This window comes from Photobacterium angustum, assembly GCF_003026365.1.
Taxonomy (GTDB): domain Bacteria; phylum Pseudomonadota; class Gammaproteobacteria; order Enterobacterales; family Vibrionaceae; genus Photobacterium; species Photobacterium angustum.
In genome coordinates this window covers 57672-115342 of record NZ_PYOM01000007.1, presented here as the reverse complement: position 1 = coordinate 115342, position 57671 = coordinate 57672, and the positions used below count along the sequence as shown (strand labels likewise).

Here is a 57671-nt window from a genome sequence, read left to right as displayed (position 1 = left end):
GTTTTTCCATCAAGAAGATGATGGTATCGCTGCCCATTGTATTCAAAATAACGTTCATTAATCCCAGACGTTACCATAGAATAACCTCTTAAAGGCACAACTCTACAGATATCGCCACGCGAAGCTGCCAGCGGGTTTTGAATACCGACATTCCATGTTTGTGAAGCACTCTCAGGCGAGTAACCAATAGTCAGTACATTACCACCAAGGTTAATAAAGCCATGCTCGACCCCGTTAGCCGTAAGAAAATCTTTGATCCGATCAGCAAAATATCCCTTGGCGATAGCACCTAAATCTATCTGCATACCCTTTTGAGAAAGGTATACCGACTGATAGTCATCATCTAGGATAATATTTGACGGATCGACAAGCTGTAATTTTTCCGCAAGCTCCGCATCGGTGGGTAACTTGGCATCTTTAAAACCGATATGCCATGTTTTAACTAGTGGCCCAATCGCCACATTAAACGGATTTTGAGGATCGACACTGATCGCTTTTGACTTCTTAATCAGCGCATAAAGATCTGGCTTTACACGGACAGGTCGAATACCTGCGTAGTTATTGACGCGCATAAGTTCAGATTGCGCCTGATTAACCGTAAAACGTTGAGTAAATTCTTGAAGTTGCAGATAACATTCTTTGATCAAGGCTTCACCACGTTCATGATGAACTACAAGATCAATAAAGGTTCCCATCATAGGAAAACGCGTTTTATAACTTGCCATTAAGTCTGCTCTCGTTAAATAGTAAAAAGGGAAGCACATGGCTTCCCTTTTATCTCATTAAACGCGGTTAGATACGCTATCACCCGCTATGCGTCCATAAGTGAAGATATCAATCAACGCATTACCACCTAAACGGTTACCAGCATGAATACCACCTGTCACCTCACCGGCTGCATATAGTCCAGAGATTGGTGTCCCCGTTTTATCCAATACACACGCTTGAGTATTGATCTTCAAGCCACCCATCGTATGGTGAACCGATGGCTTACGTGGCGTTGCATAGAAAGGTGCTTTTTCCACTTTTAACCCAAGTGCACCTTTGTGGAATTCAGGATCACGCCCTTCATCAACGTAGCTGTTATAACGGCTAATCGTTTCTGTTAACGCTTCAGTCGGTACATTAATTTTTTGCGCTAATTCTTCAATTGAATCCGCTTTAATAATAATACCTTCTTCGATCTCACGCTCAATGGTTTCATCTGTGGTGTTAGCTGCCGTTTTACGGATAGCTTCATCAGCAATCATGTAAACCACACCACCATTGTCGAAGAATGAGCGAGAAAGCACGTCACGACTTTCACATTCATCGACAAAACGCTTGCCTTGATTATTAACAAAGACAAAGTTTTCAGGTGGAACAATAAGACCCGTTAATAACGCACCAGATTTAGGATCACCAATCGGCATTAACTGAACATATTCCATGCCCACTAAATCAGCACCGACTTTTTCACCGATTTCAATACCATCACCAATAAGCGCAGGTGAGTTGGTCGTTTTAATATCGTCGGCAATCTCGTTCCAGTAGTTGTTGTATTTTTGCAGCATTTTGGTGTTAGCACCAAAACCACCAGACGCCAGCACAACACCACAATTAGTGGTTAGCACATATATTGTACCGTCTGAATGCGTTGCTTTAATACCAACCACTTTTCCGTCATCAACAATCAATTCTTCAGCTCGCGCATCCGTAATGATATGACCACCTTGGGCAATGACTTGCTTTTGCAGTTTTTCGACAAACTCAACACCTTTAGGACGATTAGGTTTGTGCGCTCGACGCCATAGCGCACCAACAGCGATATCCACCATGCCACGGTTAAAGTCGATACCTTTTTCAGTTAACCAATCAATCGATTCCATTGCACGACTTGTTAACGTCTGTACTAAATCGTATTGACCGTGAATTGGTTCTCCATCAAGGTTGGTACGTTTACCACCTAGGTATGTCTGAATTAGGTGCAGTTCAACGGAATCAAACAGGTAATTTTTGCCACTTTCAGTATCAAGGAAATAGTTAGCTAGTTGATCCTTCAGCGTGCGGAAATCTGCAAGATATTCCTCTGCAATGTCTGACTCAGGAGTATCGGCAATCGCTTTAAGGTAATCTACTTCACCAGCAATCGCAGGGAAATCTTTTACCCACTTAGGCTCTGCTGCATTCACCCAACCGCCTGTACGTACAGTGTTACCACCAACAGCAGGGAATTTTTCTAGCAAAATAACAGACTTGCCATTATCTAAAGCAGTAAGCGCTGCACTTAAACCTGCACCACCACCACCGACAACAACAACATCGACCGCTTTTTCGATAACTTCCGTAGACCATTCAACCGCTTCACGTGCTTTACAACGAAGCGCTTCAGAGTTACCACCCGCTAAATCAACAGCATCAGATACACCGTCAATAACCGCTTGGCTACTTACTGTCGCTCCAGAAATCACATCAATATTTAGCGTTTGACCTTCCATAATCTGTTGTGGAATACGTTCAAACGCAGGGTTAGCAATACCGTCTGACTCTTTTGATGAATCAACGATAATATCGAGGATCTTATCTTCAGAGAACGTCACCGTTACAGGTAATTTGCCATTATGACCGTAGCCATAAGCGGTGTACTCACCAGGCTCAAAGGTGATCTCAACGTTTTGTAATTCTTTAATACGCTGGTGCTTTAATGCCTCAGCTTTACTATCAACAATCATGTAATCCATGATTTCCCAAAGTGGTGTTGGGATCTTCAGTTGATGTTGTTGCTCAATATCAGCGAACTCGGCACATTCTTCACCATTGATCGCTTTAGTCGCCCATGTAGGCTCAACAAGGAAACCTTTACCCACACTCACCATGTCGTAGCCTTGCGCTAAGGCTTGATCAGCATCTGAACGCTGAGCGATACCACCAACACCTATTACAGGGATTTTGGCAACATTGTCAGATTTAAGCGCATGGTATTTACGAATAAGTAGTTCTTTATCTTCAGGGTTTACAATCGAATTTCGAGTATAGTTACCCATCGAAAAGTGGAAATAATCAAGACCACTCGCAGCCAACTTATCAAGCAAGTACATGGTATCTTCGAAACGAATACCAGGCTCTTCAATTTCTTCAGGAGAGAAACGGTAACCAATAATGAAATCATCGCGTTGGTGATCTGCGACAACTCTTTTCGCTTCATTTAAAACAGCAAGAGGGAATGTCGTACGTTTTTCAATATCACCGCCCCACTTATCATTTCGACGGTTTGAGTGCGGAGAGAAAAACTGTTGAAGGATGTATGTATTAGCGCCATGGATCTCAACACCATCAAAGCCCGCAACAATTGCACGATGAACAGCATTAGCAAAAGCTTCAATCATGAAGCCAATCTGCTCTTTCGTCATTTCAAGTGGTGTTTCTGCATTATTACGAAGCGCAGCGACAGGGCTCGCTGAAATAGGTTGATGACCACCATTGTATTCGCCATTTGCCATACGGCCAGCATGGTAGATTTGTAGAATAGCCTTTGAGCCTTTCTCTTTAATTGCCGATGCTAACTTCTTAAGCCCAGCAATCTTACTGTCGGTATTAATACCTAATGCACCGGGAAATGCTCTGCCGTAATTTTCAACGAATGCACTTTCAACAATGACTGCGCCAGCATCGCCAGAGCGAGCAGCATAATAGTCGATCATTTCTTGTGTAACACCACCATCAAAAAATGCAGATTGAATGGTCATCGGTGCCATAACAATGCGGTTTTTGAATTTGGCTTGTGATAAGCCTAATTGAATTTCATCTGTTAATTTATTCACTGATTCATATTCCAATAATAATTAATACTTATATTAAAAATCACTAAATAAGTAGCTAAATTTAAGTAGCTTTTAAAATAAGAACTAAGGCAATTAACTAACACTGAATAAAATTACTACAGTGGAAATTTGTAGTAAAATGATACATCCGCATCAAATCTATGCACAAGGCACATAAACCCATTAATATTTAAACAAATAAACCAATTATTAACAATTTTATTAAAGCAATTAACACAAAAGGTTTCTAAACCCCTTTAAATATTAAAGGTTATGAAAAAGCCAACTCACACATGAAGCTGGCTTTTATAATAAATAGGAACTGCATAATTAATGAGGAAGGTTAATTAATTGATTATTTTTCGTTGCTTGATAGTGAATATACATCATCACTATCATACCCAATCCTAAAAGTTGCCATAGATACTGACCATCAGGTGCACCAGAGATAGTTTGACTAAATAGCAATACACTAGTGACAAATAAAGAGGCAATAGCAGCACGTTTAGTGAATACCATATTTACGCCAGTTAAAAACTCACCTTTTAGAAAAGCAACTATCATCAAAATAGCTGGTAAACACTGTAATATAATAATGACAGGAAATAGATAGTTATATACAGGTGAAAATAAAGTATGTGCAACCTCTGACTTATTCCAATTACCTGTAATATAAGATTCCCACCCAACCCATGAGTCACCTCTATACGCTGCGTTATTCGGGTATAATGCACCTAATGCAACACCAAAAACTTTATCAATAAACCCATTTTTAAGCCAAAATGCAAAAAGGAAAATTTGAGCAGGAATAATTTCAAAATTTATTCTTTTAATTATTGAAGTTTTCATAATACGCACCTTTCAAATAATTATTATCTTTTATCTTTTATCTTTTACCTTGTCATTTATGCTACTCCGATAAATATATTTTCAAACAAGGACGAGTAATATTTATCAAAACTTCATTTACCAAAAATGAATTATGTTATTGGCGAGGTTTATGCTTACCTTAAATGGAGTTGAAATAAAAAAGCTGACATTAAGTCAGCTTCTATTAAAAACATTGTATATTAATCAATAAACTTATTATTTTTTGCCCAACGAGTTATCACATCTTTTGCTAATGGCGCAGGGCCAAAGAAACGTTCTTGATCGCTAATGTCAGCAACAAAACGCCCTTTTTTGAAGAACAGGAACATTTCAAGCATGTCATAGCCAAGCTCACTAAATAGTTTGATTGGGCGAACAAGTAATTCGAAAACAAACCATGGCACAGTCCATGTTGATAACTTCTTACCTGTCACTTCACTAATTAATTGCACCAATTCCGCTTGGCTTTTAGCACCATCACTCCAACCTACATCAATCGACTTATTGTTGATTTCATCGCCTTCAAATGCGGCAGCTTTAGCAAGATAATCAGCTAAATCATCAGTCAAAATGTACGACCACTTAGTCGTTGTATCGCCAATTGCGTAAAAACGTCCAGCTTTAAAGCCATCCGCAATGTAATCAGACGTTTGATCTAAAAACGCTGGTGCACGCACAAATACATAAGGAATACCGACTTGTTTAATCACATCTTCTGCAACTTTTTTAGCATGAAAATGTGGCACACTCTGCGCTTCATCGCTATTAACAATACTCAAGAAAACAAAGCGTTCAATGTTAGCTCGTGCTGCTGCTTCTGCGAGATTTTTATTGCCTTGGAAATCGGCATCAAGGCTCTCTTTCATATAACCGTTAGCAGAGCTAATCACAACATCCACACCTTGTAATGCAGCATCTAAAGAAGCAGGATCCATCATGTCAGCCTGTACCCACTCTAGCTCTGAAAATTCACCTTTTGGTGCACCACGGCGTGACATCGCTTTAATATCGACGTTTGAATGCTGCATTAAACTACGTAAAATTTTACGACCTAGGAAACCTGTGGCACCAACAACAAGTACTTTCTTCTTTTGAGTTTGCATAATCATTTTCTCGTTAATCTCTGACGTTGAAGCCATGTTATATAATTCTATATTTGGATTAAATACGATAAAATGGAAATGATTAGTTCAAAAATGGGATAATAATGAAATCACTTGATGATATGGCGTTATTTGTAGAAGTCGCCAACGTAATGAGCTTTCGCCAAGCCGCAGAGATTACTGGAGTGCCTAATTCCACCCTTTCAAGACGTATCAGTGCATTAGAAAAAGCCATTGGGCTGCGTTTGCTCCACCGTACAACACGAAAAATTGAACTCACAGAAGCAGGTCAGCTGTATTACGAGCGTTGCCGCCGTATTGTTGAAGAAGCCAAACTTGCCCATCAACAATTGAGTGATATAGCAGAGAATCCTAGTGGTACGGTTCGTGTGTCGGCCCCTATTGATTTTGCAACCCACTTCATCGCGCCATTACTGCCCGAATTTTCAAAACAGTACCCAGAAATTGAATTAGAATTTGATTTATCATCACGGCGTGTGGATATGACATCGGAATATTTCGATGTAGCAATTAGAGCAGGTGAAAGTGAAAGCTCAAGCTTAATTGCTCGTAAACTCGCTAACTTCCATCACTATGTTTATGGTTCACCCGCTTATTTGGCACAATATGGCGAACCACAATCGCCAGACGAGCTTACCCAACATCAGTGTTTTAGTATCGTAAAGTCGGCCAATTGGGCATTACATAGCAAAGATAAATCGGCAGATATTAAGGTAAACAGTAAGCTGTTTGTAAATAGTATTGGCATGATCAAGCAATTAATAGTGCTCAATATGGGATTGGGATTACTTCCACAAGAAATGATCACTGATGAGTTAGCGCAAGGAACATTACAACGTATATTACCCGACTGGCAAAGTTCCCCAGTGCCGATTTATGCCATAACAGAAACACGGTTACTACCCGCCAAGACTCGCTGTTTTATTAACTTTATTCAAAGTAAACTTGAATAATATGCAAGTTTAAATAACGTAGAATGTATAAAGCTGGCCTTACTCGTTAGATAATAACAAGGTATATGTCAGCTATTTAATTCAATGAATATATTACCTTTCCGTTGTCATTAATATTGAAATACCAAACACTGATATATTTATACTTGTTTTTATCCTCTGTTATTTGCAGTTTATCGATAAACTCATTCATGTCTTTGTTATTTATATAAAAAACACCATGTGACGTATTCGAACTTACGTCATTGTTTACTATAATCATTAATGTAGATTCAGGTAAGATATCAGGAAGCCAGCCTCTTTCGAAGAAATTATCTTCCTTGGCACTGTTATATGTTAAATAATGTTCACTAACAACAGAAGAGACACTATTTAAAAAATTAATATCAATATCGAAAGCAATAACGCCGTTGTAACAACAATCGATAAAATCACTTTCAATATTTTTCTCATTATCTTCCTAATAACAACGATATATCAATACACTTATGTTATTAATAAATATACTAATTATGACTTTATTACAAATCTGAATAGGTAAACTTAAGCGACTCATCAAGTAATATTAAACTCAATTACTCTTCTTCCATTAAGATTTTCATCATCTGCTTATGGCGATTAAGGAAATTTCGAGTGATCTCATAATGCTCGGTATCCTCATAAGCTGTTTCATCAATGCCACTATCACTGAACTGATAGATTTTAGCTCTTGGGTACGCCAATAAAATTGGCGAGTGAGTAGCAATAACAAATTGCGAACCCGCTTCAACTAAGCGATGAATTTCTGAAAGCGCAGCCATTTGCCTAGCCGGTGAAAGTGCAGCTTCAGGCTCATCCATAATGTATAAACCATTACCGCGTAACTTATTAGAGATCGTCGCCATAAAGGATTCACCATGTGATTGATGGTGTAGTGACTGCCCACCATAACCTTGCAGCGGTGGCGGCATAAGCTGATCTAAATAAGTGGCGACATTATAAAAACTCTCAGCCCTTAAAAAATAGTAATCTTTAGGACATTTAAAACTTTTTACGGTTTTAATGTAGCGATCTAGCTCAGAATGCGTTTGCTCGGTAGCAAAACCGGTATTCTTGTTCCCCCCTTCAGCATTAAGCCCCATAGCGACTGCAATCGCTTCAATTAACGTGGATTTTCCTGAACCATTTTCACCGACAAAAAAAGTAACATCAGGGTGAAACTCAATAACATCTAACTCTTTGATGGCTGGAATACAAAACGGAAATTGATCGTAATTATCAATTTTTTCGCGCTTTAATGCGATTTCTCGTAGGTAGGGTTTTTCTTCAAAGTTCATAAATCTCAAACAGTGTTACTTATTTCTGAAATAGTTTAACAAAACTATCCGTTATCGCATTGAAATAAAATGAGCGAGAAAGTTAGTACCCACTCAATTTAAATCAACCATTAATAACAGAACTATTCCGCTTGAGATGGCGTTGCTGCTTCTGTTGCAGATGCTTCTGTTGCAGATGCTGGTGTTGAAGAGGTTGGAGTATCAACCAAAGGTGCTGCTGCATCTTGCTGAATTTGTGTTGCGGTTGGTGAATCAGAATGCGTTTGTGATTCTACAACTGGCGTAGTATTAGTAGATTCTGGTGTTGAAGCCGTTGGAGTATCAACTAAAGGCGCAGCTAGAGGAGTCACGGCATCTTGTTGGGTTTCTGTAGGCTGTTCTGTAGCAACAGGAGTGCTTGCTGCTACATCGACGCCAGAGCATGACATGCCTAAGCTTGTTAATTTTTCAGCAAAGGCTTTTGCTTTCGCTTCACAGTAACCTACCTCATGTTTCGCATCCCACAATACAGCAGTGCCTTCCGGCTTAGTGTAGCGAACTTCACACGGTACTTTGCTATTTGGATTAGCATAAACAACTTCGATTACACGCTCAGAATGATCACTTTTACACACATACCTATCTTGTGCATGTGCTTGAAAAGCAAGAATAGATAGCGTGACTAATAATAGTGATTTCATCATATAACTCCCAAAATATACGTTACTAAAGAGAAAACAATCTTATCTTAGTCGCTAAACAATGACTTGAAGCTGAATATTTAACGCGATAGATGATTTTAATCTTTGCTATCAAGTCAGTATAAGGGCTTTAACGATGAACATAGAATTAAATTCATCATTATGTGGTTGGATATTGCATTCATTTAAGAGTAATAGCCGTAATACGCAGACAAGAAAAAAGGCTCATTACGAGCCTTTAATTTTGATGACAAGAAATGCAATCGCATGAAATTATTGATGCGCTGCTTTCTTCTCAACCACTTTTTCAAAATGGAAAAATGCTTCTTTAATACATTCTTCTAAATTTACATTATGCGCTTTAGCACTAACTTTATGAAATACTTCCGTATCCATATTTAAATCAACAGCATAGCCTGTATCTTCTTTGATGATATCAACATGAAGATGTTTAAATTCAAGGTCGATAATCATCATCTTTTCAATATAGTCAGATACTACTGCTTTGATTGAATCAGTTAGTTCCATATGTTCACATTTGATTTTTAAGCTCATGATACACCTCAGTAATTCTCTTAAATATCTGGCACTGAATGTAAGCCTAAAAATAAAAAAAGTCTCATTCTAAAAAAGTAATATTAATACTCAAAAAATCACTTAGCTTCACATTTATTCTTCAGGTAATACCCAATCAGGACGCGGAAAATGACAGGTATAGCCATTAGGTCGGTGAAGTAAATAATCTTGGTGTTCTGGCTCTGCTTGCCAAAAATCACTCGCTGGCACGACTTCTGTTACTACCGTTCCCGGCCAAATTCCAGAAGCATTGATACGCTTAATCAAATTTTGGGCAGTGTTTTTTTGCGCCTCTGAAGTATAGAAAATCGCAGAGCGATAAGAAGTACCGATATCATTACCTTGGCGATTGGTTGTTGTTGGATCGTGAATTTGAAAGAAATACGCCAAAATATTTTCAAAACTGGTTTGGTCATCGTCAAAAGTTATTTCAATCGCTTCAGCATGAGTACCATGATTGGGATAAGTTGCATTTGCCACATCACCGCCCGTATAGCCAACGCGGGTTGTGATCACCCCTGTTTGACGACGAATAAGATCTTGCATCCCCCAGAAACAGCCGCCAGCAAGTATCGCTTTTTGTTGTGCCATCGTTAACTCCTTCGCTTTCTTAAATCCCAATTTAATATATACCCTATCAATAAATCGTCAGGGATGAACAGTATTTGTGATTGAAAAACAGCTAAACACTTATTTCAACGTCCTCAAAAAAAGTTTTAATTTAGCAATAGATTCTGCCTTCATACACCTAATTGCCTGATGATCACGGTAAAGAACAAGTATACTTATTAATATAAAATAGCTAGTTGATAAAGACAGGGACGATTCATTGGATATTTTAATTTATAGTTTAATTGCCGCAGCATTACTTCCTTACATAGCCAAAATACCTCTAGCCATCGCAATGCATAAAGCTGGAGGCTACGATAATAACCATCCCCGAAACCAACAAGCAAAATTGCATGGCTTCGGTGCGCGAGCATTAGCTGCACATCAAAATGCCTTTGAATCACTTATTATTTTTTCCATGGCAATTGTGTTAGCTATCGCAACAGGCACCACAAATGAAAAAATTCAGTTATTGGCACTTTTCCATATTGGCTTTAGAGTTGTTTACCACATACTGTATCTAATAAATCTCAGTGTTTTGCGTTCCATCGCTTGGACGATAGCAATCGGCTGCTCATTTATCATTATGGGACAGTGCATTTCGAGTTAATCAAGATTAAGACATAAAAGTATATTTAAGGTGCGACTTGATAAATACACTTGATAAAAAGAATTAGCCTAACTATAAATTTATATGCAAGTGTCTAGGTTCATCATATCCATTGCCCCTCATTCCAAATATGTGACTAGAGGGGCTTTTTATTTCAATTAAATACAATCCATTTTTATATCTGTGCGCTATATCCTATGTGTAATTGGGCATATTTTGATATTTTGCATGCGATTTTTTGATATTAATTTAACGATGGCAGATTTTATTGAATTTCATTGATAACACATTCTTTGTTATTGATCTGATATCGGTTGGAATGGAGATTTACGATGAATCACTGGACAGACTTTTTCCCTTATGTCGCTATGGCGATTAAAGTTATTGCGTTAATGGTTGCTGGATATTTTGCGATCAAGTGGCACTTCGACCAAGACAGAAAACTGAAGAATAAAGAAAAACAAGAACAACAAATTAAGACGCAAGATTAGAGGATCTTACAGCGTAAATACTGCCAGGTTCCTTTTTACTTTATACATTTATAGATAGCAGTATTTGTATTCTTTTCATTGTAATATCTAGAGAGTCATTAATATGACTCTCCAAATACAATACCTTTTGAATAATCATTTAGTGGAGAAGCCACTCCAAAACATAATTAAAACACTACCTTATTTCTTTAGCGTTTCTTTTAAAAGCGCCGCTCCTGCAAGCCCAACTAGCGGCAACGCATCAACAGAACCACCGCGCCCATCACCTCTATCATCATCTGTTGCATAAGCCCAAAACTCATCACGAGCAGCCTCATGTTCAGATGTTATACACGAGTAAGCATCTAATTGATGAATTTCACTTAACACGTCAAGATCTGGCTCTTCAATGGATGATATGTAATGTTGCTGGAGGAACTCTTCATTCTTATTTTTAGGTGGTATCCAAGTAAAGCCCAAAATCAAACAACCTATAGCCTGACGAAAATAGGCACTATGAGTCCAAGCTGTCATCGTAGAAAGTCGACGAGGAGAAAATGCGACTTTATGTTCATGTTGGAATTGAGCCTCATAACTATCCCATAACTCATAAGCTTTATCATTAATATCATACAGCGTTAAATGTGACGGTAGACTCTGAGACTTTATTATTGCATAGGATATTGGAAATTTTTCACCTTCAATACTGTCTATCGTGACATTTTTTGTTTCAACCCCTGATGCTGGATAAGCAATAATATCTGTTTTATTTACTCTATGACCATCATTATTAATAGGTCCCTTACCATCAGGATAATAAACATCTAAGTTTACTGGGCGTCCATCGAAGTAATCAAGATACAGTGAAGTGAAAGATAGCGTTGGCTCTCTATATACTCCTCCTATCACCCCACTTCCACCATTGCTAGCCTCATTACACTCTTGATCCCAATCATCCGCAGTGCCGTATGCTGGAGAGTAAATATCAGGAAATTTAGTTGAATCCAATTTAAATGGAGCTGGATTTAGATCAACATCCATTTGCCTAAACATTTCTATAAAGTCATCACAATATTTTACAGCGATGGCGTTGGACGCAAAAAAATAATTGTAAGTATCAGTACGATGTTGCCCTACAGGAGGACTGTTTTTTTCCAATTTATCTCTTTGGTTTTTAACCATCAGTTTAAAGTAATCAGAATATTGTTTTTTATAATCTTTCATTTCTGATTTTAAAAAGTCATACGTATTTTGAGATAAAATGTCTTTGTGATGCAGTAAAACATCCCTTAAAAAAGTCATATGTAACGAAGCGAAAACACCATATAATGGAAACAAAACATATTCATAGCCTTTTTGTTGAAACTCAGGGCCCTCTCTTATGAAGTCATCATTTATCGCAATAATAATAGACACTATCTCCTTATGAGAAGCGCCTTTGACAAATTTTAAATAATTTTTTAGAGAAAGATTCATACCTGCTACAACAGTACTTAATCTTGAAAAAACCTCTTCGTCTAATTTTTCATCAATTAATTCTTCTACTTTGTCTTTTATTTGCCCCCAAACATCTTGTTTCGGTGACGGCCACAATAAACGCACGAGAAATGACACAACACCGCCAACTTCAGGAATAAAATTCAAAGCAAAGCCCAGTGAATTTTTGAAGATTTCAATCACATCTGAACCTGAAAAGTCGGGATAGTTAATAGTGTAACCTTTATCACTACTTAACTCGTTATTGCCGCCTAAACTACGAGCAATGCTATTGCCTGATAACAGAGACATCGCAACTAATGCTGATAATTTTTTTAACGCTAATCTTCTATCATTCATAAATACATCTTAATAATAAATACTATGCCTGATAACTCTGTGGCTAACTGCAATTACTCGTACCTTAAGCCATGAAGTCATAAATACTCGCAACATTCTGCCATTGATAATACCCTGTCAGAAAATTGCAATGTTAACGTTCAGTAAAAAACCATGAAGAAGTAATAAAAAATAAGAACCCAATATTACTAGGTTGTTGCGACTCATATCAAAAGAAACATTCTAATAACTCTTTTATTACGTGTTGAAATAAGAAATGGGGCACTTAGCGGTTAATAGATTTATAAACAATAAGTTTACTGAATAATAAACTCATTTATGGACAAGAACGTGTTTAAGGTTTGTTATATTTAGAATAGCGATTATAAGAATAATAAGCGGGTAATAAATGAGCAGTTAAAAACAGGCGACTAAAATAGACAAAAGTAAATAGCCGACTGTTTAATACCTAAGTTAATGGTTTAGTAAGATTTATAATGCAATTCTATAGTTTCAAGTTAAAAGCCCTTGAAAATTCATATGCTGGATTATCTTGATAAAAATTAACCTCATCGTTCTCAGATGGTTCAGAAAGGCTGTCGTAAACTATATTATCAACCTTTGTCACCCAATGCTTAATTCCCTTTGGATCATCTTTGTATTTTAAATATATAAGACTAATTTTAGATAAATCTTTGTTTGAATTTTTTTGTTCATAGGGAATAGATAAAATATTCAAAATACTTTTCATTTGCTCAGTATTCACTGTATTGTCTTTTTTAGACTTCGTATTTTCATATGCGCTATTGATCTCATCTGAACGCTCTAATTTTAAAATTTTATCTAGCACCAACAATGCCTCTAATGCGCATATATTTTTATACATTGAATCTTTGAAATTTTTACGCTCAATTCCGTTCATGAGTTCAGTTCCCATAACCTTAAAAAACTAACAGGTTCTTAATATATTTAAAATCAATATCCTATCAATAAAAACAACTTATTTTTATTAAGCTACTAGAAGAAAGGCATGTAACCCAATAAAATTATTAATAAGTTATAAATAGACACATTAAGTAACCCCCCTGATTAAAAACATAAAATCCTTTCACTCGTACTCTCCCCCATAGAGTGGTAAAATCCTCGCCCCATTTTGCGATAGATTAAGCCATGTACGATTCCTTTTTTACTCCATTTCGCTCATCGATTGAGGCTATCGCCTTACCTGAACGTTTTACTTATCCTTTTTGTTATAAGCCACATCCACTTAGCGTGTTAGCTGCGCAAGAGTTGCAACAACACCTTAAAACACAAACCGAATGGCAACACGATTTTGGTTTAGATGGCTTAAATGAAGACAGTGATAATCACGCCATTGGCAATATGTTCGGTGTGTTAGTGGTACAAAGCGAGCAAGGTGACATCGGTTATCTATCGGCATTTTCAGGCACTATCGCAGGGCAAACACAGTTACCCCATTTTGTGCCACCCGTGTTTGATGCGCTTAACACCGATCCTGAAATCCAAGCGATTAAACACGCGCTTACAGTACTAGAATCTGACATTGAATCTATTGCGTCTTCGCCTCAGTTCATTGCGCTGCAACAGCAATATACTCAAGCGAAAACGCAAGCTGAGCAAGAATCTGAAGCCTTTCGTTTACAGATGATTGAACAGCGCAAGCAGCGTAAATTGCAACGCAAAGCTGCCGAGAAAAGTGATGATGAAAACGTTAAAACTGAAGAGTTTCATCGCCTAGCCCGTGAAAGCGCTTATGATAAACATCAACAAAAAGCCTTGCGCCAACAGTGGCAACAAACGCTGCAATCACTAAGCGAACAGCTTGAAGCTGATACCACTGCACTTGCTGAACTGAAAGCCAAGCAAGCTAAATTGGCAGCAAAATTAGAACAAAGTATTCATAGCCAATACCGCTTTGTCGATCAGTTTGGGGAATATAAAGATCTTAACCAGTTGTTTGATGAGCCACTAAAAGGTGCGGGCGATTGCGCTATCGTCAAACTGCTTCAGTATGCGTTTAACCACCAATTAAAACCGTTAGCAATGGCAAATTTCTGGTGGGGTAAGTCCCCCGCGCCACAAATGCTAAAACATGCTTATTTTTATGAAGCCTCAAAAAACAAATGTGAGCCTATTTTAGCCCATATGTTGTCTGGTATTGAGATAGACGAGAACCCACTAGAGCAAAACCCAGCCGAAGGCAAAGAGCTAAGTATTATTTATCAAGACGATGCGATGGTAATTGTTAATAAACCTGCGGAGTTCTTATCTGTGCCCGGTAAAACCATTACCGATTCAGTATATAGCCGAATGCAAGCTATGTTCCCAAATAGCGACAGCCCGTTGATTGTCCATCGTTTAGATATGTCTACATCAGGCTTAATGGTGATTGCTTTAACCAAAGATGCTCACAAAGCACTGCAAAAACAGTTTATTGAGCGTACAGTCGAAAAACGTTACGTTGCACTATTAGAAGGTAACAGTGAAAGTGATAGCGGGCTGATTGATTTTCCAATGCGGGTGGATTTAGACGATCGTCCTCGTCAAATCGTGTGTTACCAATACGGCAAGCCAGCACAAACCACATGGGAATTGCTTGAGCGTAAAAATGGCAGAACCAAGGTCTATTACTACCCGAAAACAGGTCGTACACACCAACTTCGTGTGCATTCTGCTCATGTTAAAGGGATGAATATGCCTATTGTCGGTGATGATTTATACGGGCAAAAAGGCGATCGTTTATGCCTACATGCTCAATACTTGGCATTCAACCATCCAACAACTAACGAGCGTGTAGTGTTTGAAGTCGCTGAAGATTTTTAAAGCCTAAATAACACCGCAAAAACGACAATAGCTGACGCATTTTTTGTTATGTGTCAGCCTACTTTCTTTCTAGATGAACCCACATGTTGGCGTGAGCGCCTACAACGTTCAGAGCAATACTTCACTTCATCCCAACATTGTTGCCACTTCTTGCGCCAAGTAAATGGCCGTTGGCAAACCACACACACCTTAGCGGGTAAATTAGATTTTTTGTGCATCAGTTGTTCTTATTTAATAAACACAGTGCTAATACGTTTAAAACCCTTTATCCGATGTTATTTCCTATACAAATCACCCTTTCACTTCTTGATGCAACCAATCACGAAACACTTGCACTTTAGCTATATCGATTGATTCTGGTTTATACACCACAAAATAAGCGAGTGGTGAATCAAATTGGATAGTCGGAAATAATCGTACTAACCGCCCAGCTGCTAAATCATCTTTCACCATTACACTTCGCGCTAATGCAATACCACCACCATCAATGGCCGTTTGTAATACCGCAGCCGAGTTATTAATTTGAATATTATGGGCTGATTGATGCTCTGCTACGCCAGCTTTATCTAACCATGCCGACCACGTTGGAAAGCCTGAGTGTTCATCCATAGACAGATCATGAATAAGTGTTTGTGCTAATAATTGTTCTGGTTTTATTAAGCTATCTACTTGTGCTAATAACTGTGGCGAACAAACGGGAAACACTTCTTCTTCCATTAATTTCTCTGCCACCAGTCCTTGCCAATTTCCTGTGCCATAACGCACGCCAATATCGACGCGCTGAATAACAAAATCTATCGGTTTTAAATTGGTGTCTAATCGCACATCGGTTTCTGGACATAACGCTTGAAAGCGATCAAGCCTTGGTAATAACCATTTAGCAGCAAACGCTGGACTAACGGTCACGGTTAATATGCCGCACGTAGGGCTTTGCTGAAGTAGCTCTAACCCTTGGGAGAGTTTATCAAACCCAGCACGAATTTCAGGCAAGGCACGTTCGGCAGTTTCAGTTGGCAGTAGTCGAATTTTTCCACTATTAGCGCGGTGAAATAACGGCGTTTCTAACCATTCTTCCAATGTTCTGACTAATTGCCCTACCGCCGCTGGTGTGACGTTTAGCTCTTCTGCTGCAGCAGAAAAACTTTGGTGACGAGCACTGGCTTCAAAGGCTTTTAACGCATTCAAATGTATCGGTAATTTCATATCAGTAAAGTTTTTCTTTATTGGCTTAACAGATTATCTCATTTGTCGAAACGGCTAATAACAACAAAAATGTCAACATTAGCTATCAACTCAAGCCTAGCATGAAAGTTTTTCTTTTGTTGATAGTAGTAGTTAAAAAACGCCAAACAGAGAGAGCAAAGCCATGAGTGATCTATTTTCAGGTAAAAAACTATTAGTGATCGGCGGTACAAGCGGCATGGGTTATGAAACCGCTCGTCAGGTGTTAGAGCAAGGCGGAAGTGCTGTGATTGTGGGTCATCGTGCTGATAAAGCCGAAAACGCGCAGCAAGCATTAGCCACGTTAGGCGCTGTTGAAGCACTAACGGCTGATCTCACCAGTGAAGCTGGCGTTAATACGCTTATCGACACCATTACTGAAAAGCACCAAGACATCGATCTACTGGTTAATGCCGCAGGTGTGTTTTTTCCAAAACCGTTTCTTGAGCATGACAGTAACGACTACGATAAATATATGCAGCTTAATCGTGCCTTTTTCTTTATTACCCAAAAAGTGGCAGCCAATATGATTGCGAATGGCTTAAAAGGCGCGATTGTAAATATCGGCTCAATGTGGGGTAAACAAGCCATTGCTGCAACACCATCATCGGCTTATTCAATGGCAAAAGCAGGATTACATGCACTCACTCAACATTTAGCGATGGAGTTAGCGGCAAACAATATTCGCGTTAATGCCGTGTCACCCGCGGTTGTACAAACACCGATTTATGAAGGCTTTATTCCTAAGGATGAAGTCCATGATGCACTGCAAGGATTTAATGATTTCCATCCTATTGGTCGTGTAGGTACGCCTGAAGATATTGCCAATACCATTACTTTCTTACTATCTGATAAAACTGAGTGGGTAACAGGCGCTATTTGGGATATCGATGGCGGTGTGATGGCGGGACGTAATTAATCTCCTTCTTTTCTAAGCTCACTTATTAGGGCGATAGCTATTTGCTATTTCACTACTTCAATATCTTACTGTCGCCCTTTATTTAAATCTAAGAGGTCATCATGCAAATTAATACTGACTTTACTCGCCCTGTCACTATTCGAGGTGATCGTTATCATTGGGTGCCATCAACACAAACGGGCGTTGAACGCATGATGCTGGATCGTATTGGCGATGAAAAAGCACGTGCGACTACTGTTGTTCGTTATGCCCCTCATTCTTCATTTCCTAATCACGCTCATCCTGGGGGTGAAGAAATTTTAGTGCTATCGGGAACTTTTTCAGACAGTACAGGTGATTATCCTACAGGCTCGTATTTACGTAATCCTCCCGCATCTTCACACGCGCCTTTTAGCCACCAAGGCACGACGATTTTTGTCAAATTATGGCAAATGCGCGAAACCGAAAAAGAAACACTGCGTGTAGATACCAACGATCCCGCTAATTGGAAAGTGATTGAGGGTCGTGAAACATGCCCATTATTTTGCAACCCATTTGAATCGGTCAGTTTACAGAAAGTCCCAGCGCTTAATCTTGTGTGTGATTTGTCGCTCGATGCCACGGAGATTTTAGTGCTGGCTGGTTCTGTAAAACATGACGGGATCACTTACCCACAAGGAAGTTGGCTGCGCTTACCTAAAGATTCAACAGCGACTGTTACTGCGGAAAAACAAGGTGCAACGGTGTTTATCAAACAAGGTGAATTTGCCAATATTGAAAGTGAGACTTCGTTATGATGGATAAAAAAATAGCTATTATTGGTGGCGGTTTAAGCGGTCTTTATGCCGCGTATTTACTAGAGCAACAAGGGATCACAGATTATCTGTTATTAGAAGCCCGTGATAATTTTGGTGGCAGGATCCAATCTTTCACACCAAACAACACTGAAGCCAGTTTTGATCTGGGGCCAGCATGGTTTTGGCCTGATATTCAACCTGAGTTTGCTCAGCTTATTAATGATTTTCAGTTAGACAGTTTTGCTCAATACGATACGGGTAACATGCTTATCGAGCGTTCGTTATCTGAAGCACCGAATGAGATTTCAGGCTTTGTCACAGAGCCTACTTCTATGCGTCTAACTCAAGGTATGAGCGGCTTAATTAAAACGATAAGTGAAAAACTCACTAACACTGATATCCATTGTTCGAAACAGGTGACGAAACTTGAGCGGCAGGAAAACAAGGTTATTATCCACTACCACGATAGTCAAAATAACACTCAGCAAATGGCAACAAGTGTTCATGTATTGCTCGCGCTGCCACCACGCTTAGCGATTAAGCTCATTGAATTCACGCCTTCGTTACCAGAAACACTTACACAGCAATGGCAACAAACAGCGACCTGGATGGCACCTCATGCTAAATATATTGCTGTTTATGAGCGTCCGTTTTGGCGAGAGCAACAGCTATCAGGCAGTGTACGCAGTACGGTTGGCCCTATGGTTGAAATTCATGATGCATCGCTAAGCACAGAGACAAAACATGCCGCTTTATTCGGATTTATTGGGATTCCAGCACAGCAACGTAAAGATATCGGGGAAGAGCAGATTAAGGCTTATTGCCAACAACAATTGGTCCGTTTATTTGGCGATCAAGCAGCGCAGCCTATAGATCATATGATAAAAGATTGGGCGCAAGATGCATTTACTGCCACAACGCTGGATAGCCAAGCATTAAGCCATAGCTTAGCACCGCCTCGATCCCCAATTAATAGTACTTGGTCGCAACACTTAACAGGTATTGGTAGTGAATGGGCAACGGAATTTCCGGGTTATTTAGCAGGGGCAACAGAAGCGGCAGAGTTGGGTGTTGAACGGTATATGGCGCTCTATGAAAAATAAGCGCCAAGACGGAGAACAATTAAACTTTTACAGAAAATTGCGTAATGATGTATTACGCTTTTTTAACAAATTTTGCAGTAACCATCATGTCACCAGCGCCATCAAGTTTACAGTCTAGTTGGTGGTCTTTACCTTCAACAATACGTTTAATGACCGCTTTTGTTCCAATTTTTAGCACCAGTGAACTGCCTTTAACTTTCAAATCTTTAATTAGCGTGACCTTATCGCCCTCTTGCAATAATGTGCCGTTAACATCTTTCATTATAATGGTTTCTTCCTCTGCAACTTCTGCAGGGTTCCATTCATAGGCGCACTCAGGACACACTAGGTTCGCTTGATCTTGATACACATATTCAGATTGGCAGTTTGGACACGGTGGTAAAGACATAATCACAACTTCTTTAATCAATTAACAATAATGCGCATTATGTTAATAGTTATGGCTAGCTAATACGAGTTTAATAAACCGCAATTGCTTTATAAATTGCGGTTTACGTTAGTGATACGGCTTACTTAATAATCGTTACACTGTCATCGGCTTCATAATCGTCTAGCTTTGGATTAGCCCTAATATCAAGTTTCGTTAATGGATTATCCGTTAACCATAGCGAGCGTAATTTATGATTTTTACTCACGTCAACTGACGTTAGTTTATTATCCGTCAGTCTTAGTTTTTCTAACTGCGCGTTATGAGTAACATCTAACGCAACCACTTGGTTATACATTAATGATAAGCTTTTTAACTTACCACTCTTACTTACGTTAACAGTTGTCAGTTGGTTTTCAGCCAATCCCGCCTGCACTAAATTTGGATTATTGCTAAAATCAATGGTCGTAAATTGATTTCGATCTGCCCATAGGTATTTTAGCTGCGGGTTTTTAGATAGATCTAACGTGGTCAAATTATTTGCCACTACCGCTAAATCTGTCAAATTAGGGTTATGACTCAAATCAATCTGTGATAAATGATTAAAGCTAACCCCTAACTCTTTTAATTGTGGATTCTGACTAACATCAATATTGTCGATCTTTGATTTGGTGATAAATACACTTTCTAAGGCTGGGTTATGGGTTAAATCAACATGCTTTAACTCAGATCCAGATACCTGCAATTCTTTTAATGCCGGGAAATTTGCTAATTCATCGATAGTATTAATAGAAAATTGACTACAATCTAGCTTAGTGATCGTAGCTGGATCTTCAATATTCTGAGCTATTACACACTGCTTAAAATTATCATCTTTGAATGGTATTTCACTTACCTTACTGTAATCGCCTGCAGCGACTTGTCCTGAAACCATTAACGCTAATGCAGTGAACGCAAATTTCTTTGTTAAATCCATAACTAAACAAACTCCAAATATATACGAAAAACCGCGTGAACAATTTTAGTCATTCACGCGGTTGAGAGCTTAGTCAGCAAAATACTGCAGGGGAAATATAGGTTACAAAAATTTGCACCGGATCAAATAAATACTTTATAAGTAAGTGTTATTCCATAATAACTTGTTTACATTTCAATCAGCTATGAAAAATAGCAATTACATTCACTAAACCCATGATTTTAAGATAATACGCTCATCACCATCACGACGTACCCAACCATCTTTTTCCATTCTATTCGCTAATGGGATTGAGTATTTTCGGCTTAATTCTGTGCGATCTTTAATATCTCCCATCGATATACGATCTTGGGGCTGATGCTCTGCAATCACGGCTTTAACTAAATCAAGATATAAGCCCATATCGAAGTAAATGGTATCATCCAAAGCGGTAATATATTTTTGGTGGCTGAGCTGCCTAAGCCACTTTTTACCACCAGCAACCGTCACTTTATTCAGTTCTAGTCCTGCTTTACCTAACTCGCGTATTTGTTGCAGGATCTCCTGTGCCGCAGAAGGTAATTCGTCTTCGTTATCACCTTGCCCTAAGCACCATTTACCATAACTAACATGCACTTTTTCTTGCAGCTTTAATTGCTGCATTAAAATATCAATCACCGCTTCATTTATACGTAGACGTGTTGCTATTTCGGCAGATGCCATTGAGATCCCAGCAGACAGTAACGTCTGTATTTGCATAAAACTGTCAGCTAACCAGCTATCATCAAAACAATAAGGCGCTAAATAAGTTTGACCTTGTGCTGATTCAAAACCTGCTTCTGTCGTTTCAAAGTAACCTTCTAGAGCGAGTAACATCTCACGCTGTGATTCGGGCTTTAAAAGCAAAGGTAAATTATCTAATGCTTGGTATAAACGTCGTTTTTGATAGCCCATAACAGGTGTTGACCACACAATTTCAGCACCGTGTTGCAACCCACAACCTGCTTTTTGGATCATTGCTAATCGTTGCCCAAAAATCATTGGGATGGGCTTTTCAAAGGTTAGTCGTGCTAATTGAGTATTCGGAATATAACTTAACAATGCCGAGCCATGCCAAGTTCCCATTGCAACTTCAACATGACGTTGTTTACGTTGCTTGAGTTTGTCTGCCGTTTTATTGATACGAACTATGCACTGACTATGTAATGGTGGGGTTATTGTCGCAGATGTTAATAAGTGCCCTCGCCCTATTTCTTTACGGCTGATCCCTTTAACATTCACAGCAACACGGCAGGTGGCAGATAACTGCTGATGTTGTTGATGATAAGCTTGCAGAGAACGAACCGTTCCCATGATATTACTAGGAAAGCAGCGAACTTTATCACCAATACTCAACGTCCCCTGTGCCAATGTACCTGTAAGTACGGTACCCATGCCATTTACGACAAAAGAGCGATCGATATACATTATTGGGGCTACGACCTGATCATCTGCAACATAAGCCAATGCTTTACGCTCAATATTAGCTTTAACCGCCTCAATCAGTAGATCGCGTAACGCAGGAATGTTGTCATTTTTTAATGCTGATACGCTGATAATCTCAGGTAATAAGCCCGTCATCTCCATTACATTATCTAGGGCTTGATCTTCTACCACACTGAGTTGCTCTGCCGTGACTTTATCGCGCTTATTAATACACACGACGATATCTTCTACTCCCATCGCATGTGCAACTTGTAAATGTGAGGTGGTCATCGGCATCCACCCTTCATCTGCCGCTATAACCAACAATAAAACATTAAGGTGCCATACACCTGACACCATATTACGGAGATAACGCTCGTGTCCCGGGACATCCACAACACCAATGGTATTATTGTTATCGTCTTTAAAATAGGCAAAACCCAAATCTTGTGTCATACCTAATTGTTGTTCATGTGGACGCGCTGTGATGATACCTGTGAGTGCTTCAATTAAAGCGGTTTTACCGTGATCAACATGACCAGCCAAACCGATAACGGCTTGATATTTTTCTACATTATGAGGCTGTGAGACCATTACTACGACCTAATTGAAGTGAATAATATTTATATTGAGATAAGGGACTAATTGTTGCGCATGTTGAGGCATGAATACGCAGCCATTACTTTATAAACGTTTATCATCAAATTCCTGAAGTGATAGTAATAAACTTTCGGATATCAGTAATTGACTAGTATCAATTTGTATAACAAACAAATATTAGGCTTGTTTTTTAATGAAGTGTTTTTTCCTTTTATCTGTATGATATTTATTCATATTCTTTATTATTTTCTATTAACAAGCAATAAAAAGCCCCGCTTATTGCAGGGCTTAGTTATAATTGAAAATTTCTATCTGATCACGTTATTGTCTTTCATATTCGTGACCAATATTCCCGTCAATTCATCAATGATATTATTCATATTACTTGGATCAACAGATTCTGATGATGTTGACCAAATAGGGTTATGACTTTGCGTATCAAATAAGGTGAATTCAACGTTTACATACTCATAAGAAACTGAATAACTATCATCGTAAATATAACTATAAGACGTATTGTAGTAACTGTTAAAACTAATACCTCGGTTATAGCTAAATCCAGTATTACCCGGATACCTCACTTCTTTATCTTCAATGTTTATCAATTTTGCGACAAAAACGGTTTGCGTATTATGCGTTTTCACATAAGCCGCAATATCACCTTTAGACGGTAATTCATTAGGAAAAATTTGCGAACTCGGGATCGCATTTACTCCATGAGCTTGTAATTGTCTAACCATATCATCTTCAAAGATCCGTCTTACACGTAAGTTGTCAGACATAGCAACAACCATTGTGCTTTTTATTGGAAACTTTGTATATGACGTGTCCACCCAAGATGACGTTATATTACTCGACGCACACGCTGTTAATAGGCTGCTTAATAACAAAATAAATAGATAACGCATAATACATCCCTTCACTTATGTTCTAAAATTAAAAATAGTACAGGGAAAGGAGAAATCAATCATGAGGAAGTGTATCGTCATTATTTTATTATTAATGAGTTGCAGCTCTGATAATGATTTAAAAAACAATGAAATTGCAAATAAAGAAAAAAACTCTCAAAATGATAATAAAAAATTGCCATTTGAAAAAGAAAAAATAAATAATTTTTCATTTGATAATAATAAAAAATTTACAATTAAAGAGTTTATTTCCATCATTGAACATCCTATTTATAGCAGTCATGATAAACAAGAGGCTATCAATAAGTTAAAAGAGCTCGCCAATAGCGATTCTGATGCTGCATACTATTTAGGTCACCTGTATGAATTTGGAGAATGGGTTGAGTTATCTGAAGAAAAGGCACGTTTTTACTATAAAATTTCCATTTCAAATGATAACCATACTTTCTCTCAATATTCTTTGGCATTAATGTTAATTGATGGCAGAGGAGGAGATGTTGACTTGAATTATGCAGAAGAGCTACTTCTTCAAACAAATGCGAAAAGGCATACTCCATCAACGTACACATTAGGTTACTTGTATTTTATTAAAAATAACTTTAAGCGCTGTATTGAAATCTTCTCGGTTGATGACTTCGAGAGTAACGAATACAGTGACTACCTTCTTGCATTATCTTTGATTAACACCCGTTCTGAAATTGAAAGAGCCGTTAATTTGATTGAAAGCTCAGCTCAAAAAGGACATGGCTATTCACACTTTACATTAGGCGAAATTTATCAAAGTGGCCTTTATGGTAAGAAAAAAGACATCACTGAAAGTCATAAGCACTATCAAATTGCAGCAAAACAAAATATTCCTAATGCTCACTTTAAATCAATAACTCTAAGTATCGATAATCCTTCTCTGATTAAAAACAATGAATATGATTTAGTTAAAGCGCTTGAGAAAGAGGATAAGAAAGGTAATCCAGATGCTAGTTTTTATTTAGCTCGTATCTACGACCAAGGTAACATTATTCAACAAAATTATAAAAAAGCTTTATTTTGGTATATCAAATCAGCCAAGTTAGGAAATAATACTGCTATGTATAACTTGGCAAGTATGTATGCAAATGGCGATGGTACAAGTGAATCTATTGAAAAATCCCAATACTGGCTAAATAAAGCCGCTCGGAATGGTAATAAAAAAGCGATTGAAATAGTCAATAGTATTCTAAATTATTAACGAAATTATACATAATAATAAGCTAATCATTATCAAATAAAATAAAAAATCCATATTTAGAAATATATGGATTTTTTATTCGTTTAATATTACGTTAGTTTTTAATCATCAACTCTTATAGCAAATTCCATTACAGCTCTTTCTCCAGGCGCCACGGTTCCTACATTACCAATTATCGCGCCAGTACTTCCATCACTGATAATATTGATTGAACCTTTGTCTATATTAGGAACTCCCCCAACCACTTTAAACGTTGTAAAAGCTGGCGTCGCATCAGTTAATACAACTTCATGTGCATCTTCTATCGCAATATTCTCTGCAGTTAAGCGATAAAGTATGCACTCTCCGGGCGCAACAGAGAACGAATTTAATGAATAAGCACTTCCTGCATCAACCATACCATCACAGCCGGCATCTTTAGCCTGCTCTTTGATGATTCGCATACTTATATTGGCCACGGTTGTGGAGTCAACCATTAAAATATCACCACAGCTTACTGTTGCTGAAATTGACGTGTTATTGACTGTATTTAATGGGACATTTGAATCAACTGTAACTTTTAAGAAAATGGTGACTTCCGTTAAAGGGGTAAAGTCCACCGTGGAATCAATCTTAGTATCATCACCATCGAACTCACCGTTACCATTGCTATCTCTATATATCATTGATGTAAAACCGGGCTCTGAATCTAATAGAGAGAATGAGACGCCTGTATATGACTCTGCTGTATTGTTATCAATAATATGTTTATAGATGGTTGCTCGCCCTGGTTGGGTTACGCCAGATTGATTTGGTGTACCGATGACTAAACATTGGTCTCCTCCACCTCCGGGACCGACTGTATTAATTAACTCCACAGAAACCGCAGTGAAAACGGTATCTTCAGCACCCGTAGAAGGAGAACTCACCATAAAATAGAGATTTTCAGTTGAGATACCTACCGTTTGGTCAATAGAAACTAGAGCTCTGATTTCAATACTTTCATCAGGTAAGAGAAGAGGAATATTTGTTATTGGCGTGCCATTTGTGTCTGTATACACAACGGTAAAACCACTTGTTAATGCCTTTGAAGAGAAAGGAATAACATTACTAAAATCTAGTACATATGTATCTGCAACAGTCGAGGTATTGGTAATAAATATCGTAAACGTTGTGGATGTAGACGGGTTAGCTGTATTCGTAACGACAGCAGCCCCTTCAACACCGGCTCCATACCCACAGCCATCATTCACATTATCACAGTTATTCTGTGTCGTTGATGACGTTTCAGAAGGATAATTTATTGTAATGTCGACAGTGCTTTTAGCTATCGTTGTTAATTGGTTACCCACAGTATCAGACTGAGAAGTATCACTCGAAGAAGTTGCTTGTAGTGCTACAAAATAGGGCCCACCACCAAATGAACCCGGTGGTAATGTCGCTGTAACGATAACTTTCGCACCACATTGGCTACCAGCCGCTGTAATCAAATAAGAAGGACAGGTTGAGCCTGCGGCTGGAATAATACCAGTATCGACTTTACTGTCACCGTCGTTATCGAGTAAAGGTACTACACCGTTACCGGCATAGACCATAAAACTTGTACCCGCAGGGAACGTGGATGAAGGTAAGAGTTCAAGATTAAATGTATCTTCATCATTACCTAAGTTCCAGATATAGTTTGTAAATGACACTCTAGAACCTTGCGCTGCACTAGCAACCGTCATTTGCTCAAAGTTAATATTATCGGTTGCATTACAACTCGTATCATTGGCACCACATCCTCCTGTATTCACTACAACTGAATGAAGTGGTGTGATAGTAAATGGGACCGTATTTGTTTTATATTTATGTTGCTCACTTGCTCCCACAACACCGTCATTGTCTTCATCGTAGCCAAACGTTACTTGGTTAGTTAATCTAGAGGCAACTAAACCAGAATCTATCATTACCTCAAAACTTATCGTCGCCCTTTGATTTGAAGATAAGCCATCTAGAGTAAACGATACTTTATCTTGCGAAAGACAAGATGGAGCACCTGCTATACATGATGTGAATGATAAATCACTATCCCCTTCGCTGACACTGCCGCCCGCTATATTTCCGATTATACCGCTACTCAAACTCCAAGTTACGTTCCCATTGAATCTCATTCCAACCGGGAGCTCATCACTTAACATGATGCCGTTTGTCTGAGTTAATGACATATCTGTTAAGCCGACATTACTATATGACAATGTCACTACATAAGGACCACTTGGAGAAGCTCCCTCATTTTGATTCATAGATTTGGTCATTTCTATGATAGGTAAATTTGTTACTGTTACTGTATCTGTATTACTCGCAGAGCTCGCACCACCTGAAAGAACCGTTGTCGCGTTATTAGTAAATGACTGGCTTGTCGCAGTAAAGGAAACAGTTCCCGTATCTCCATTTGATGCACTCGGTGAAATAGCACCTAAGAGAACAACATGATAACTTTCACCCGGCGCCAAAGGACCAATAGAAGATATTATTCCTAAGGACTCATCTTCTATACCATCATTATTTTCATCAGGATAAATAGCAATGGACGTCATTGCTGTGCCAGAAAGTGATGTGGATAATGTAAAAGAATCTTCATCATTACCTGTATTAGTAATAATGTGATTAAATCTCACGGCACCAGACGGCGCAACAAACTTCGTCTGATCTGCGGTAACCGTTACAGAAACAACGGGCTGAACGAATGTTTCAACTATATTTGAAGCCGTCGAACGAGTAATATTATTACTGTCTTTATAGATAGCACCTACCTGGTTTTTAATAATCGTACCAGACTCGGTCAATGCATAACTAAGAGGACTCAAAAAAAGATAAAATATTATAATTAGACCTAATAAGTACCTTATATACTGCATATGACGTCCTCTGTAAAAATTAGTCAGATTGTTTTACTTCATACATCATTTCAACTGGATTAGAATCAGTGCCAAGTAAAAGAATTTGAACACGTCGATTAACAAAGTTTGCTTCTCTATCATTCGTTTTCAGGTATTTACTACTAACACCTGATGACGTTACTACTATTCGAGTTCTCATAACGCCGCTATCAATTAAATATTTAGCCACTGATAACGCTCTATTCTGTGATAGTATATTGTTATAATTTTCACTACCTTCAGGATCTGCAGAGCCAATTAACGCAACTTTCAACTCAATATTACTAAGCAATGTTTGCGCCACTTTATCTAACTTTAACTTATCACTATAATCTAATTGAAAATCATCAAAATCAAAATTAATAACGCTAGGCCATTCGTAATAAACACTATATAGTTCTGAGTCTAATTGAGATAAATCACCATAGTCGACGAATATCTCTTCTTCCTTAACACAACCGTTTTGAATTAGGAGAAAAGAAGAAAGAACAGATAGAAATAATAACTTCTTCATTCAGGTATTACCTCATTATTCACTTAGCCAGCCAAACATGTTCTCATCAAGAGCAAACATAATGTCGAAATAAAATCCATCTAAGTTATAACCTTGAGGGTCTAAGTCACTATCAGCAAATCCCATAAAATTATATCCAACGCCAAGACGAATATTTCTATAAATTATATAGTTTGTCCCGATACCAACTGAATAACGTCGACTATCAAACCAGTCAGTACCTAATATTCCGCCATGAACATCAAAATCCCAACGTGTATCAAAGTTATAAATTAATCTTGCATCAAGTATGGTGGATACGGAATTGTAATAATCATCGTAATATGAGAAATCTTCTAGTTTAATTCCCAATCTACCAGATAATATCCAATCATTTGACCACTCAAGATTTTGATGAGTAGAAAATATATGGGCTTCTCTTTTGTTTTCATTATCTTCAACTTTCCATTCGTAGGATGTTAGAAGGTGATAATTATTCTTTAATCTTGGTCTATAAGCAGCAGCGATACTTAAATGGTTATCCCAAGTGTTCTTTGCCTCTTTTTTATCTACGTATCGATACTCTTCCCTAACTAAACCACTCCAATCTTGGTTTAAGCGTGTGATCCATGCACCAAGGAAACCATAATAGTTTTCCTGATCGCCACGCCTAAATTCCATTCTCCCCGTTGTTTTAAAGTTAGGGTTACGTATATCGGCCATACCCAAAGAAACGGCAAAGCCTGACTCTTTATCTCCTTTTAAAACCTCTACATACTCAACTGATGGATCAACGCTGATACCTGGAACAACTTCAAACTGACCGCGGTAACCGTTAGCAAGTTCCATCATTTTTCCGTCGCTAACACCACGTTGTCTAAACTCATTAAATGTACTGCCTCCATGCTGCCAGTCTATATCAATACCAGTAGTTAACTGACTTGTTGTCCCACTACCTAGATTATTAATACCCGTAAGTGAATCAATGTATTCATATTGACTATAAACGCTGGCCTGTTTGTGTAACTGCCAATCTGCTTTTATATTAAAACGCTGTTTACTCTTATGACCAAAGCTTCGTTCGTATTCAGAATCGATACGACCCGGCTTATTAAATAAATTAAATGTTCGACCTAATCCTAAAATAGCCGTTGTATAACTTTCAGTTTGATCTTCTGTTTTATTTTTTATATAACGGCTACCTAATGTCGTTGTCCATTTGGAACCCAGTATTTTTGAATCAATATTTACTGCTACAGACTGTTGATGATCTTTAGTTAATAATTTTTCTGAATGACTAGCATTAATATTTAAATTCATTAAACCGGATAATTTTTGTCTATGTCGTAATTTAAACTCCTGTCTTCCAGCTACTACTGGTGCTGCAGAATTAGAAAAATCATCATCTGCATATGAGTATTCTAATTCCGAGAAACTTCCTGGGTTCCAATCGCGTTTTAGTTTTAATTTATAAGCCATTGCATTGGACACTTTTTTAGTTTCATCGATTGATGATGTCGCACCAAGCATTTCATCTTCAGAAAGTCTATCGTGCGATAAGGATGCGACGGATGCTTTAATCTCTGTTTTATTATTTATATTATAATTTGCCCAAATACCACCTAAGTGATAACCCGTAGCGTCACTGCTGTTAAATTCATAACTAAAACCCGAGTCAAAATATGAATTAAACTTATAAAAGCCTCGCGTACCCACTACTTCATACTTCTTCCCATCACCATCTAAATCATAAGCAATACGAATTTTAACTGGATTAAAATCCTCATCAAACATTGGGATGACACGATTAAACCTGATAGCACCTGTAAAATAATCAATTGTATAATCAAAATAACGTTTGAGAGATGTCTCATTTATTATAAGGCCTGGGTTCTCTCTACTATAAGTAATAAGAGAGACAATGTCTGAGTGACGGACTAACCTACCATCAGTCAACGTATAATCCATCGCAGTACCATTACCAGGTACTTCCTCTACCTTGTGTAAATCTTCTGCCTGTGAGCCATATAATTGGAGGCGAACAGAACCTTTATCAAACGCACCACTAAAACCATTAAGGATTTGACTTGTTCTTGCTAAATCATATTCATATACACCGTCGGATGTACTGAAATCACCCCACATTGCATAACTGCGATCCCTTTCAAGTTTAACGAATAATTTAGAATTACTTCTCGCATCATACCCCCTGATACTTGCGTCACCGGGAGCAGGATAGTAACTATCAGGTGAGATTTCTCTTTGTAATGCCTCATCTTCTTTTGTCGAGTCATAGCTTAATGTTAAGTGTAAATCTCCTTTAATATTACCTTTCATGAAAATAGCGGCTCTTTCATCGTCAGAATATTTGTTATTTTCAAAACCCTCTTTTTGTGCAGACGGTACTAACCCTGAAAATTTACCATATTTACCAGTGTAACTAACGATACCGTTAACAAATAAAGGTCGATTTGCTGCAACCTGATAAATATCTACAATATCTTCAAGCGCATTTAGTTCAGCTTTAACTTTGATTTTTCCTGATTCGTTACCACTACGCAGATGGATTGTTTTTATCCCATTAATTACTCGAACCTGATAACCATTAATAGATTCTTGAATATCTGGTTCTAACCAAGGTAATCCCATATCATTATTCAGTGTTACAAAGTAAATACCACGCGCTAAATTTCCAAACTCATCAGTTAATTTTAGTGTTATTGGTATTGCAGATCGTCCACCATCAGCTTGTAATGATTTATCGTCTAAGATTAATTCTATATTTTTCGCTGATTTAGGATGACGAAATTCTTTTTCTAACAATATTCTTTCATTACCAAAACTATCCATTGTTTTTATTTGAGCAAGGTTTATACCATCATTAAGTTCCACCCCATACCAAGCTAATATTTGAGCCCTTTCCTTTTTATTGATAATACGTTCACCAAGTTGGGTATCATCAACTAGCTCACCATTAATATATAAGCTAGGGTTAACATCACCTCTAATAACGACAATAAAACGACCATCATAACTGTATTCGCCTTTTGGCCAGTACCATGTACCTTGTTTTGCTTCAGACTGAGTAATCGTTTTTACCTCTTCCTGAGGTAGCGGAACCTTATCCTCTATAACATTATCAATAGTTAATTTATCATCATCTAAAATACGGTCATATATTGTTTCTTTTGGTTTATTCTCAATATTATTTTCAATCAACTTTTGTCGTAAATTAGTTAAACTATCTTGCTTGTGACTAAAACCAATTCTTACTCCAACGATATTCTCAGAGATAGGATAAATATATGCCTTCTTTTTAATATTACGTGGCAATTTACTGATAAAATTTTCAGCTTCTATCTGATTTCCTTCAAATGTTTGCAAAGCATAGCCTTTAAATGACGATAACTTTGATACACTTTTTGTTTTATTATCGCCCTTATTTTTAGGGCCACTAACAACACCGGATACTAGATCTGAGGTGTTCACTTTTTTTGAATTTGTCTTATTATTACCATTACTTTTTACTTGTTCTTCGAATAACCAGTCACCATTGATGTTTTCATTTCGTTTTTTTAGTTCCTCATAAATTTCTTTTTGATTATCTGTTGGGCATGGGGTAACAAAATCAGCCTTGTGCATTTCCCCCCCCCTGAGATCAATAAATTGAGAAAATGGTACTCCTGCATTTCTACTTCCATTTACAGATAGTTCAATACCATCTGGTAATGTTTCTCTATCAACTTTCAGTACGTGATTTCCAGGCTCAATACCAAACATTGAATACTGACCATTTTCATCTGTAATAACATAATCACCAGTTTCTAAATATATTTTCACCCCACCAATCGGCCAGATATCACTTTTCATTAACTTATTACATTTGGCATTAATAAATACACGACCAAAAATAATACCATTGTCGGACATCACGCCAGTTTGAGAGGGTTTGATCTGATAATTATCGACATTTGATGTGATTAGGTCTTTACCAGCCATCGTAGTGGCTGCGGCATAGGCGTAATTAATTCCATCAGAATCAATCGCCCCCGCAGATAACTGTAAGACATAATCAAGCGTATATACACCATAGGCAGGCTCAAAGTTTATCCCTTTTAGTTCTCCAATAGAAAATGTATAAGTATCTTTATTTTCATTCGTTATTGGATCATCTATCTTTACCTCATTTAGACGAGCACTACCTTCTATATATTTAAATCCATACGGAATCTTATCAATAATTTTAGCATTATAAAGAGATCCATCTGGCAAGGTGTTATTTACTGTTATTGTATATTTAACAAAGCTACCAACTTCAGCTGTTTTTTTATCCGCCGTTTTACTTAATGTTAATTTTCTATCGACAACTCCTGGATCAATAGGAATATCGAATTGATTCACTAATGTTCTACCTCTAATAGCAAAGGTGCCAGAATCAGCAATATCTTCATTACCAAAGGGACCATAAGATTCAGGCTTAACATTAAAAGTATTAAATGTATTAACATCTGTATAATTTGAAGGCCACGCAAACCCTGTTGGAGGATCAACAGAAATAAAGTAATCTTCATCATCAGATTTAATTAATTTAGGATATAATGCAATACCATTTTCGTTCGTCTTCACTGACGCAATAGGAGCCTTATAATTGTCAACATTAGGCCCTCTTACTTTAGCATTAGGGGCGGAACCATTTGTAGTTTGATAAAAATGTACATCTACATTTTCTACAGGTCTAAATGTCGTTGTATCAAACACAGTGAACTCTGGACTTATCTTGGCAGTGGTATCCAGAATAATTTTTGCAGAGCCACGACGCATAACATCTAAATAAAGCACATCATCCGTTTCTGACTTAATTTCACAATTTTCAGCCGTAGTTCCGTTTAGAAACTCTGCGTTAAAATTAACCAGTGCTGTTATTCCTGTAACTAAGTCTGAGAGCGCCGAAAAACCTGCGCCAGTCCCAGAAGGAACAAGATTGCTACTGGTATCATCCAAACAGTGATCTTGTTTAACACGAAGAAAATCTTCATCAATCAAAGATGCATGGAGCGGTATAATACTCCTAAATATACCTGTATTCGCCCCAGTTTCAGCAAACATCCAATGAAATGCGTCTTTACCTTTTTCAGTTCTTACCATGATTGGGTAATGAGAACTTTCTGGGCCAATAATATCGATAACTGAACGATGCATATTGGCTTCTACTAATTCAATACGCGCGCTAATTGCATCAAGCTTTACATCAAATTCTTCTGTTTCTTTAACAAAATAAAAATCGTTATCAATATAGTGGTCATCATCAGAATGCCTTACTAAAACATTTTGACTTGCTGCAAATAATTCAGGATTAAATAATTGAAATCTAATTACTTGATTATTATTAGGGTCAACCGCAAACGTAGAGATATCATCAAACAAGGTATTACAAACTTTACTACTTTTAGTTACCGTGTTTTCAGAGTCAGAGATCTCAGCTTCCGCTCTAGAGTAAACTTGAAGAGGACTCAAATCACCGCGTGGTAAAATAGTATTCGCTTCTAGATAGTAGCTAAAGTGTCCAGATTGCCCTGGTTTTAGGTGATCAGGAGATACAAGAAAACCTATCTTTTCTACATTACCATCGCCATCCCAAGTACCGTAATCGTGCCAGTCTAAGGTTTCATTTTCTTGTTCTAATAAGAACGAGTTATTAATTCCAACAACGACGAGCCCTCCATTAAATACGCCGTTTGAATTAGGCATAGTAAAATTAATAGGCGCATGATCTCTAAGTGGAGTCCCGTCATCATTAAGTTTATCTTGTTTTAACCGCACATTGGCAGGGAGTGTTACCGTAATCAATACACCGGTCACATAAGATGAAAGTAATTGACCCGCTGCATTTTTAGTAAAAACGAGATAACCATCAGGGGATACATCAGGTAATTTATTACCAATGCTATTATAGTGGACAATATATTCCATGTCGCCAAGTGGGCCAACATGCTGAGAACAAATAGGATTATTATGAATAGTAAGATTAATTACTGAGCCATCTACAACAACAACCTTTATATTACTAATTTCTGATTTATTATTATTCCCAAGTGAAACAATATCAGCGCTTAAGTTATAAAAATCGCCTTCAACAGCATGACTTGGAATCGATATTACGTAAAGTAATGCTGTTATTTCATCAACACCAAGAATAGGCGTTGTATAATTTCCATCACTGTCTTTTTTTAATTCATCCTCACCAGCATCAAGAATCCCATTTCCATCAAAATCATTATAAATTTTTATATCACCAGAATTAAACGAATATATATCACCATTATCTCCTGGAAAATTAATTACATTAACTTTATAACTATCTTTTGTATTACTGGTATTTCTAATTGTAATAGGTATATTAATCGTTGTACCTGCTGCTGCTAATCTTTGGTTATTTTCATCTTCAACATCACTAAAATCAGTAATTAGTTCAAAATCATAAACACGTGCAACAGTAATTGTCGCAATATTAGAAATAACCGAAATATTTGTTCCAGATTCTGGATCAAAATATGTTATCTGCGATTGATGCGTGATTCTTGTCCCTGCAGGAGTAAGAGCAGCGACATAGAAACTATTGCAACATAGAATGAAGATAACTAATAACTTAAAAATAGTTACCACATAATAGGATGCCATTGCGATCTCCAGGGGAAAAAGAAAAGGGCTTATTAAACGAATTAGCAATACGCTTAATAAGCCCCCCTACAACCGTAGGGAGGACTTTATTAATGTGATTTAATCAACAGTTACTGAGAAGTGACTGATAATCTTATCACCAGGTGCAAGAGTACCAATGGTGTAAGAAACACCAGAACCTGTCACAGCTTGAGTTACAGAGCCAGCGGTATGACTAGTAGCATCAGGATTACATAGAGGACCTAGGTTATCTGACGTTAGTGAATATGTAGCAGCACCAAATAACACAGGAGCAGTAATTGAGTTACGACATGACTTAAGTTCACCAATATTTGCACCAGCGTTTATATCTAGGAACGTGGTATATTCGGTTAACTCGTCAGTTACAACTACATTAAGTGCATTGTCTGTACCTTCATTCACTGCAACAAGCTTCCAAATAATACATTGACCAGGCTCAACGAGCGTAGAATGTCTTTGTTGGAAACCACCATCGCTATCTGGATTCGAGTCACAATTTGCGTCAAGATCTACATATTTGTACAGACGTAGCTGACCTGCGATAACTTCTGAGTTATCTTCAGCCTGCGCTGTAATAGTAGGAGCTGAAACAACGACAGCAGTTAGTGTTGTCTTATTCACAGTACCCGCAGTGGCGTTAGTTGGAGCAAATACAGTATTCAATAAAGGAATACTTTCACCCGGTTCTAACTGGATATTTGGCTGTAAATCAGTACCATCACTTGCGTCACATTGCACTTCAACAGTGATTGGAGTACCACCATCCATTGGAACAACATTAATGGTTCTATCACCTGCATCACACAAGTTACCAATCTCAACAGGTAGGCCCGTAGTGTTATCTAAAATAGTTAACGTATTATCAAAGCCATCTCCTGCTTTATCGTTTGCTGAATCTAGAGTGATGTACTCCCTTGTATTACCAGTATTGGATAGGAAGTGTTCATACGCAATACCACCACCAGCTTCAATTTGGTTTGACAGCGTAGTAGGTGTGTAATCAATACTCGCAATCGTACGAACATCAAATGCTTCTACTTTAATATCTGTCGCGCCAGAACCCGCTGAGGTTACTTGGATAAAGATAATATAATCATTATCGCCATCACTGTTTGCATCTATTGCACTTGCTTGCTCACCAGTATCAAATGGCGCCACGGAATCATTCGCTTGCGCACGAGCATAGATTGGATCCAATGGAACGGTTATTTCTGCTGTTAATAGTTGTGTACCATTAGCAGGAATAGGAGGTGTAGTCGTAATGACAGTATTAGTACCAGCAACATCTACAGTACCATCTGAATTTGTATCGATACCTGCATCTTTAAACACGATAGTCCAGTTTGTTGGCATGTCCGCAAGCCAAGCTGTACTACCGGTGTCATAACTACCACCAGTGGTTAGCGTGAATGAATCTGGACTGCCGCCTTCGTTCGCAATATATATTGTCGTTGTATACGTTTGACCAAGTTCTACATCATTAAATATACCAGCGACATCAGCAGGATCTAATGTACTATCTGTTACATCGACAGGATCCACGTTGGTTGCAGGATCTGGCGTAATTTGTTGGTTTGCCACATCCACCGTTGGTGGTGATACCGCAGTCAAACTTTCAGTTTTCGATGATGAAATTGTTGGATCATTGGTAGAAGTAATAGTTGTTGTTGCATTAAATGGCGCCACTGCATTATGAGCATCTGGTGGTAAACGAACAACAACACGTATTAGCATTTCATTACAGTTCAACGCAATTCCATCTTCAGTTCTTGCAGCATCTGCAGGTAAACCTGAATTTAAACACGTTGCTGAAGGAACAGGTCCAGTATCAGGAATACTATTGCTGTTATTATCTACTAACTGAGCAGTACCTGTTGAGTTCCAATAACTAAAGGTTGTGCCTGCAGGGAAAGTATTGCCCGCACTACCTGGTGCCGGTGTGGTAACATCAAACATATCAATTTTGTTACCGTTGTTCGCCACTTTGTTATAAAGGAAGAACTCGCTACCAGTAGGTGCTGTAGTGATAGTTTGAGTATCATCAGAAGTACTGTCGTCATCACCACCTAAACCACTTGTACTCGTTGTACCCGTATCGGACACATCAACACCTGTGGTTGTTTCTGTAACGACTTCTGTTGGGTTTGAAGTACTTGGTGGAGGACCTGTTGGATCAGCACACTCACCGGCGTCTGTTGTATCACCATCGCCGTTTAAATCTGAACAGGCAAATGCACTGTTTCGGATTACCACATCACCATCAACAACAGCTGGTGAATAAGCAACATAGAAGGTCATTGATACAGAGGTGAAAGATGGTAATTCAGCATCGACAGCATATAGACCTGCAATATTATCATCCAGAGCATCGCCATCAGAGTTGAAATCGGTACCACCTGCAATGAGGTTCTCACCACTTGCTTCTGTTGAACCATCTTGGTCTAAATCAACGCCATGACTTGTCTCGTCAACAATATTTGCAGCATAAGTGGTTGTTGTGTCACCATATGTAGCCAAGAGACCGTCTGATCTAGGGTTATATTGTGTCAATGTAGCTTGACCTTGAATAATGGCAGTATTAGCTGGCTGACCATCAAAAATAGTCACATTATCAGCGTTTGTATTACCATTGTTCGCCACCGTTACAACATACTCGATCAATTCTACTGGATGGTCAGTGGCTACATTATTATCCAGATCTAAGCCAAATGAACTTTCCGTATAACCTAGGCCCGTTAAGTGAGTAGATGACTTATTGATATCAATTACAGCATTGTTAGTTACTGTAATTACATCGGCGTTAGTACCGTTAGTAGAGTCATTGTTTGTACCTACATCAGTTACAGAACCTGTAATTGGGGTATTAACCACACCACCATAATTATGCGCTTCAGCTGTTAAGGTAACCCCTAAGGTATCACTCAGATTCGCTGTTGCAGGCACACCCACGCCAACGATCAAGTTCATTGTTTGACCAGCTAATAATGTAATGGTGTCGCCGCTTGTGAATTCTGTTTCACCGGCATCTGGCGTACCATTTGTGTTAGCATCATCAAACAGTTTCAATGTTACTGAATCTATAGTGTCGGTACGACCATCCCCTGCAGGTAAACCATCAGCAAAGGTCAATGTATAAACATCTTGACCATTACCGGTGTTGGTTACCACGTGAGGGATGTAAATGGTTGAACCAGGAGCAGCAGATACATCGTTATCTGATTCGATGGTTGCACTGTAGATTTGTTGTACAGTCACAACTGATTCGTTCGAAGAAGCTCTGTATGTATTACCAGCCGCATCTTCATACGTTACGGTTGCTAAGTTTTTAATATCAGTTCCGGCTGCTGTGGCTGCAAGGGCTTGACTAGACAAAGCACCTGCACCTACTGATATTAAACCCGCAGCAAACCACTTCATTATGGGTTTTAGTTGCGTATTCATGTAGTATTTACCTTCTAGGTGTTAATTGATCTTCGTATTACTTAGCTAATCCCTTGCATCCGCACGGGCCTCAACTTTGATTATTTAACCTCGATACGATAGGTGTATATCTGTTGCTCTGATGCTTTAATTGGACCTTCAGGGATCCAACGTACATCGGTATATTTCTCTGGTGGTATAATGACCTCCACTTTTTTACCATCTTTCATTATTTCGCGTTTAACGGGCTCAGTTTCGAAAGTGCTACCACCATCAATACTGACCAAGAATTTAGATTCAATAATTGTTTTACCGGTATTACCTACATATTGAGTATTTTCAGGGATTGGGCCGGTAATAACTAAACCAGATAATGATTGATCACTATGATTTTTATAAACCAGTTGATATTCAACTGTATCTTTAGGTGAAACTTCATCAGCAGGCTTTAATAATTCTTTGCCATTTTTATCAACTTCGATTAAATAGGCATTCATTTGACTTGTTAGCGGTTGATTAGCAGAAGCAGAAAACGCAAGTGCTAAATTAAGTAAAAAAATTAATATTAAGTTTTTCATACTTACTCCATTTAAATATAAAAGACACAATGTCAGAAAAGCATCATGCTAATCGCATGCCAATAAATAAATCATTATTTTTCAGTAGATTAAATTAAAATTAATATAATGGCGACGCATATTGAGAATAATTAAATCATTTTTATATATATAATTGCCTCCTGAAAAAAATTAATAGCTATATATAAATAATATTAGATAAACTGAATTTATTAATACCATTCTTAAGAAAAACAATATTATTATTCAATAGAAACTTTATATTTTAATGTACCTATTTGCCCTGGCAATAAGTCACCTGTAAGTGTCCACTGAATTTCACCTTTATATCCAACAGTATTAGTGCCATGTGTTGTATTCACGACACAACTTAATACAGAAGAAGAACAATTTACGGGTTCTGAGAGTTTCGTAAATGGTGGTGTATTCTCATAAATTACGATATCTCTTATTGGGCCTGTGCCGCTATTTCTATAAGTTATCTCATATTCAAGAATATCGCCAGGTTCTCCATTATTCGTTAATAATGGTGAGTTATCTTTAGAAATATTATTAACTGTTAAAGATAAACTTAACTGACCAGAACCTGCATACGTTATTTTAGTCGTATCTTCTACCACAACTTGTTTAGTTAATTGAGGAGAAACACCTGTTAATTCAACGCTTGCATTTATTTTATATGCATATTGAGTATTAAAATAAGCATTAGCAGGAACAAATACACGACTAATTAAACATATATCAGTCAAACCTGTATAAAGTATTGCTGAATTTAAAATAACTTTATTATCGACATTATTTATATTTCCATCACAATTTGTATCGTAATAAAGAGTAATACTCCAACCACTAGAGTCTGTGTATCTACTGTCTTTCTCAATGGTAAATGTAACATTCGCAGATGTTGCTAATTTAAAACGATGAGGGAATAAAACGGCTTTGTTTGGTTCAGTCTCTTTAAATAGATTTTCAGTCAACGATGGCATTGCGACTTTACCAAAATTTAGCCCTGTTACATCATCACCCGCAAAAGCATTCACTGACATTTGTCCATCTTGATTACTTGTACTAGTGACTTGACTTACTCCTGTAATATTGGCTTCACTCACCGCAATCCATCTTGATTGAGGCACCACATTTAAAATTAAATTCTTACCTGAATAATCTACACCCAATACAAAACGGTAATATCCATCTCCGCGAGTCGTTTTGGTTGATATGATGTCACCAGTAGTAATGCCTGCAACTCCACTGTCATTAAACGTTACTGTTACATCAAAATCACTGAGACCACTTTCACCACTATCTTTAATACCGTCATGGGCCGTACCACTTGAAACACCATTATCATCAAATATGAATCCACTTAATACTATACGATTAAGTAATTCAAATACGTGATCTTCTACTTCTCCATCATTCGCCTCTCCCGTCGGCGTGTTGCAATTTGATGGTGCAGAGCAGAACCTAATTCGCATCGTCGTTTCACCGCTATACCCATTCGCACTCGCGGCATCAAGATCAATAGAAACAGAATTGGCACCAGCGTTAAAATAACTATCGTTAACAATATGCTCATTTGCATCGTCAAAGTCATAATCACGATTTAAGTCAACCCAAACATTCACATATCCAGCTCCGACAAGAGGAACGTCAATGTTAGTTGGTGTTTCGACAATAATTGGTGAAGGAATAGAAAGCTCTTCATCATTCAATGCATGATCATTATCCCCCGTTGCCTGAGCACTGACTTTCGCTTCAAACTCGGGATCGATATTCGTCCCCAATAAGAAGTCTCCAATGCCATCAGGCACATTTGAGTTGTCTGTATTATTTATGTTATCAACGTATAAGTGAGATGCCGTTGGGTATTGACTATCTCCATCACTGAAATCTTTTGACTGATAACACCCTGCAACATCAGAATTCACTTGGGAACTGGTATTCAATACTTTTTGGAATGTCACAGCAGCGGTAGGCACATTAATTCTATAAACAGCTGATATATCTGAACTATCTATTGTATTATCATTATTCGTATCATGATTACCACCATTGGTAAATACATACAAATTGGTCATATTATCCATCACCAACGCTTGTGTTTGTAAATTACCACTTCCATCCACAGTAGGTGACGCCAATCCATTGAACTGTAATGAGGTTCTGCTTACATCTCCAGATGTTGTTATTTGATATAAATACCCAGCCACAATATCTACGGCATAAATATGATGACGAATACTATCAACCGCAATATCATCACCAGCAGAGATCCCCGTAATACCTCCCGTGAAGTTGAAATCAATAACTGACATCTCTTGCGTTGCAACATCGATCCTTATTATCGAGTGCCATGCAGGGTTCCATACATATAAGTATTGGTTATCAGAAGACATCGCACCGGCAGTAGGGCTAGCAAGAGCAGCTGTACTGAAAGGATTCCCTTTAGAAATAGCAACAGAGTTGCCATCAGATAGCTTAATATCAATATTACTATCACCGTAAACATAACCTAAATCAACGACATTTGTAGCCGAGCGATCGGTAACAAAAAGATGCAACTCTTGCGTAGTCGTATTCTCAAACACGCCGTAAATGTAGCCATTGCTTGTATCAAAACCTATGGCATTAAGCCCAGAAATATTTGACTGATTAATAACAGTTAATGGTGATTCTATTGCTGTTGTATCTAAAGGATTATTAGCCAAGTTGAGTCGCTCAAATATGTAATTTGAGCTAACAAAACGTGTTTGAAGTGCAGTATCACAGGTGCTGTTACTTGATAAGGCATAAAACAGGAATCTATAGTCCTCTACTTCGCCAATATCCACAGTACTGTCAATTCGGTCACACGCACTTGAGTCACAGACTCGAATCCTAAAGAAGGAATACCCATACGTAACGTTGCTAGGAACTGAGACACTAAAGTTATTTATTCCATTATTAGCATTAGTACTGCTTATAACTTTCTCGCCAGAATCATCCCAATCACCATCACGATTAAAGTCAAACCAACCATATAGGTGGATAGGATTTGCTTGCGCTACAGTATCGGCATTGACAGTGACAGCCACATTAATGACTTCACCAGCTGCGGCAAAAGGTACGCCATCAATTTCAGAGACAGAGAAGGTGACGCCGTCCTCATCATCCAAATTGGTAGCATCATCAGCAAGTGCTATAGGATTTTGATAACTACCTAAATCTGTATCCCATTGAGCCCCTAATCGTAAATCAATTTCTCCATTATCGTCATCATCAGACTGAACATGTGCAGCGCCATTATTTGAATAAGTCGTTGTATAATCACCGACTCCTGTTGATGCAGAAATATCCGGAGCGTCACCAAGATCAGGGCCCAACACAACGGGAGCTTTAGTAAAGCATGCTTTTTGTAGGTTCCATGCCGCTCCCGTACTACCAGAGAATCCGAATCGCACTTTATCTTGATTATTAAAGTGACTGACAAAATCAAAAGTAACGTTTCCTATCTCAACACCATCTAAATAATACCGGAAGTTATTCGTTGCAGGCTCCCAATAAAACTGTGTGATGTGGTATCTGCCATCTTCTAGTTCACCGGTCAGTGCTCCATCCGCAGTAGGGCCACCAACCGCAACAGGATCCATCAATGTAATAGCATCATTACCCGAACTTAAATCACCATTTAGATAAACCGCGGTATGATCAATATAATTTGGCGTGCCGCCAGCAGTACTCAGATCGTCATTGTAGCCATTACCTGCATTATCATAAGTATCAAATTCAAAAATAACCGATGGACTTATTGGACCATCGCCTCCAGGGCCAACACCTAGTAATCCCCCCCATGAACCGACGGCGTTGAAACCACGGGAATCCGTTGTCATGATAAAAGTCATGCCATCGGCACCGGCTTCTATTGTTCCAGTACCAGCATTACAGCCGCTGTTACATGATCTGTCTCCCAGATAAACCGCTAATTCAAAATATTGCGGAACACCAAGATCAATGAGGTCATAACTCCACAGATAACCACGCTGACTTGTTGTTTCTTCAGTAATAATGTACTCGTTAGTTGCCGCATCGAGTTTGGCATCCCCTCTTTCTTCAACCATGGGTGCTACACATATACTAGGCTGTACTGTTGTAACTACTGTTGGAGTTTCTGTGTCGCTATCATTTGAAGAGACAGTATCTTGTAATTTCGCAGAAAGCACCTCACCCACAAGAGGAGCTGGCGATGTTGTTTTCGTAATAAACCTTAATGTCGCATAGTCATCAAAACCGACACCAACATTACCGAGATTTAATTGTTTAGTTGATTCATCATAAATACCTGGCGCCAATTCAGTTTGGCCATCACCTTGATAAGCTTTTATGAAAATATAATCATCAGGAATTGTCATTTGTAAGATGACATCACGCACAATAAATGAACTGTGGTTTCTGACAGATACGACAAGATTAAAAGGAATACCATTAGTGACAGTTTGACCAGGATCGAGTGCTAACTCTACTTCAATATCTCCAGTAGGCATCAAAGAAATGGCATGATCTTCAACCTCACCTGAAGCAGATAAACCTGTTGGCGTGTTACAGTCTGAGCTGGTCACACAGGTTCTTAAACGGATGAAACTATCAACAGGCTGAACATGTGCAGGAACAGGGAGCGTTAATTGCACTGAACTTGCTGATGTTGAAATAGTTGAGGTAGATAGGGTTTCGTCAGAGAAGGTACCATCACCATCAAAATCGATCCAAGCATAGATATGGCCAGAAGAAGAAGCAGGCGTAACGGGGATATTAAAGGCCAATGAGTTCAATGAACTATCAGCACTAGAAGAATCAAGATACCCATAAAATATTGGCTTTGTTAACGCATGCTCATCATCTGAGCCAGCATTATCATCACCGTCTGCACTCGTCGATGCAGCAGCTTCAGTTTCATGGTCTGAACTTCCACTACCAATTTGCGGTAAACCACCATTTGTTACGTCATGCATTGGCCCACCAGAGGCGAATAATGTGGCGTAACTATCTGGTGCATCAGCAAAGTCAGTTAAGAATTGAGCATTACGGCACATTGCAGCATCACTACCTATATTAGGATTTAATGCCGCGATATTATCTTTAACTAAGTATCCTGTAATCGACGTTGCAGAAGAGCTTGAAACAGGAAAACGCCAGATTTCTTCATTATTGTGGTCATACATATAAAGTACGCCCTGTGCATCAAAGAAGAGGCCTGTGACATTACTTGGGGTATTTGAAGTAATTAACGACGATGTAACCGTATAATTAGAGAAATTAAAGGTTAAACGGTAAACATCGTTATTATTACCCACAGCAAAGGCAACGTTACTATTGGTTGGATGAAATGCGATATCTTGGAAATTGATCGCACTCGATAAACTAGTGGTCCCTACCACTGACAAATAATTAGCACTTTTTGAATCAACATTAATGAAGCGAACATTTGACTGATCATCGATTACAACCAAAATATCATCATCACTAATATCACCTGCTACGTAATCCCTTGCAGAATCCAACCCAACATTCACGCTGAATATTTTATAACCAGCCGAATCAACCGCAACTACGCGTTGAGTCGCTATATCTATACCAAATATTCTGTTCTGTTGAACACTAAAGCCAAACGCATCGTAATCATTATTACTTGAACTTGTTGCCGTTACAGATGCAGTAACGGGGGACAATTTCGCAAAATAGCTATTTGCACCTGAAGAGAAACGATATGGGTTAACAAATGCCACTGAAGGACAAGTTGAAAAAGCACTGCCTAACAATATGTCGCCAAAATTAATCACTTGATCTGAGGTAACACTACCTAATTCAACTTTGTTCGGCGAGGTTGAAATAAAGCCGCTACTGTCTCCTATCTCGCTAGCAGGAGAAGGAGGACAGGCTGACGTAGTACTGGATGAGGTTTCATACACATCATAATCATTACCGAATGTAATATCGAAACTGTAAAGCCCATTGGCATCGGTTGATTCATATTGACACGTATTATTAGTTTTATCATGTAAAGTAATCAATACATTACTGATACCCGACTCTGCGCCACCACTAGGTGATTGGTCGGAATTTAGATCTCTATAAACTTCACCAGAAACAGTTAGTTGCTCACCAATAGTAATAGGATAATCTTCCACCTCTCCGTCTGTGGCAACAAGGTGACTAGGCGTAATATTGCCTTCTGGATGTTTACACTCATCTTCAACAGAGCAAACCCTAAAACGTAAATAGCTTGATCCTAAACTTGCAACACATACGATTAATTGATCAGTTAAAGTAACTTCTCTCACTCTTGATCCAGAAGAGAAGTCTTCTGTATGACGGAAGAAGATATCTTCAGTACCGAATTCACCGTCTCTATAAATATCTATCCATGCATTGATATATGCTGTTGATAAAAAGTCATTGTCAGCGGTGACGGTAAACGTTATATCTTGTCTTGTACATCTTGGTAAATAGAGAGGACCTGCGTATCCATCATCACTGCTGTCAGTAAATGAAGTTGTTGTACCATTATCGGCATTCCAAATACTTCCTAATTTGATGTTAACCTGACCATCACCATCACTATCCGCTTTACGATGCATAGGAATAGGGTCGCCATCTTGTGTCCATATAGAGGCATAATCACCCTGCGCTTTGATGTAAGTATTAGTATCTACAGCATCACCAAAGTCATATTCACTACTTTGGATGTTCATCCTTTTATCTTCTACTTCACCATCATCAATGTGACCTGTGGCATTTAAATTGCCACCAGATGGACATGAATCGGTTGAACATATTCTTGAACGAATAAATACATCACCCGTCGAATTGTAAAGTGGCACTCTGTAATTAAGAAAATATTTGTTGTAAGTGTCGCTTGTTGCCGGTAGCGCTCTTTGTTCAGCAAAAAGGACTTCGTCAGTGTCAAATGTCCCACTTTGATCCCAATCAATCCAAGTTTTCATAATATAAGCAGCGGCAGGGTGACCGGAGTTAGTGTCTATACCAGCAGTAAATGTTAGCTTAATCGCATCCCCCGCATAAATATTGGTGACTTCAGGTGAAGAGTTATCCGCTAATATTTGCTGAATTGAAATCCCATCTTCGTCATCTGTACCATTAGTATCATCTGCAGTGGCTGTAGCGTTTTGCAGATTACCGCTGTCATCATCCCAATTGGTACCAAGACGAAAATCAATCACTCCATCTGCATCAGTATCTGAAATTTTATGTGAAGGACCACCACTACCACTCGTTGTTTGATAATTTCCAGTGCCAGTGCCTGCACTTGTATCTGGAGCATCACCAAAATCTAATTTAGGTCCTTCAATTGAAATTTTATAATCTTCAACCTCACCACTTAATGCTCTGCCTTTCGGTACTTGGCAATCATAGGACTCCTCACCAATAATACCTCCTAAACAATTTCTTACCCTTAAATATGTTTCACCTAATACTGCTGTTTCTGGAACTGAAACAGCAACATTAATAGTTCTAATCGCTCCTTGCCCAGATTCTGTTAGTGAATGAGATATCGTACCGTAGTTAGTTAAGTCACCAGTGAAGTCATTATTGTTGTCCCAATCAATAAACAACGCCCAATCAACTTCGCTCGCAGTAAAAAAATTTAGCCTGTAAGTAATAGAAACATTAATTGTCTCACCCGCAACAAAAGTTGCTGGTAATGTCACACCATCTTCATCATCATTACCACAGCCACCAAAAGAAATGCCTGTCGCCCCACCGACCACAGCAGAATTATCATCGACATCAGCATTAGCATTACCAGTCATATACTCCTCAGAGTCCCAACAAGAGCCTAAAGTAAGAGCCGGTTCAGAATAATCACTTGACATAGAGGATCTGAAATGGTGCATAGGTCCATTTGACTCATCTGCAAAGTGCGCAACATTGGCATCAAATGGGGCATCACCTAAATCAAATGGTGAGCGTAAACTAATTTTATAATCTTCAATTTCTCCAGCAGGCTGCACACCCGTTGAAGTTAAAACTTTCTGCCCCTGTGAATCGGTTGTATAAGTACATGATGAGTCGCAAACACGGACTCTCATATAAGTTTGAAGGGTATCTATATTATGTGAGTAAAATGGAATAGTGAATGCCTGAGAAACCTCATGTGGGCTTGTAGCGTTATCTAAGTCAGCAACGAGTACCGTTGTAAAATTACCTGTTTTTGTAAAATCGATACCAACTTCTAAGTGTTTATCTGTATCGGTATTTTCAAAGTGTACATCAACATAAAAAGTATAAGTATCACCTATCCATAGAGTTTGAGACACCCCAGGGTTATTCAAAACAAGAGTGGTTCCAGTACTATGTCTGCGTATTCGAATACTGCCTTCATTTTCATCACTTGTTGTACAATTATTGAGATAGCCTAAACTCGTGTCATCTGAATTAGCTAAACTATTTGGAGAAGATTCATCTTCTGCATCCCAACATGGACCAATACGTATATCTTGAACACCGTCATTATTTTCATCTTTAAATTGGTGTGCTGGACCATTTGAGGTCAACATCGTTGCATAAGATGGCCATGCGGTTGCACTATATTGTTGATCTTGTGCATCTCCCAAATCAACAGGCTCATACCCACCTAAAATATCAAAAACGGTGATGAACATATGATAAGGATCATCTAAGTCGTCTTTTCCATCGCCGTGATAATTATTTCCAGTATCTTCGGCTCGCGGGTAATCGTCACCCTCATCATAAGCCGTATAGTTTGGCCAATATTTGATGGTATCTCGATCAATATCACTTTCTGTATGGTATTGGCTATCAAGCATCGAATGGTCATCGAAAAATTCTATTGGGTTACCGTCGTCATTACAGTTGTTTTCCCATTTAGTGAAATCATGCCACCATTCGTTATGAGAACCTTCCCCATTGAAGCTCCACCCTACATGACGACCAGCAACATACGCACGAACAGAGCCATTTACATTTATCTCATGAGAGATACGATCAGTTGAACATTTCACGGTTCCTCTAGGAATTGGTCCAACTATATTGTGATTACCTCCCATGGTGTTATCCCAATAGTGCTCGCGATCAGACATAGTACAAAAATCTGTATCCATTGCTTGATATTCAAAAATATAGAATTGCCACGGTACTTCAACATTTGCCGGAATATCTCGCCCTTCATTAAAAAAGCAAAATTTCCAGCGCATATGACCATGGTTTGAATGCCAAGCCATTGATGGTGATATACTACCGAAAAGTAAAAGCATTAATGAAACGATACGTAGACAATTCTTCAGCATGTTTAAGTATCCATAATAAAGTTATGCACGTGATGCTGTGTTATAACAAATTTGACTTTTTTATTTTTATTTCTCTTTCTTTAATATAATTGAGTAAATAAAAATAAAAGAATCAAATTTAAGAAAAAAGGAGCTAATAAAAACAATTAAAACGTCAAATAAAAAAAACAATTATTACATTTGATAAAAATATTAAACTTAATAATTAAAATAGTTTTTAATAAAGATTCTTAATATTAATCTTCAATTTTCACTCGATATGATATTTCACCGCGTTGGCCTGGAAGTAGTTGACCTGTTAATGTCCAAGATATATCACCCTGATAGCCGGTTTGATTAGCGCCATGGACTGTATCAATATTACAAGGTAAAAGAGTACTGCATGTAATCGGCTCACTCAATTCAGTAAATGGTGGTGTTGTTTCAAAAATAACAATATCACTAATTGGCCCCGTCCCAACATTAGAATACGTAATAACATATTCTAGAATATCATTCGGTGTACCTTGATTACTTAAAACATTTTGATTATCTGTGGTTATATTATTTACGGTTAAAGATAGCTTTAATTCACCAGCTCCTGAGTAAGTAACTTTAATCGTATCAGATACAACAGCTTGCTTTATTAACTGTGTCATAAATGGTGAATTTTGAGCATAATCCACATCAGCCGTTATTTGATATTGATACTGTTGATCATTGGTTGCTGTAGATGGAATATTTACTCGGCTAATTATACATATTTCAGTTGTTCCCGATACTGATTGAGCCCCACCTAAATTTATTTTCGGATCGGTCTCGTCAATATTGAGATCACAGTCTTGATCATGATAAAGCAATACAACCCAGCCACTGGTAGCACTGTAGCGATTATCCGGTATAACGTTAAATGTTATATCTGCTTCTGTATTTAAATTAAATTTATGAGGAATTAATAACGGTTTTCCAGGTTCTGAAGTCTTGGTATGACTTTCAGTTAGACGTGGCATTGTGACTTTACCAAAGTTTAGCCCTGTAATGTCGTCACCAGCACTCGCGTTGATTGCCATTTCATTATCAAACACACTTGAGCTTGAAACCTGTGAAATAGCACTAACGTCAGCCTCACTGATATTAACCCATTTAGATTGAGATTTAATATTTAGCAGTAAATCTTTATCGGCGTAATCAACACCGAGTATAAATTTATAGTATCCGTCACCACGTGTTGATTTCGCAGAAATGACATCACCGGCACTTACACCTGTAACACCAGAATCATTAAATGTTACTGTTACATCAAAGTCTTTAAGTCCTACTTCTGAGCTAGCTTTAATACCATCATGTGCAGTTGCTATATTTACACCATTATCTTCAAACACATAACCACTAAGTACTATTCTGTTTAAGAGCTCAAATAAGTGATCCTCAACCTCACCATCTGAGGCTTCTCCATGTGGAGTATCACAGTTATTTGCTGTCGAGCAGAAGCGAATACGCATAGTTGTATCACCACTGTATCCAAATGCGCTTGCCGCATCGAGCTCTAACTGTAATGAATGTGTACCTGTCGTTAAGAAGGTGTCATCGTGTAAATGCTCATTAGGATCATCGAAATCAAAATCATTATTTAGATCAACCCAAATATTAATGTAACCATTACCAACAACAGGGATACTCACCGCGGTCGGTGTCTCGACAATGATTGGTGAAGGAATGGCTAAGTCTTCATCATCATGCCCATGAGTGTCGTCTCCTGTTGCTAAAGAATGTACTTTCGCATTAAGTTCAGGATCCAATGATGTACCAAGTAAGAAGTCGCCTACCCCATCAGGTGTAACCGTTCCATCATTATTATTTTTGCTATCTAAATAAAGGTGCGATGCTTGAGCATATTGACTATCGCCATCACTAAAGTCTTTTGATTGATAACAACCTGCAATATCTGCTTTTTCAATACTTGTTGCTGTTGTCACTTTTAAGAAACTGACTTCTTTTGTTGGTATATTAATTCGATATAGTGCTGATTGACCCATCACATCAATGATGTTGTCATTATTTGAGTCATGATTACCACCGTTCGTCATGACATATAAATTGGTTGTAGTATCCATTAGGAGCCCCTCAACCTTCAAATTACCATTACCGTCTACTTGTGGGCTTGATAGCCCATTAAACGTTAAAGAATGAGTCGTGACTAAGCCGCTTGTTGGGTGAATCTCGTAGAAATTGCCTGCTTCTATATCCACAAAATAAATATTATGGTTAGTATCATCAACAGCTAAGTCTCCGCCTCCCGAAAGCCCTGTAACGCCGTTCGGTAATTGAAGTGGCATAACGCTAAATGATTGTGTCGATGTATCTATTTTAATGATCGAAGTAAGATCTTGGTTCCAAACAAAGAGATATTGATTATCTGAAGAAATATCTCCAGCAGATGGCGCGGGAATAGATAGTGATGTGTTTAATATTTGCCCTTCCTCTAGCGATACAGTAGACCCGTCACTTTTATTGATATCAACATTACTCTCAGCATATATATAGCCCAGATCAACCACACTTGTTGCGTCACGATCTGTCACAAATAGATGAATATTATTTGTATCTGCATTAACAAATGTGCCGTAAATAAAGCCAGTGACTGCATCAAAACCGATCGCATCAATATCCGATACGTTTGTTTGGTTTACGATAGTTATAGGGTCGACAATGCCATTCATACTGATCGGTGTATTTGCCAAATCAATATTTTCTAACCGTTTCGACGCCGATACCTCTTGAGTATGAATCGTCAAATTACATGTTGCATTCTCATTCAACTCATAAAATAGGAAACGATAATCCTCGACTTCACCTTTATTCGCAGTCCCGTATGTTTTGTTACAAACGGTACTGTCGCACAGTCTTACACGAAGAAAACTATAACCAAATGTCACATCAGAAGGGATAGTAACAGGGAAAACATTCGTTCCATTTACTGCTGAAGATGTACTTATTACTTGCTCATTCGCATCATCCCAGTCACCATCTCTATTAAAATCTAACCAACCATAGAGGTGGATTGGTTGACTCGCTGCGGCAGTATCTGCTTGAACGTCAATACTGATATTAAGAGTATCCCCACCTTTAGCATGCATTAATGAGAAGGTAACGCCATCTTCATCATCATAGTTATTTTCATCATCCGCCGTTGCTGTTGGATTTTGCCCATCACCTAAATCTGTATCCCACATATTTCCTAAACGTAGATCAATTTGCCCATTATCATCATCATCAGACTGGACATGAATAGCTCCATTATTTTCATATGTCGTTGTATAGTCACCGACTCCAGTGCCAGAGGTAAGATCAGGAGCATCACCAAGATCAGGCCCTAGTACATCAGGTGGCTCTGTAAAACAGGCTTTTTGTAAATTCCATGCCGCCCCCGTACTTCCCGAGAAACCAAAACGTACCATGTTAGTATTAAAATGTGAGCGCAGATCATAGTTAATATCACCAATGACCTCGCCATCAACATAGTATTTTAAGTTATTCGTACTTGGCTCCCAATAGAACTGTGTTAAATGATAACGTCCATCTTCAAGCTCTCCACTAGGCGCCGAATCTGTTGGTCCACCGACCGCTTTTGGCGGCATTAATGTCGTTGCCGGTGAGGGGGTTCTCAAATCACCATCTAAATATACTGCAGTGTGATCAATAAATTGTCGCCCGGTACTACTGTTACTGAGTTCATCAGTAAAGCCATTCCCTAAATTATCATAGGTATCAAACTCTACGACGACTGATGGAGATATAGGTCCAGTCCCTCCACCGCTCGCACCAACACCAACACCAAGTAATCCCCCCCAAGACCCCGACGCATTAAAGCCTCTATCATCTGAAGTGATAATAAATGTCATACCATCAGCACCTGCTTCTATCGAGCCAGTTCCTTGATTACAGTTTTGGTTACAAGAACGATCCCCTAAATAAACAGCAAGTTCAAAATAGAGACTTTTATTTAAGTCCATTAGGTCGTAACTCCACAAGTAACCTCGCTGGCTAGTCTGTGGTAGCGTAATAATATATTCGTTAGTGGTCTCATCTAAGAAGGAAGCGTCTTTTTCATAGACTCTTGGTGCGATACAGACATCAGGCGCAACGGAAGTAACAACTGTAGGTGTAACACTGAAAGTATCATCTTCTCCGTTACCAAACCCATTATTGAAAGTAGCATCACTGTCTCTTACGTCTGATGACTCTATTTCACTATTGATTATTGGTGGTGATAGGTTTTTAGATGCAAGCCTTATTGTTGCGTAGTCACTAAAACCAAGCCCAACAGCACCTAAATCTAACATCCCCGTAGTATGATCATAACGACTATCCGCTAGAGGTGTTTCGCCATCTCCTTCATACGCACGAACAAATATATAGTCATCAGGAATATCCAATAACACATTCGTATTAAAGGCTATTGCTGGTCCATAATTTCTTGCTTGGACAACAACATTAAATGGAATACCTTCTGTAACTGTACTACTCGGATCTAAATCTAAAGTTAACTCTAAATCCGCCACAGGTTTGAGTGAGATAAGGTGGTCTTCTACTTCTCCATCAGGAGCTCCACCATTAGGTTGGTTACAATCTCTAAAGTTAGTACATACCCTTAAACGAAGATAAGTATCAATAGGTTGAACATCACTCGGTACTGAGAAATCTAAATCAACATTACCGCTTTGTGAGAAATTAAATGACTCTCTTTCATCAGAGTCGAAACTACCGCTTCCGTCAAAATCAATCCAACCATAAATGTACCCAGCCCCTGCTGACAGTATAGGGACTTGCAGTGTTAACGTATCGGTATCTGACAGATAGGCAATGATCTCTGGCTGTGTGAAGCCATCTTCGTCATTGGTGTCTGTTGTATCATCAATATCGGCATTATCATTAGTGATTGCATCTAATTCAGGATCCACCAGCGAGCCAATCTTAGGTAAACCTGAACTCATCTCATGCCTTGGACCATTTTGTTGCATGCGTGTCGCATAACGATTCTGCGGTGCATCGCCAAAATCAATGTCAAAATTAGCATAACGACATAAAGCACTATCACCATTAGCAGTACCAGTTACCATCGTACTGACTTTTCCACCCACTAAGTTAGGTGAAGCTGGTGTGCTAATATCAAACCGATAGTACTCACCTGTGCTTTCAATATAGGCAAACATAATTCCATCACGATCAAAATAAATACCGTCAGCCCCAGCTGAGATATTCGTCTGACCATGATCAGTAACTGTAAACGTTGCATTGACTGTATTTAAGGTAAATTCTAATAAACGACCATTCTGTATTTGTTCAATTGCCCAAAATGTTGAGGACGTTGGGTGAAGAGCAATATCGCCTAAGTTATAGCCTGAGTTATTTGATACACCAACGTAATTTAGAAAATCTAATGTGGAAGAATTTATATTAATGAAATGGAAGGCACCGTTACTGTCCGTTAATACCAAAATATCATCGTCACTGACATCTCCCCCCGTAATAGATACTCCGCTTATCTCTGGTATCGTGAATCGAGATGCGATATATCCACTGGCATTAATCATCATTAATTGTTGTCCGTTTCCTTCAACTCCCCATAGAAAGCTCTGGTAGGGGCTATAAGCCAAACTAACAATAGGATCAACGCCTGACTGGTATTTAATAGAGGCTTCAGCCGCAACAATATCGACTTCATATAAATCAGAAATTGCTTTCGTCATCAAGTAGCCAACTTTAGGACATTGTTCAAATGGAAAAAGCGTCACACGATCGGCAAAATTAGAGTTGGGCAAATTACCGTAGGCAAAACCTAAATCAATAACATTTGGGCTAGTTGAATAATGGTCGACTGGATCTACGATTTGTTTATTTTCAACCGCCCCCGTTGACGTATTAATTTGTCCATTATTTGGACCATTGGCATTATCGCAGGAGATTGATGTAAACGTTGCTGTTTCATAAATTTTATACTCTTTGCCAAATAATAGATCGAATTGATAATAGCCAAGTGGATCATTAACAGTATCGCCTGTCACATCGGTATTTCCATCCGATGTCATCATAGTTTCACAGGTGCCATCTGTTTGGTTATAGAGCGTAACATTAACTGCACCAATACCTAGTTCATCATCATGTTTTACTCCATCATCTTTTGTGCCGTTATTATTACCATCATCATTAAAGACAAATCCAGAAACACGTTGAACGGCTGGTATATCTGCATATCGACAGATAGCGCCATCTGAAAGACTACCATCACCGGTACCACTCTGATCACCTTCACCAATAAATCCACCTAATGGTGTATTTGGATCGCTAATATCAAAACGCCATAATTGCGGTTTATGTGAATTGGTATTTGCGTATAAATAGCCATTTTTATCAAAATATAAGGCCTGAGGTGCTTCACCTTCCCCTGGGAAGTTTGTGTTACCAAATTCTGTAATCGTCGCTGAGCCTGACAATGTATTTATGTTTAAACGAACTAACTTATTTGGTGAGCCATCACTCAATGCCCAGATTTCCCCTGTCGTTGGATGAACAGCAATGTCACCAATAATTGTGCCAATATCACCAGAGGAAGTACCTAGTTGTTGAAGATAGGTTAATGAAGAAGGGTTTAAATCGAACAGTGAAACAATAGAGTTTTTAACGACAACTAAAACATCATCATTGGTAACGGTAGCAATACTTGCTGTTGGTAAGTTTAATGCAAGATGCATTATCCTATCGCCATTAGCATCGATTGCGACCAAATCGCCTGAAAGCTGAGTATCGACAGCGAAAATCATTTGCTGTCGCACACTATAACCCATAGATGCCATAGCTGTAGTGCCGTCAATAAATGTTGTCAGTTCGCCGGTGGAAAGATCGATAGTAAATACGTCTGTTTCGGTTGACGTATTGTCTGAGTAGTATGCGGTTGTAGAACATACTGAATGAGGAGTAGGTATCACTCTATCACCAAAGTTTTGGTTAAGAGAGTTACCATAAGCCTGACCTAAATCGATGACATTGGCTGTTGTAGATAAATGGTTTGGAGGATCGGCTATTTCGCTATTTTCTAATGCACCTAGTGTAGTATTAATACTTCCGCTAGATGGTGGACCCGTTGCGCAGTTTAATGTGGTAACACCATATGTTTCATACATCTGGTATTGTTTTTTATATTCTAATGCAAATTCATAGTAACCAATATCTTGTGAATCTATACTGCCATCACCATTAGCATCCGTGTCGCCCACAGCAGTTTCAACAACAGTACACACGTTATCTGTCACATTATATAACGTTACCCCAACTCCGCTAATACCTTGTTCTGTACTATCCATAGTACCGTTTTGAATTTCGAAACCACTGACTAATGTCGTATTATCATCATGGAACACATAACCAGATACTTTTTGTACCTTTGGTACTTCCGCATAACGACACAAGGTACCATCATTATAATCGGTCGAGGCACTGGGTACGGCAAAGGTTCCTATAAAGCCACCTTTTAAATCCGGATTTAATGAATCTGAAAGGTCGTATCGCCAAACTTGATATTCCCAAGGTGTGGTGGTTTCAGCTCCAGAAACGATAAATAAAGCCCCTGTTTTATCAATAAACTGCGCATCAGGCCCATTAATGTTGTTGGGGAAGTCAATCTCTCCCAGATCGGTTATCGATGTTTGTCCTATCGTAGTTGTTGATGTGAGATCAGTATCAATATTTAGCTTTAATAAATGACGATTAGTATCTACCGCAAAAATTGTACCGTCAGGATGAATAACCAGATCATTGATATCATATCCAATATCATTTTGCGCACCGCTACCATTGTTATCGATACGTGTTAAATAACTTTCTCGTGCTGGATTAACGTCATATAACATTACTTTTCTGACCGAATTGATGCCAGAACTTAAATGATTACGCGTTACTGCGATCAAAATATCATCGTTCGTCACCGCCAAAGCAGAAACAATTGGAGCATCAACATCAAAACGTAATACAGGATCACCGGCACTGTTTAAAGCAACGATATCGTTATTTCCGTTTTGCAATATAGAGAAGAGTAAGTTTTGTCTTACGCTATATCCAATTGCTCGGTAGATAAAAGAACCTGAAGTATTAACATCGCTAAGCTGGCCATTAGCATAATTAATATTATGTAAGTTAGTATCGAAACCGTAACCTGTTGCAAAATACAACGTTTCATCACATGTGAGAGCGTTAGAAAAACTAATATCAGCAAAGTTCATACCTTCGATACTAGAAGTTAGTGATGGTATATGAAGTATATTAGTAGAGCTTGATAAGTAACCTGTTGGATCTTTGATTTGCACATTACTTAATGCACCTGTCACCGCATCTACACTACCACCAGATGGTGCTGAAGCACTACAATCAATGGTGCCAGAACCAGCTGTTTCATACAGTTTATATTCCTTATTAGGCTCAGCTTTAAAGAAATAGTAACCAGCACTATCTATATTACCGTCATTATCAATATCTTGCGTACCATCAGAAGTATCTATCTGAGAACAAGAATTGCCAGCAACATCAAATAACGTCACCGTTGTATTTCCAATCCCTACTTCTGCGGTATCTTTCACTGCATTGTGTTTTAAAATACCATTAGGATCAGTTGTTAACGTATCTTCAAATACGAAACCCGATATTTTATTGAGTTTAGGCACTTCGACAAATCGACATAAGGCCCCGTCGTTGTAACTCACTGTTGGTGAAATTTTTTGAAAACGTCCTATAAACTCACCGCTCAAGTTCGGGGCATTGGAGTCTGAAATATCATAACGCCAAATTTGATAGTAATAAGGGCTCTGAGACACCGCTCCTGACACGACATAAAGCGAGCCACTACTATCCATGAAATGCGCATCTGGCGCTTCAATCGTCGCTGGATAATTAGTCGTACCGACTTCCGTGACTGTCGTCTGCCCTAAAGAACTCGAACTTAAATCAAGGTTTATATTTAATTTCAGCAACTTAAGCGAGTCGTCAATAGCAAAAACACTACCATCAGGATGAATAGCAATATCGCCAATAGTGTAGCCGAT

Annotated in this window: 32 protein-coding genes (2 of these 32 cut by a window edge); 8 read left to right on the top strand and 24 right to left on the bottom strand. The window is 38.4% G+C overall.

The window, feature by feature from the left end; all coding sequences use genetic code 11:
* The 4 genes from CTN01_RS08995 to CTN01_RS08980 form a co-directional block, all read right to left on the bottom strand.
* Positions 1–725: the 5' portion of an FAD:protein FMN transferase gene (locus CTN01_RS08995; RefSeq protein ID WP_045132263.1), read on the bottom strand. It extends 223 nt beyond the left edge of the window; the window shows 725 of its 948 coding nt (coding positions 1–725); it begins with the start codon at positions 723–725; its stop codon lies off the left edge, out of view.
* A gap of 57 nt (positions 726–782) precedes the next feature.
* Positions 783–3800, bottom strand: a complete 3018-nt coding sequence (locus CTN01_RS08990) for a flavocytochrome c (RefSeq protein WP_045149066.1) — start codon at positions 3798–3800, stop codon at positions 783–785.
* A 330-nt stretch (positions 3801–4130) separates the two neighbouring features.
* Complete coding sequence (locus CTN01_RS08985) at positions 4131–4637, bottom strand: hypothetical protein (RefSeq protein WP_045083300.1); 507 nt, start codon at positions 4635–4637, stop codon at positions 4131–4133.
* 233 nt (positions 4638–4870) lie between these two features.
* The gene (locus tag CTN01_RS08980) at positions 4871–5773 is read right to left on the bottom strand and encodes an SDR family oxidoreductase (RefSeq protein ID WP_052666642.1); all 903 of its coding nucleotides are present in this window, start codon (positions 5771–5773) and stop codon (positions 4871–4873) included.
* A gap of 104 nt (positions 5774–5877) precedes the next feature.
* On the opposite strand from CTN01_RS08980, the gene CTN01_RS08975 reads away from it, so the two are divergent.
* Positions 5878–6747 (top strand): LysR family transcriptional regulator, encoded by an 870-nt coding sequence (locus CTN01_RS08975; RefSeq protein WP_045128693.1) that lies wholly within the window; start codon positions 5878–5880, stop codon positions 6745–6747.
* A gap of 76 nt (positions 6748–6823) precedes the next feature.
* Here CTN01_RS08975 and CTN01_RS23280 read toward each other — a convergent pair whose 3' ends face one another.
* The 5 genes from CTN01_RS23280 to msrA form a co-directional block, all read right to left on the bottom strand.
* Positions 6824–7132 (bottom strand): YbbD-related protein, encoded by a 309-nt coding sequence (locus CTN01_RS23280; protein WP_487246536.1) that lies wholly within the window; start codon positions 7130–7132, stop codon positions 6824–6826.
* A gap of 190 nt (positions 7133–7322) precedes the next feature.
* Positions 7323–8063 carry an AAA family ATPase gene (locus tag CTN01_RS08965; RefSeq protein WP_045130582.1) on the bottom strand — a complete coding sequence of 247 codons (741 nt, stop codon included), beginning with the start codon at positions 8061–8063 and terminating at the stop codon, positions 7323–7325.
* Positions 8064–8185: 122 nt separating this feature from the next.
* Positions 8186–8746, bottom strand: coding sequence for a hypothetical protein (locus CTN01_RS08960; protein ID WP_244156043.1), 561 nt, complete (start codon positions 8744–8746; stop codon positions 8186–8188).
* Between the two features lie 270 nt (positions 8747–9016).
* Positions 9017–9298: an HPF/RaiA family ribosome-associated protein gene (locus CTN01_RS08955; protein ID WP_045149070.1), complete on the bottom strand. Its 282-nt coding sequence runs from the start codon at positions 9296–9298 to the stop codon at positions 9017–9019.
* A gap of 114 nt (positions 9299–9412) precedes the next feature.
* A complete protein-coding gene (msrA, locus tag CTN01_RS08950; RefSeq protein ID WP_045149072.1) occupies positions 9413–9910 on the bottom strand; it encodes a peptide-methionine (S)-S-oxide reductase MsrA in 498 nt (165 codons plus the stop codon).
* Between the two features lie 238 nt (positions 9911–10148).
* Between msrA and CTN01_RS08945 the strand changes: the two genes are divergently transcribed.
* Positions 10149–10538 carry an MAPEG family protein gene (locus CTN01_RS08945; RefSeq protein ID WP_045149074.1) on the top strand — a complete coding sequence of 130 codons (390 nt, stop codon included), beginning with the start codon at positions 10149–10151 and terminating at the stop codon, positions 10536–10538.
* Positions 10539–10870: 332 nt separating this feature from the next.
* Complete coding sequence (locus CTN01_RS22765) at positions 10871–11029, top strand: hypothetical protein (RefSeq protein WP_005366214.1); 159 nt, start codon at positions 10871–10873, stop codon at positions 11027–11029.
* Between the two features lie 180 nt (positions 11030–11209).
* Here the strand turns inward: CTN01_RS22765 and CTN01_RS08940 are convergent, their stop codons facing one another.
* Positions 11210–12844 carry an insecticidal delta-endotoxin Cry8Ea1 family protein gene (locus CTN01_RS08940; RefSeq protein ID WP_244156044.1) on the bottom strand — a complete coding sequence of 545 codons (1635 nt, stop codon included), beginning with the start codon at positions 12842–12844 and terminating at the stop codon, positions 11210–11212.
* A gap of 484 nt (positions 12845–13328) precedes the next feature.
* On the bottom strand, positions 13329–13745 hold the full coding sequence (locus CTN01_RS08935; RefSeq protein WP_045149075.1) for a hypothetical protein: 417 nt from the start codon (positions 13743–13745) through the stop codon (positions 13329–13331).
* Between the two features lie 248 nt (positions 13746–13993).
* On the opposite strand from CTN01_RS08935, the gene CTN01_RS08930 reads away from it, so the two are divergent.
* Positions 13994–15667, top strand: a complete 1674-nt coding sequence (locus CTN01_RS08930) for an RluA family pseudouridine synthase (RefSeq protein ID WP_045149076.1) — start codon at positions 13994–13996, stop codon at positions 15665–15667.
* Positions 15668–15720: 53 nt separating this feature from the next.
* On the opposite strand, the gene CTN01_RS08925 is transcribed toward CTN01_RS08930, so the two are convergent.
* Entirely contained in the window at positions 15721–15885 is a 165-nt protein-coding gene (locus tag CTN01_RS08925) for a DUF2256 domain-containing protein (RefSeq protein ID WP_080896203.1), read from the bottom strand.
* 73 nt (positions 15886–15958) lie between these two features.
* Positions 15959–16870 carry a transcriptional regulator GcvA gene (gcvA, locus tag CTN01_RS08920; protein ID WP_045149078.1) on the bottom strand — a complete coding sequence of 304 codons (912 nt, stop codon included), beginning with the start codon at positions 16868–16870 and terminating at the stop codon, positions 15959–15961.
* A 163-nt stretch (positions 16871–17033) separates the two neighbouring features.
* Between gcvA and CTN01_RS08915 the strand changes: the two genes are divergently transcribed.
* The 3 genes from CTN01_RS08915 to CTN01_RS08905 all read left to right on the top strand — a co-directional run bounded on the left by CTN01_RS08915 (position 17034) and on the right by CTN01_RS08905 (position 19686).
* A complete protein-coding gene (locus CTN01_RS08915) occupies positions 17034–17807 on the top strand; it encodes an SDR family NAD(P)-dependent oxidoreductase (protein WP_045149080.1) in 774 nt (257 codons plus the stop codon).
* A 101-nt stretch (positions 17808–17908) separates the two neighbouring features.
* Complete coding sequence (locus tag CTN01_RS08910) at positions 17909–18583, top strand: cupin domain-containing protein (RefSeq protein ID WP_045149081.1); 675 nt, start codon at positions 17909–17911, stop codon at positions 18581–18583.
* A complete protein-coding gene (locus CTN01_RS08905) occupies positions 18580–19686 on the top strand; it encodes a flavin monoamine oxidase family protein (RefSeq protein ID WP_045149082.1) in 1107 nt (368 codons plus the stop codon). The genes CTN01_RS08910 and CTN01_RS08905 overlap by 4 nt, the downstream gene beginning before the upstream one ends.
* A gap of 52 nt (positions 19687–19738) precedes the next feature.
* Here CTN01_RS08905 and CTN01_RS08900 read toward each other — a convergent pair whose 3' ends face one another.
* The 4 genes from CTN01_RS08900 to CTN01_RS08885 form a co-directional block, all read right to left on the bottom strand.
* Entirely contained in the window at positions 19739–20074 is a 336-nt protein-coding gene (locus tag CTN01_RS08900) for a zinc ribbon domain-containing protein YjdM (protein ID WP_005366260.1), read from the bottom strand.
* Between the two features lie 121 nt (positions 20075–20195).
* Positions 20196–21029, bottom strand: a complete 834-nt coding sequence (locus CTN01_RS08895) for a leucine-rich repeat domain-containing protein (protein ID WP_045149084.1) — start codon at positions 21027–21029, stop codon at positions 20196–20198.
* A 207-nt stretch (positions 21030–21236) separates the two neighbouring features.
* Complete coding sequence (gene selB / locus CTN01_RS08890; protein ID WP_045149085.1) at positions 21237–23066, bottom strand: selenocysteine-specific translation elongation factor; 1830 nt, start codon at positions 23064–23066, stop codon at positions 21237–21239.
* 314 nt (positions 23067–23380) lie between these two features.
* The gene (locus CTN01_RS08885) at positions 23381–23854 is read right to left on the bottom strand and encodes a hypothetical protein (protein WP_244156045.1); all 474 of its coding nucleotides are present in this window, start codon (positions 23852–23854) and stop codon (positions 23381–23383) included.
* Between the two features lie 187 nt (positions 23855–24041).
* On the opposite strand from CTN01_RS08885, the gene CTN01_RS08880 reads away from it, so the two are divergent.
* Entirely contained in the window at positions 24042–25205 is a 1164-nt protein-coding gene (locus tag CTN01_RS08880; protein ID WP_107188495.1) for an SEL1-like repeat protein, read from the top strand.
* 101 nt (positions 25206–25306) lie between these two features.
* Here CTN01_RS08880 and CTN01_RS08875 read toward each other — a convergent pair whose 3' ends face one another.
* The 7 genes from CTN01_RS08875 to CTN01_RS08845 all read right to left on the bottom strand — a co-directional run.
* Positions 25307–28012, bottom strand: coding sequence for a hypothetical protein (locus CTN01_RS08875; RefSeq protein WP_244156047.1), 2706 nt, complete (start codon positions 28010–28012; stop codon positions 25307–25309).
* A gap of 91 nt (positions 28013–28103) precedes the next feature.
* Positions 28104–28619 (bottom strand): OmpA family protein, encoded by a 516-nt coding sequence (locus CTN01_RS08870; protein ID WP_052666637.1) that lies wholly within the window; start codon positions 28617–28619, stop codon positions 28104–28106.
* A 15-nt stretch (positions 28620–28634) separates the two neighbouring features.
* The gene (locus CTN01_RS08865; protein ID WP_045149088.1) at positions 28635–35276 is read right to left on the bottom strand and encodes a DUF11 domain-containing protein; all 6642 of its coding nucleotides are present in this window, start codon (positions 35274–35276) and stop codon (positions 28635–28637) included.
* Between the two features lie 99 nt (positions 35277–35375).
* Positions 35376–38738 (bottom strand): beta strand repeat-containing protein, encoded by a 3363-nt coding sequence (locus CTN01_RS08860; protein WP_045149089.1) that lies wholly within the window; start codon positions 38736–38738, stop codon positions 35376–35378.
* Between the two features lie 80 nt (positions 38739–38818).
* Positions 38819–39295, bottom strand: a complete 477-nt coding sequence (locus tag CTN01_RS08855) for a hypothetical protein (protein WP_045149091.1) — start codon at positions 39293–39295, stop codon at positions 38819–38821.
* A 242-nt stretch (positions 39296–39537) separates the two neighbouring features.
* The gene (locus CTN01_RS08850; RefSeq protein ID WP_428838911.1) at positions 39538–47001 is read right to left on the bottom strand and encodes a GEVED domain-containing protein; all 7464 of its coding nucleotides are present in this window, start codon (positions 46999–47001) and stop codon (positions 39538–39540) included.
* Positions 47002–48836: 1835 nt separating this feature from the next.
* A protein-coding gene (locus CTN01_RS08845; RefSeq protein WP_045149093.1) for a GEVED domain-containing protein crosses the window boundary here: on the bottom strand, positions 48837–57671 show its 3' portion. Its footprint extends 7794 nt past the window's final position; 8835 of the gene's 16629 nt are visible here — the last part of the coding sequence; its start codon lies off the right edge, out of view — the gene reads right to left on this strand; its stop codon occupies positions 48837–48839.

Coding starts and splice junctions, on each gene's coding strand:
- CTN01_RS08980 (WP_052666642.1), bottom strand. CDS start 5,773: ATGCAAACTCAAAAGAAGAAAGTACTTGTTGTTGGTGCCACAGGTTTC.
- CTN01_RS08975 (WP_045128693.1), top strand. CDS start 5,878: ATGAAATCACTTGATGATATGGCGTTATTTGTAGAAGTCGCCAACGTA.
- CTN01_RS08965 (WP_045130582.1), bottom strand. CDS start 8,063: ATGAACTTTGAAGAAAAACCCTACCTACGAGAAATCGCATTAAAGCGC.
- CTN01_RS08960 (WP_244156043.1), bottom strand. CDS start 8,746: ATGATGAAATCACTATTATTAGTCACGCTATCTATTCTTGCTTTTCAA.
- CTN01_RS08955 (WP_045149070.1), bottom strand. CDS start 9,298: ATGAGCTTAAAAATCAAATGTGAACATATGGAACTAACTGATTCAATC.
- msrA (WP_045149072.1), bottom strand. CDS start 9,910: ATGGCACAACAAAAAGCGATACTTGCTGGCGGCTGTTTCTGGGGGATG.
- CTN01_RS22765 (WP_005366214.1), top strand. CDS start 10,871: ATGAATCACTGGACAGACTTTTTCCCTTATGTCGCTATGGCGATTAAA.
- CTN01_RS08940 (WP_244156044.1), bottom strand. CDS start 12,844: ATGAATGATAGAAGATTAGCGTTAAAAAAATTATCAGCATTAGTTGCG.
- CTN01_RS08935 (WP_045149075.1), bottom strand. CDS start 13,745: ATGAACGGAATTGAGCGTAAAAATTTCAAAGATTCAATGTATAAAAAT.
- CTN01_RS08930 (WP_045149076.1), top strand. CDS start 13,994: ATGTACGATTCCTTTTTTACTCCATTTCGCTCATCGATTGAGGCTATC.
- CTN01_RS08925 (WP_080896203.1), bottom strand. CDS start 15,885: ATGCACAAAAAATCTAATTTACCCGCTAAGGTGTGTGTGGTTTGCCAA.
- gcvA (WP_045149078.1), bottom strand. CDS start 16,870: ATGAAATTACCGATACATTTGAATGCGTTAAAAGCCTTTGAAGCCAGT.
- CTN01_RS08915 (WP_045149080.1), top strand. CDS start 17,034: ATGAGTGATCTATTTTCAGGTAAAAAACTATTAGTGATCGGCGGTACA.
- CTN01_RS08910 (WP_045149081.1), top strand. CDS start 17,909: ATGCAAATTAATACTGACTTTACTCGCCCTGTCACTATTCGAGGTGAT.
- CTN01_RS08905 (WP_045149082.1), top strand. CDS start 18,580: ATGATGGATAAAAAAATAGCTATTATTGGTGGCGGTTTAAGCGGTCTT.
- CTN01_RS08900 (WP_005366260.1), bottom strand. CDS start 20,074: ATGTCTTTACCACCGTGTCCAAACTGCCAATCTGAATATGTGTATCAA.
- CTN01_RS08895 (WP_045149084.1), bottom strand. CDS start 21,029: ATGGATTTAACAAAGAAATTTGCGTTCACTGCATTAGCGTTAATGGTT.
- selB (WP_045149085.1), bottom strand. CDS start 23,066: ATGGTCTCACAGCCTCATAATGTAGAAAAATATCAAGCCGTTATCGGT.
- CTN01_RS08885 (WP_244156045.1), bottom strand. CDS start 23,854: ATGTCTGACAACTTACGTGTAAGACGGATCTTTGAAGATGATATGGTT.
- CTN01_RS08880 (WP_107188495.1), top strand. CDS start 24,042: ATGAGGAAGTGTATCGTCATTATTTTATTATTAATGAGTTGCAGCTCT.
- CTN01_RS08870 (WP_052666637.1), bottom strand. CDS start 28,619: ATGAAGAAGTTATTATTTCTATCTGTTCTTTCTTCTTTTCTCCTAATT.
- CTN01_RS08865 (WP_045149088.1), bottom strand. CDS start 35,276: ATGGCATCCTATTATGTGGTAACTATTTTTAAGTTATTAGTTATCTTC.
- CTN01_RS08860 (WP_045149089.1), bottom strand. CDS start 38,738: ATGAATACGCAACTAAAACCCATAATGAAGTGGTTTGCTGCGGGTTTA.
- CTN01_RS08855 (WP_045149091.1), bottom strand. CDS start 39,295: ATGAAAAACTTAATATTAATTTTTTTACTTAATTTAGCACTTGCGTTT.